The following is a 54765-nucleotide window of genomic DNA, read 5'->3' as shown; positions in this document are numbered from 1 at the left end:
CATCGCCAGCAGGGTGGCGAGCGGGTCGATCAAGTGCTCAAGGCGGTTGCCGGGGAGGGTGTGGATCATGGCGACTCGTGCTCAAGAATCGTTAGGATCGGGGCTACAACATGCGCCGAATTGCCTCTCTGCACGAGGCTGGAGTAACGCCCTTCTAATCGCGTACCCGGGGGTTGGTGTCTCGAGAAGCTGGCACACGGCCCCGAAAAGGCCTCTTCGGGGGCTTCGAGAGGGGGCGCAGTTGCCTCTGAGAGCGGGGTAAAGAGCCTCACCGAATCTCCTCGCGCAGCTGAGGCATCGTGTGCGCTCGCTTGTGGAGGGTCGCTCCGGCCATATTATCGACCTCGTCTTTCCGCCTTCAGACGCTCGCCCAGTTCCTGCACCGCCAACCGGGCCTGAAGGAGAGCATAACGCCTTGGCGGTCTGTGATCACTCAGCTTGAAAAGCTGAGCTTGAATCGCCTCCGCTATCTGCCTCAGAGCATAGCCCGGAATTGTTGAGCGCTCTGACTTGTGGTATCGAAGTGGGTCGTGCGCAGGATCTCGCTGAATAGACCGTATTTCAAGGCACAACAGCCGTTGTCACCAGGTTCAGGCCTCTGGCGCGCTGGCGAACGCTGTACGGCACTCAATTCCGGCACCCGTGCGCGATGAAGACACCGATGAGAGGCGCCATCCTTGCGCTCACGGTTGCAACGCTCGCACTAGCCATCGTCCTAGTGTGCGATCCCGCTCCGTCGACCGTCGAGGATTGGCCGCAAGCGTCCATCCGCATAGATGGAGAGTGGGTCGACGTGCGGATCGCGAAGACCTCGCGCACTCGCTCCCAAGGATTTCAGCACGCGACTCCTGAGCAGATCCGGTCAGAGAAAATCCTGTTCATTTGGCCGGACCAACGCCAGCCGAGTTTTCACATGGAGAATGTCGCTTGTCCTCTGGTGATCGCATGGATCGCGGATGGCACGATCGTCGCGACTGAGCACATGAAACCTGGGCGCGCTCTATACCGACCGCCTCAGCCTGTTGATGCAGCACTGGAGCTGCATCCGGAGCGAGCGGAAGATCTTGGCATCAAGTCCGGCACCGAAATCGATTTATCGCGCGACGATCCCCGCGACTCGGGCGCTGATCCACCATGACCCAGGGTGGTTCCCGCGTGCTTAGCTGCCATTGCAGGCCACACGGGCACACGAGGCCGCCGATTAAGGCGCAGGTCGGTCGTATGGCTGGCGTACCGGAGCAGAAAAGGGCCCAATCACGCTCCGGCCGGATCCTCTGAAGCTGCGCAGAGACCACTGGCCCTTTCACGGATGGCCCTTTGCCCTTTCTGTGTAGCTAGGCCCCGTACCCTTCAACCCCCCTTCCCTTATAGCCCTTCCCTTGCCCTTTCGGCGCCCTTTGCGCGCTGCCAAGAAAACTCCCACCGAGCGAGGCTGAGTTTTGCCGACACGACCTTCGCGTCGCGCGGCAACCTAGATCGACCCACTGCTTTGGAGCGCTGAGGATGTGCTGCATGCGTGCTCTCATGATCGCAGCTGTGATCACAGCCATGACCCCGGCTCTTGCCGATGCCAAGGAGCAGGTCGGGCGCTACTCCAGCGTCGAGGCCGCCCCGACCGAAGCGCAGGCTCAGCCGCTTGAGGCCGTTGTGCAGATCACGTTTCCTCAGGAGATCGTGACCGTTGGTGAGGCCTTGGAGCATTTGCTCAAGCCGAGTGGTTATGCGTTCCAAGAACTCTCGGCCACGTCGGTTCTGACCAGCCGCCCCCTGCCTGAGGTCCACCGCGAACTGGGGCCCATGCCCCTATACAAGGCCCTCAAGACCTTGAGCGGTCCGCCCTGGCGGCTGCTTGTCGACCCGGTTGCACGCACCGTGGCCTTCGAGCCGAAATCACCTTACCGCGAGGGCGCTGAGGCGAGCGCCGAGCGGCTGACTGGCGAACAGGCAGCCCCCGTCGAGCCACGCACCTTCGGGCCAGTTGCCCGCGGCGCCAGCCTCTATCAGATCGCGGCCCGTGTGGAACCGAAACAGCCGAAGGCCGCGAGCCAGGCGGTGTACGAGGCCAATCCTCAAGCCTTCATCCGCGGCGACCCGAATCGGCTCATAGCAGGCGCCACGCTGGAGATCCCCCCCTCTGAAGAGATTGCGGCGCGCGATCCGGACAAGGCCGAGTCTTGGTTCAACGAGGTGACCCGATGAGCCAGCGAAACCGAACGAAGCGACCGGCCGAATCCCCGTCGGCTGAAGAGAGCGAAGCCACCGCACCGGTAGATGGATCGCATGCGGCATCCGACCCGTCCAGAAGCGTGGAACCCCCTGGCCGCGAATCCGGCAATGAACCCGACCACGGGGCCGATCTTGAGGCGTCCATGTTCGGGGAGGCCTGCGAGGGCTTGGGCCAGAATCATAGCGAGACTGCCTCAGCCAGCGGCGGATCTCGAATCAAGCTCCTTGCGCTCGCTGGAGCAGGCGCTCTGGTCGTGCTCTTCGCCCTCGGTCTCGGGCTCGCCTCGGACGATGAGGAGACGGATGATGCCCAACCTGCCCCCGAGCTGGCCGAAATCGTGCAGCGGATAGGCGCCCTGGAGCAGGAGCTCGACACACGGCTGTATGAAGCAGCCGAGGACCGGGAGCAGGCGATGGCCGCTCTGGAGCAGGCCCAGGAGATCGGCCTGCAGGAGATCGAGCAGGCTCTCGAGGCCCATGAGGAGGCGCTTACACGACTGCCCTCGACCGAGCACATCACCCGGGTGGAGCAGCGCGCTGAGGATCTGGCTGCTGAACTCAAGGCGCTGGAGCAGAAGATTCCCGGGGTCAGTGAAGCACGGCTCGACAGCCTGGATGATCGCCTTACGGCACTGGAAAAGGCCCCAGAGCAGCCCGAGCTGGAAGAGGCTCGTCTGCTCGGTTTCGAGCATTGGGCTGGCTCAACGCTGATCATCCTGGCTCAGGACGGGGAAGCGGCACGCTATCGCCCCGGCGAGGCCGTCGGCGACACCCGTTGGCGGGTCAGTACGGTGGATCCGGAAGCCGAGGTTGCGGTGCTTCGCCACCGCGACGGCACTCTGCATGCGCTCCAAGTCGAGGAGGCACACCCGTGAGGCCGTTCGATTCGGTAAAGCCTCTAGTGGTGGCCCTCATCGGGGGGTGCGGGATCCTTGCCGGCTGCTCCAGTGCGCCGTCTGCGTCCCCGGAGGTCTCTGACGAGCCGGAGGCGGCGACCCAGGAGGTCGGGGCAGAGGCGCCGACTGAAACGAAGCAAAAGAAGCGGGGCGAGCCGGAGGAGGCGGAAATGCCCTCCGAGCGCTCCTGTGAGGCCATGCTTGAGGGCCGTCGTTGGGTCTGGGCCGACCTCTCGCAAGCTCCTGAGCGGATCGTCTACTACATCGGAGGTCAACGGTGCGAGCCCGAACACTAACCAGTGCGATCGCGTTGGGCCTGGCGCCGGTTTTCGCCACGGCCGGGGAGGATGCGTTTTCGCTGCCCCTACCGGAGTTCAAGACGGACTCTGAGGCCGAGCAACCCGCGGATGCAGCTTCCGAGGGCGAATCCGGTGAAACGCCTGGAGCCAGGGAGCCTGCGGCCGACGCCGCCGGTGCGCTCACCTCGCCGAAGCAGCCCGCCTCGCAAGGGGGGGCTGCCCCGGAGCGCGTGGTCTGGGATGGCACTCCGATCCGGGTGATCCTGCCCGTTCAGGGGGAGCGGATCGTACGCCTGCCGGTCGACCAAGCACGCATCGGCATTCCGCCGGCCCTCAACGACCGCCTGCGCGTACTCTCCCGCGAAGGCGTGCTCTATCTCCAGCCGACCGAGGCGTTCGAGGCCAAACGAACTCTGGTCGAGGAGCCGCACACCGGACGCTCCTTCATGCTCGATGTGGAGGCGCGCGAGGACGGGCCTGGGCGTGAGCTCATCATCCATGACGAAGCGCAAGATGCGGCGGCCGATGCCGAGCCCGCCGAAGCGCATCCCAGCGGCGGCAAGCCACCGATCGTCGATTACGTCACGCTCACACGCTACGCCGCGCAGAACCTCTACGCTCCCGAGCGGCTGCGGCCTGCGCATCCCGGGATTCGGTCGGTGGGCGTCGACGATGCGTCGATCGCCCTGGTACGGGGCGCGCGTATCGAAGCCGAACCGATCGCCGCCTGGAGCGGGGGTGGTTATCACATCACGGCGGTCCGACTGACCAACCAAACCTTCGAACCCGTGGTACTCGATCCTCGATCCTTACGCGGCGATTGGCTCGCAGCGACCTTTCAGCACGCCCGGTTGCAGGGGGCCGGCCACGAGGCCGACACCACGGCGGTCTACCTGATCTCGGATCGTCCGTTTGAGGAGAGCTTCTGGGGGCGTCGGTAATGGCGAGCAAGACCCGCAGCAACCGCTTACTCCCGATCCTCGGCGGTCTTGTCGGCTTCCTGTTGCTCGTTGTCATCCTGGTCGGTGGCGAGGAGGAGACGCCGGAGTCAGCCACCGTCGCTCATCCCGATGAGCTCGGCCCCGGAGAGGCGATGGATCCAGCGGATGTAGACACACAGGCGGATACGATCCGCATGCTCACCGCGCAGAATCGGCGCCTTGAGCAGCAGCTTAAGGCCATGGAGCAGGCGCTGGAAGAGGTTGAGGAGGAGGCGGAGCGTCCCGATGCGCACGCCGAAGAGCGCCACGAGGCGCTCATGGGCCGCATTGAACAGCTGACCACTCGCGTGAAGGAGGCCGAGAAACAAGAAGAAGAGGCGGCGGATGAGACCGATTGGCCCGTTGGGCTCGGTCTTGCGCCCGATGAGCAGCCGCTTGGCTTGATGGGGGAAGCTGAGGACGAGGACGCTCCGATCGAGGATGGACTGCGACCGTCCGATTTGACCCGGGACCCCGAGGCGGAGCGCGGCTCGCCGTCGACAACCGCTGAGCAACTGACCTGGATCGATCCGCTGGATGCTTCACCTGCGACAGACGACGGCTCGGGCCCTCCGCACCAGGCGTGGACGGGCCCCGAGGCCGATGCCAGCGCCTCAGAAGAGACCGAACCCACCGAGACTCAACGGGCCGATGCGGATCCGGAGGAACTCGCCGTCTACACGGTGCCACGCAATAGCATGCTCATGGGCTCAAGTACACTGACCGCCCTGATCGGCCGCATCCCGCGCGAGGGCTCGGTCGAGGATGCGGCACCGTTTAAGGTGGTCGTCGGCAGCGAGAACCTGGCCGCGAATGATATGGAGATCCCTGGCCTGGAAGGCATGATCCTCAGCGGCACCGCCTTCGGCGATTGGACCCTCTCCTGTGTACGCGGCACGCTCCACAGCGCCACGTTCCTCTTTGAAGATGGCACCACACGCACCTTCCCCGATCCAGGCGACGGCTCTGTGCGCACCGCCGAGGCAACGGATGGAAGCGGTAAGGTCGCGAAGGCCTCCGGGGAGCGAATGGGCGAAGGCGATCCGGCCAACCCGCCGATTGGCTATATCACCGACCCGCAGGGTGTGCCCTGTATCGCCGGCGACCGAGTAAGCAATGCCCCAGCGTTCCTGGCCCAGGCTGGCTTTCTTGCAGCGGGCCAAGCCGCATCGGAGGCGCTGGCCCAGGCCGAGACGGAGACCATGATCGGCCAGCAAGGCTTTACGCAGACGATCATCGACGGTGATACGGGCCGGTTCATCGGCGGTCGGGCCGCCTCGGGCGCTGCCGAGGAGGTCCTAGAGTGGCTGCGCCGGCGCCAGGAGAACCACTTCGACGCCATCTTCACCCCAGCCGGCCAGGAAGTGACGGTGCATATCGACCGTGAACTGCGCATCGACTACGAGCCCGACGGCAGGAGGGTATCCCATGATCAGCGTCCGGACTTGCAACGCAGCCTCTCCAATCAGCCGTTCGAGCGTGGCGAGCACCATACTGCTCGCCCTGATCGCCTCGACTAGCGCGCTGACCGGCTGCGCCCAGAGTGGCGCTACGCAGGAGGGGACACCACAAGTCTATCCCGAGGGGCCTCGCACCGATGAGATCTACAAGGCCCACATGGCCCAGCATTCCGGTGGTGACATCGATGATGGCCGGCAACAACTGGCCCCAGGGACCGGCCGGGCCCACACCCGGGACGAGGCGGCTGCTGGCGAAGATCAAAAGGGCGATGAGGCGAGCCGGCGTGTTGTACCGCCGAATGACAGCACCCCGGCGCAGCGGCTGACCGACGGCGCCGCAGCACTCGCTGGCTACACCCGGCAGGCACACGACGAACTCGAGCCGCGCTTTGGCCGGGTCCCGAACCCGTCGATGGTGATGTACGTCTACCCACACCTGGCGACCCCGGACGAGGCCCCGGTGCCCGGTTATAGCACTACGTTCCCGATGTTCGAGCGCGATCACTACGCGCTGCCTGGTGAATCGGAGGCGCGCTGATGCGAATGCTGCACCAGTTGTTCATGAATAACGGATTCGACCGGGGAAGCGAGGCGGCTTCAGCGCACCGGGCAATCCCCCCTTCCACGCCCCGCAGTCCCAAGGAACGCGAGTACGCAGAGCTCTACGAACGTCCGGAGTCGTTCACCGACTTGTTGCCGTGGACCGACTACGACGCACAGACGCAGATTTTTCTGCTGGAGCACCGCGACAGCGTTGGCGTGCTCCTGGAGCTCACGCCGGCCTCGAGCGAGGCCCGGACGCAGGCCTTCCTAGAGGAGCTCTTGGAGAACCTGCAGACGGCCATTGCCGATGCAATCCCCGAACTCGAGCACTCGCCCTGGGTCCTGCAGCTGTTCGTCCAGGATGAGCCGAATCTGACCGATCTTCCAGACCGGATTCGGGACTACGCCCGGCAGCGCGGCGGTGAGAGCGACTTTACGGCGATCTACTGCCATCATCTCGACGAGCACTTGTGGCGGATCTCGCGCGAGGGTGGCGTATTCACCGATCGGATGGTGACGGGCGGAAACTGGCGTGGGCAGCGGCGGCGGACCCGACTCTGCCTCTACCGGCGAGGCGCTGGCGGCGATCTAACGCCCGACGAAGAGCTTGAGCAAGTGCTCGGCCAGCTTCGCGTTTCCCTTGAATCCGCCGGGGTCGGGGTGCGCCGCTGCGGTGCGAAGGACCTCTACGAGTGGCTCCTTCCCTGGTTCAACCCGCGCCCGTCGATCACGGATGGTGATCCGCGCGAGCTCATACGCATCGCCCCTTATCCGGGTGACGAAGCGCTGCCAACGGGACGTGATTTCGCCGGGCTGCTCAACTTCTCCATGCCCGAGTCGGATCATGAGGCGGGGGTGTGGCGCTTCGATGGACTCCCGCACACCGTCGTTTTCTCCCAGGGGCTGCGGCATCCGCCGCGCATTGGGCACTTCACCGGTGAACGGCGCAGCGGAGAGAACATCTACGCGCTGTTCGATAAGTGCCCAGAGGGGACGATCTTGGCACTGACCGTAACCATCGCGCCGCAGGACGAGGTCGGCAATCAGATCGCCCAAGTCCGAGCCGCCTCCGGCGGCAAGAACATCGAGAGCCAGCTTGCCCTTGAGGAGGCCACGGTCGCTCAGGAGCAGATGGCCCGGGGCAACAAGCTGTTCCCAACCCAGATCGCCTTCTATCTGCGCGCCGAAACCGACCGGCAGCTGGTACGCGAGCGCCAGCAACTGGCCTCTCGGCTGGTGAGCAACGGGATCCAAGTCATTGCGCAGGAAGCCGAGCTTCTGCCGCTGCACAACTACATCCGCAGTCTGCCGATGGCCTACGACCCGCGGCTGGAGCGTTACTCGCGGCGGGCGCGCTACGTCTACGCCGACCACGTCACCGCACTCGCCCCATTCTACGGTCGCACGCGCGGGACCGGACATCCGGGGATGCTGTTCTACAACCGCGGTGCCGAGCCGCTGGTCTTCGACCCGCTCCACTCAGCCGACCGCAAGAAGAACGCCCACGCCCTCATTCTTGGGCCGACCGGCGCCGGCAAAAGTGCGCTGCTCACCTACCTGATGATGCAGATGCTCGCGATCTATCGACCGCGGATCTTCGTCATCGAGGCCGGTGACTCCTTCGGGCTGCTTGGTCGCTACACCGCTGCCAAAGGGCTGAGTGTCAATCAGCTCTCGCTGCAGCCCGGCCGAGACGTCAGCCTGCCGCCGTTCTCCCCGGCCATGCGACTGCTCGATCAGATCGATGCCGATGAGCAGCATGGGCCCGAGGAGTATGCGGCAGATACCGACACCGAGGCTGGGATGGTCGATGGCGATGAGGCGATTGAGGACGAGGAGGGCGGCTCCCGGGATCTGCTCGGCGAGATGGAGCTCGCGGCACGCATCATGATCACCGGCGGTGAGCCCAAGGAGGATGCGCGCATGACGCGCACCGACCGCCACACGATCCGCAGCGCGATCATCCGCGCGGCGCGCAACGTGCGCAACAGCGATACCGGCCGAGACCAGGTACTGACCGAGGACGTTGCTCAGGCGCTTCGCGAGGAGTCGCGCGCCGAGTCGCTGACCGAGGGGCGGGGCCAGCGGATCCGGGATATGGCCGACGCCATGGAGCTGTTTTGCTCCGGCTTCGCCGGCCAGGTCTTCAACCGACCCGGCACCGCTTGGCCGGAGGCCGACCTGACCATCGTCGATGTCGGAATTATGGCCCGCGAAGGGTATGAGGATCAGTTGACCGTGACCTACATCGGTCTGATGAATCACATCAACGATCTCGTCGAGCAGCATCAGCACGAAGGCCGGCCGACCCTGGTGCTCACCGACGAGGGTCACATCATCACCACCAACCCGCTGCTTGCGCCGTTCGTGGTCAAGATCACAAAGATGTGGCGCAAGCTCGGCGCCTGGTTCTGGATCGCCACGCAGAACCTGGAGGACTTCCCCGACGCCTCGAAGAAGATGCTCAACATGATGGAGTGGTGGCTCTGCCTCGTCATGCCCAAAGAGGAGGTCGAGCAGATCGCCCGTTTCAAGGACCTGACCGAGGAGCAAAAGGCTCTCTTGCTGTCGGCGCGCAAAGAGCCGGGCAAGTACGTCGAAGGCGTCGTCCTCGCCGACCAGGTGGAGGCCCTGTTTCGCAACGTCCCCCCACCGATTGCCTTGGCGCTGGCGCAGACCGAGAAGGAGGAGAAGACAGAACGCGCTCGGATCATGCGCGAGCACCACTGCACCGACGTCGAGGCTGCAGAAATAGTCGCCGAACGGATTGCGGAGGCGCAGACATGAACGCACGCGCTTGGATCAGGTGCGCCGCGCTGGGGGCCGGCCTGCTGGGCATGCTGCCTGCGGCAGCGAGCGATCGCGCACCGAGTGAACTGCAAGAGCACGAAGAGCGATCCTCGAGCTTGGGCGAGCCCCTCGATCGCAGCCAGTGGGGTGAGCTCAGCGAACAGGAGTGGGCGCGCTACGAGTCACTGATGGAAGGCCCGCGTGGGCTTTGGAGTCCGGATCTGGATCCGGTCTGGGTGCTCGGCATCCACGCCCGCTCGGCCAAGGAGCGCCAGCGCATGGCGGAGATCGCGGTCGAACGCGAGCGCGAGCGGGTCCGTCAGGAACTCGCCTTCCAGTACGCCTACGACGACGCTTGGGATCGGCTCTATCCCGACGAGACCCCTTTTGCCAACGAGGCCGGCGAACGCGCCGCCCAGGGGGCATCACAGCACGATAACGCCGAACAAGCGGCTGAACAGCAGGAGGCCTCCATCGAAGACATCCGGCCAGGCGACCGGGTTGCGCTGGTCACCCGTAAAGAGGATTGCGCGGCCTGCGACACAGCCCTAGAGCGCCTCATTGGTGCCCTGGACCAGGGTACGGGCTGGGAGGCCGATGTCTTCGTGGTCGATGCCGAATCGGATCACGAGGTGCGCAAATGGGCAACCGAGCAGCAGGTTCCACCGCAGTGGGTCGAGACGCAGCGACTGACGCTCAATCGCGACCAAGGCGTCCTGGCCGAGCTCGAGGTGCCGGCCCTCTATCGCCGAGATGGGGCTCGTTGGGAGCCGCTCTCCTTGCGGTGACACTGACCGGAGCAGCAGCGATGTCCGCCGCCAAACCGCCGGTGCTCTACCAGGACGTGGCTGAAGCCGTCGACGTGCCGGCGCAATTGCTCTACGCGCTGGCCGCCGCAGAATCCGGCGCCGCCTTGAACTCCGGGCGCTATAAGCCCTGGCCGTGGACGCTCAATGTCGGCGGCAAACCCGAGCGCCACGCCAGCCTTGAGGCCGCGCAAGCGGCGCTGAGACAGCACCGAGCCGCCGGTCGGCGCAATGTCGATGTGGGACTGATGCAGGTCAACTGGTATTGGCACGGCGAGCGCTTTGCGACGCTATCGGAGTCACTCGAGCCACAGACGAACCTAAAGGTTGGAGCCGCGATCCTGCGGGCGCACTACGAAGAGCGCGGCGATTGGCTCGATGCCGCGGGTGCGTACCACGCGCCGGCGGACCCGCAAGCCGCTGCGGCTCACCGCAAGGCGGTAGCCGAACACCTCGAAGCTCCCCTCGGGGAGGACCAATGACGTGGAGGGGGCAACTGGTTCAGAGCTCATCAGACACAGCACCCCTCTGCGCTGCTCGGCAGCGATCTCAGCGGGGGGCGCGCATTCACCTGCGGATTGGCCCCCATCGGCCCACGGCTCGTGGTGATCGACCCGCTCGAGCCCAACCGGGGACACGGGCGGGGAGGGAGGCGAGTCTAGGCGAAGGAGACCTGCCGTGCCTGTAGTTATCCACAGAAGCTGTGGAAAAGTCTGTGGAGATGATCTCCCAAGTCACTGTCACAATTAGGGGGATACTGGGGTGATCAAAAAGCATCCAGTCCGACGCCGGTTGCCGGAGAGCAGGGTGTGGGGGCTCGCGCTAGGGGTGGTCTGCGCCAGTTCAGCGGCCGCCTTTGAGCTCGAACTGGACGCCGGCGGTGGCGAACCGATCCAACCCTACATCGAGCGCTTCGAGGACTCCTTTAAGGCGTTGCGGTGCGAGCCAGAGCGCATCTCGCCGCCGGATCCACCCGAGCCAGCGATTGCCGCTGAGGCGCAGGGCCTGCTGCCCGTGGAGACCGACCGCATGCAGGCAGGGCCGCTAGAAGTCGGCGTGACCGCGAAGTACCGCGAACGCATGGCCGAACTCCCGCGCCCCTTGTGCCTGATCGGTCGAGATGAGCGCTCATTGAGATGGCTGGCGCAGCATCGCGACGCTCTGCTCGAGGTCGGCGCCGTGTGTCTCCTGGTGGAGGCGCAGGAGCGGACGGATCTTGAGCGCGTCCGCGATCTCGCCGACGGCGTATGGGTTCAGGTTGGCCCTGGTGACGGCTTGGCCGAGCACTTCGGCGTGCGCCGCTACCCCGTGGTTCTGACCCCGGAGGGGCCGAAGCAATGAGCCGACAGCACCCGATTGAGGCCCTCCTGCGCCCCCCGGTCGAACTCTACTCGGCCATCACGGCCGGTATGGCTGCAGCCATCGCCGCCTATGCGCCTTGGGCGTTGATGATGAATCGGGAGCTGGCCTGGGGGACGGCCACCGTGTTCGCTGCTCTGGCCCTCTACCGGGGGTATCAGGGGTGGTGGATTCTTCGCTACCAGCGCAATCTCCGAGTCCTGCCGGAGTTCCGGGTGAGTTCGGGGCAGATCCCGGTCTCACGCCACTGGCTCTACCTCGGCCGCGGTTTTCGCTGGACGCAGAAGCATACGCAGCGGCTGTGGGACACCATCAAGCCGGAGGTTCAGCACTATATCGAGCCCGGCCCGGTCTACGAGTGGGCGCGGCGCGTCGAAGTCGATTGGGAGGGCAAGCCCCTGCTTCACGCTGTGGCGAAGCTGCTGGGCCGGCGTGCGTGGTGGAACCCGCTCGCTCCGCTGCCACCGGTCGGCGGTCGAGCAGCGCTGCACGGTGTCGAGCCGCATGAGCGCGACGTCTACCAGGACCTCAACGAGCGCGTCGGGCATACGCTTGTGCTCGGCACCACGCGGGTCGGTAAGACGCGACTGGCCGAGCTGCTCATTGCCCAGGATATCCGCCGCCAGGAGACCGTCGTCGTCTTCGACCCGAAGGGCGATGCGGAACTGCTCAAGCGGGTCTACGCCGAGGCCTGTCGGGCCCATCGCGAGGAGCAGTTCTTCATGTTCCATCTTGGCTACCCGGAGCACTCGGCGCGCTACAACGCCGTCGGCTCCTTCGGGCGGATCACCGAGGTGGCGACCCGGACCACTCGTCCTCTGCCCAGCGAGGGCAATTCGGCGGCGTTTCGCGAGTTCGCCTGGCGCTTCGTCAATGTCGTCGCTCAGGCGCGGGTCGCGCTGGGCAGGCGCCCCGACTACCGGCAGATCCTGCGCGATGTCTCGCAGATTGAGCCGCTGCTTATTGAGTATTACGAACACTGGCTCGCCCAGGTCGGCCCGAAGGATTGGCGCGAGGCGGTTCGCCAACAAGAGCAAGACGGCAAAATCCCTCGGCATTTGCAGGGCCGGGATCGGCGAGCAGTCGCCCTGGTCTTCTATGCCAAGGATCGCAGCCTGAGTGATCCGGTCGCCGACGGACTGCGCTCAGCCTTTGAGTACGATAAGACTTACTTCGACAAGATCGTCGCCTCGCTCTTGCCACTGCTCGAGAAACTGACCACCGGTAAAAGCGCCGAGCTGATCGCCCCCGACTACACCGACATGACGGACCCTCGGCCGATCCTCGACTGGCGCGAGATCATTCGCACCGGGGGAGTGGTCTACGTCGGCCTGGACGCCCAGGCCGATACCGAAGTGGCCTCCGCAGTCGGCAATGCCATGTTCGCCGACCTGTGCTCGGTCTCTGGGCAAATCTACAAGCACGGCCAGGACGTCGGCATGCCGGATCGGCGTGCCGAGATGCCGGTGGTCAATCTGCACGCCGATGAGTTCAACGAGCTCATTGGCGATGAGTTCGTACCGATGCTCAACAAGGCCGGCGGCAGTGGCTTTCAGGTCACGGCGTACACGCAGACCTGGAGCGATGTCGAGGCCCGTCTGGGGTCGAAGCCCAAAGCCGGCCAAGTCGCCGGCAACTTCAATACGCTGATCATGCTCCGGGTCAAGGAGTACGCCACGGCCGAAATGCTCACCGCGCAGCTGCCAGAGGTGCGCATCAATACGCTCATGGAGGTCAGCGGCGTCAACGATACGGCCAATACGGAGACGAGCGAACAGTTCACCTCGCGCAATGAGGACCGCCTCTCCGTCGAGAAGACGCAGATGCTCACCCCTGCCGATGTACTCGCCCTTCCCAAAGGCCAGGCCTTTGCGCTCCTCAACGGCGGTCATCTTTACAAGATCCGGATGCCGCTGCCGCATCCCGGCCGCGATCCTGTCATGCCGGAGCACATCGCCGAGATCGCCGAGCACATGGCCGAGGCGTACAACACCGGTGAGGACCTGATCCGCCCGGAGCCGATCCCGCTGCCCAGGGAGGGGAGCTGATGGCCGGGTCGAAGACTCAGACTGCAGCGCAGCAGCCAGGCTGGTTGGGTTGGCTCCTTGGCGGGGTCGGCTCGTTTGCCATGTGGCTTATCGTGGCCCTAGGATTTTCGATCCTGGCCGAGTGGGTCGGGCAGACGTGGGTCTGGCCGGAGGCCGGTCTCCAGCACAGCCAGGATATGCTCGCTGCCGAGATTGAGCACCTGGACAGCGACTACGGCCGCGCCCTGCTGACCGATGACCCCGCGGGCTATGCCCAGAGCTTCGCCGAAAACACCTATCGGGGCCTGGTCGAACTCACCGGCCTGGAACACGCACTCGCTTGGCTCGCCAAACCAGCCGATCCCCGGGGCGGGCGCATCCAGGCTGCCCTACGCAGCGGTTACGACGCCATCGAGCCCTACGTCCTATCGGCCCTGACCATCACCCAGGTCTTCGCGGTGCGCGTGGCTGTGCTGACCCTCGCCACGCCGGTGTTCTTCCTGTTCGCACTCGTCGCCCTGGTCGATGGTCTCGTGCAGCGTGATCTGCGCCGTTGGGGCGGAGGTCGCGAGAGCGCCTTCGTTTACCACCACGCCAAGCGGTTGCTCGTACCGACGCTGATCCTAGCCTGGGTGATTTACCTCGCCATGCCGGTCGCGGTCCATCCCGCCTGGATCATCTTTCCGTTCGCCGCGCTCAATGCTCTAGCTGTTGTGGTGGCGGCAAGCACCTTCAAGAAGTATCTGTGAAATCCGGCTGCAAGATCGACGCACACGGTCACCACAGTGTTGAGCGTCTGAGCGTGCCATTGCCATCCGCATGGTCATCGCCAGGCGCGTCATGCTCATGACCCTGCTCGGGCGCGAGGCCCCGGAGTTGCCGGCCGAGTTGCTGTTCTCGGACACCGAACTGCGCATCCTGGGTGATTACACCCGATCCCGACGCCGCGAGCGCCCCGGTCGCCTTGCCGACGCAGTGCGTGAGATCGCCATCCTGGGTGGCCACCTCAACCGCAACACGGATCCCCCGCCCGGCCACCCACTCATCGGGCATGGCGACACCCGACTCGTGACACCTGTGGGTAAAGAGTAGGGCTGGGGGTATGTCTATTTACGACTCAATTTTAATCGGGTCAGTGCGGGTGTTTGGCCCGCCCTCCCCACACCACCTAGCATGCGGGTCCGCACCAAACGGTTCACAAGAAGTGATCACACGACGATTTCAGGCATAACCATGCGCTTTCATCCATGGATCGCGGATGCGGATCAAGCCCTGGCGTTTCAGCCAGTCATCGGTCATCCCGGTCTGGGTGCGGTTTGTGCGCGTTGTGGCGAAGGTTGCGCCTCGCCTGCTGCTCACTCGCCTGTTCAACCAGTTGCCGCGTTGCCTGGTAGGACCGCTGACAGAACGCCCGGAAGGGTGCCTCCTGGGCCTCGGCGGGCCAGACACCGGTTTCGGCCGTGAGTTGCCCGCTTGCCAGCTCGTATTGGGCCAGGATGTCGATGTATTCCTTGCGGTCGCGCACATCGATCATCACCGGCAGATGGCCGGAACGCAGCACCGGGATGTTGCTCAACAGACGGGCCAGGCGCCCGTTGCCGTCCCAGAACGGATGTACGTGGACGAACCCCAGGTGCAACCTGGCATAGGCATCGACCGCGTCCGTCTCGCTCAGGGACTCTTCAGCGAGCCGATTGAGCTCGGCCAGCCACCCCGCCATCAGTGTGGGCACGTCTTCGGGCGGGGCGTACTCGATGAAGGTCTGGCGCCCCTCCTCGGTGACGGCATAGGTGCCGTTGGGCTCCACCTTCCAGGCCCCGCAGGGCTTGTAGATGTCCGCCACGAGTTCTGATTGCACCGCCCGGTGCAGGTCAAACAAGTGCGATTCCGTGACTTCCCCGCCCAGCGCCTTGTAGATCAGTTCGATGGCCCGGGCATGCCCCGTCACCTCCTGGTGATCCTTCAACGGCTTGCCGGAGACCGTCAGCCCCTCCTCGATGACGAACTTGGTCTCGCCCAGGGTGAGGCTGTTACCCTCCAGGGCGGTGGAGGTATGGGTCCAGAGGTCGCGGATCTGGCTCAACAACGACTGTTGCAGATCGCGGTCGAGTCCACCTAGGGCTTTGAGATTGGGTATCTTGACATCCTCCCCGGCCTGATACTGCATCGCTCACTTCACAGGCGAACCGGGCGTGCTCCGCCCTTAAAACATTGATCGCGCCGACGACATCGGCGTTTTCCTCGAAGCCGCATTCCACGCACTGGAACCGAGCTTGCGTCTCCCGGTTCTCCGCCGAGACGTGACCACAGCACGGGCAGGTTCGACAGGTGTTTTGCGGCGCCACGGCGATGAACCAGCAACCTCGCCAATGGAGCTTGTTATCCAGTTGGCGTCGAAACTCGAACCAGCCCTGATCGAGGATGGACTTGTTCCGCCCGACTTGGCCCGAACGTTTTTGCCCGGTTGCTCGGCTGTACCCGCTGCTGACTTGGACATGTTCCGTACCTGCAATGCCTCGATACACACCGTCGCGTGGTTTTGGCTGATCGCGGTCGAGGTCTTGTGCACCCAGGCTCCACAGTCACAGATTTAACCTTTTGATTCGCAAGGGCTGCACATTTGGTTTGGCACAACTTAGCCGACGTTCGACTGCTCCGGTGTCCTCACCTCCAGTTCTTGAAAAAGTGGGCGCTGCTTAGCGATGATCGACACCCCGGTATGTGTCTCTCCGCCGATTTCAACCTGGTGCCATGGTGCCGGGTCAATGCGTGAAGCGCGCGTGCGTACATAGCGCCGCTATCTCCTATGCGCATTCCAGTCCCAGCCGCTGTACCGAAGCCCCACAGTGTAACAAAGTGGACACCACGAAGAGGCCTTACCCTTCGAGACCATGGAGCCAGCAGATCGGAAGAAGTGAGCCTCTTACAGCAGAGCCTCTACCTCGGTCACTCGTTTCATCGGTGCTCCACAATGCAACCTGCGATTTCAAGCGCGGGAGAAATAGCGGCTGCGGGCTTGCGGCCGCCGAAATCCACGGTCAGTCCCTGCTGCCCACCTGCAACTGCTTGATGGTACGGCTGTCTCAGCGACCAGCGCTCCCCAACGGAAGCTCCAGGAAGTTCTTCAGGTCTTTGATTATCAGCTCACAAGCTCGCACATTGAAAGCCCTGGACTGCTGACCCATGATGGACGACGCAACCGATGCTGCACCATGAATCGGACTAACCGTAGTCTACGCCAGCTCGACGAAGGGTACTGAGCCCCCTGGACGAAGAGACGGCGCGTACTCTGTTTGTGCGTGTGTTAGCGGATTGGCTGGCGGTGCGTAAGCGCTTGAACCAAAAACCCGAGTACGGCTCCCGGAGGATCGACATGCCCCCCCCCACTGACCCACCAATCCCTGCACAACCAACTCGCCGCCCTTCTCGCCGACCAGGATACCGAGGCTCTGCGCTCGCTGTTGCACACCATGGCCGATGACTGCCATCCACGGGAGCGGGCGCTGTTTCTGGGGCGGATTCGTGACGCGCTTGGCGGCGAAGACTCCAAGGGTGGCTCCGGTACTGACCCCAGCGATTGGGCCATTGATCTCGACGCCGTTATTCAGGAACTGCGGCAAGCGATTGTGGCGGCGAAGTGGGAGGCCGAGATGACCCCCCCGTTCCCCGATGAGGACGAAGATACGCTCGGGCCGTTCGCCGACGTGATCCCTCTAGTGGATAGCACCCTGGAGCGGATCGGCAACGAGCTTGAGCACGGGCGTGCCGAGTGCGCGCGGGCGGGGTACGAGCAGGTCTGGGAGCTAATCGATTTTGAGGATGAGTTCGGGCGCGCACCGAGACTCGAGGAAGAGGATCCGGAGCGTGCGCGCGAGCACGCCGCCCGGTATCTACGCTCGGTCTATCTGGCGACCAACACGGAGGACCGCCCGATGGCCCTCTGCGAAGCAGCGGAGCGAGTCCGCTTTGTCGGGTTCTCAGGGCAACCAAGCACGCTGTATATCACCCTGCGTGAGATCGCCGAGGCCAGCAGAGCCACCCTACCGGCCTGGGATACCACGCTGCATCAGCTACTCTCCGCGCTAGAGGGGCGTTTCGACCCGCTCGGCGATCTTTGGCTGCGCGCGGCAACGCAGGAGCGCCACGGCATTGATGGCCTAGCGGCGTTGGCGTACCGGGATGGCATTAAGCGCCCCCTGGCCTGGCTTGATGCCGTGGGCATGGCGATCCAGCAAAGAGACGCAGCGCGGGCCATCGAGATCGAGCGCGCTGCGGCTGAGTGCTTCCCCCCTCGGGCACAGATTCGGGCCGAGCTGGCCGACCTCGTGGCGCACGCAGTGGACCCGGCCGACGAGACCTTGCTGGCGCGGCTGCGCTACGACGCCTTCCTGACCGATCCGACGACAGATCGCCTGCTGGCACTCTGGCAAGCGCTCGGCAACGCCGATGACCAGGCGGCGTGGCTTGTCAGGGCGGTAGAACACCTCACGGCCAACGGCTCGAGAGGCGATGAGTCCCTGCGGCCCCAATGCGGCACTCCTGGGGCTGAGCTGACAGGCCCGTCACTCTCCCAAAAATACACCAACGGACCCGCAGCAGCCCTTGCCGCCCTGCTCGCCGGGCAATGGGATCGCGCCAGAACATTGGCGGAGGAGGCCGATTCGTTGGGCTGGTCGAGAGGAACAAATGCCCAGTCGGTGGTCTTCATCTCTGCGCTGATGGCCCTGTCTAGTGCGGATGGCGCTGAACCCGGCCCTATGACCACGGAACTCTGGTCGGCGACAGTGGCCGCAGGTGCCTGGCAGCGTGCCGACGTGACCACGACGTATGCACTCCCCAACGGAGAGCGGGTTCCGCAGCGGGATCAGTTCGGCACCGAGACGCTGGCCCAGGGCTACCGGGTCGCGCTGGCGCAATCACTGGCGCAGCGCCCTCTGTCCGCGAAAGAGACTGAAACGTGGCTAGCGTGGTGCATGGAGGCAGCGGCAGCTCGGTGCGACGGCATTGTCGGCAATCAACACCGCCGCGCCTACCCTCGTGCGGCCGGCGTCGTCGCCGCATGCTACGAGACGGCCTGCGCTCGAAGCCAACCTCGCGCCGGCGAGCAGTTCTTGCAGCGGATCCGTTCTCTGTACCCGCGGCACTCGGCCTTTCAGCGGGCGTTACGGGAAGCCATCAATCGCTCTACCTGACCGCGACCGATAGAACAGATTGCACTAGATCCGTTCAGCGGCCGCAGCCGCAACCTCAGCTTCAGTCAGCGCCGCCACTCCCTGGTACGGGCGCGCTTGGAGAGTCGCCCATTGTTCTGCTGGAGCACGCGGAAGGGGAGATCGAGCGTCGTATCCGGCATATCCACGATCGGCTCGGCACGCCGGTATAAGGCATCCTATCGGCACAAGAACCGCGCCTCCTCGGGCAAGTTACGCTCAATGGCGCGATATACGCAGTGGTCAGGTGCAGGAAGGCCGCCATACGCGCGAGAACATCCTTGGGCACTGCATCCAGAACTTCCCGAGCAGGAGCGGCCAAATCGAGATTTGGCCATCGCATTGAGCGACTGTGAGGGAGCTTGCTGGTTTCAGCTGTAAGGTTCTAGCGGGTACATCCTGTACAAAGCCGACAGGGCGCGCTGTGGACGCTCTTACTGCAATTTGTGTGCCGCCTGTGGTCGATAATTGAGGAGTTGTCGGCATGAACCATCGCCACCAACTTGGCCGGGGCCGGATCGTAGCCGACCGGTTGACAACGAGCCCAAACAAGGCGAAACTGTTGGTAACAACACCCCTCCCGCTTCCCGTCAGATCAGCGCACCGCGAGGGGTTGCTTTTTTCCGGCGCGCTGGATTTTTAGGGATGATTCGGCGACCGATACCCTACCATAAGCCCTTTCTCGAGCTCAGCCAGGGGTCGTCTCAGAAAACGGAAAAAATCGTACGCTAAGCCGGTCGCAATGACCGTAGCGGCCTGAACTTGCCAGCGCCGATCTTGGCGCTGCTGCGCCAGAGTTGAGCCTCCCCACGGCTAAAGCCGGGGGAGGCTCAACTCGTTCGTTTTGCCGATTTTTCTGGTCCCGGAAGCCCCGTCATGCCCCGACTTCCCACGGATTGATGGTTTTCAGCTGAGCCGCATCAAAAGGACTGACGTCCCGTGTTGCGACCATCAAACCGTGAACAGCGGCAGTGGCGGCGATATAACCATCCGCCTGGCCAATTGCCTTCCCTCCCGTCCTCGCCCGCGCCATCAAGTCGGCATAGGCTTGAGAGGCAGCCAGATCAAAGGGCAGCACGCGGTCCCCAAAGATCGGCAACACATCATGCTCCAGACGCTCCTGGTAGATCGTGCAACGCCTGCCCTCTGGCATCGTGGCAAGACCATAGCGCAGCTCGGCCACGGTGATGACCGAAAGGTAGAGCGTTTCAACCGTCTGTGCGTCGATCCAGGCCAGCACGTTGGGATCCGGCTCGACCCTCCACAACTCCGAAATGACGTTGGTATCCAGGACGATCATTCGAAACCCATCGGTTCGGCCGGCGTCTTGTCGCGGAGCTGGTTGAGGTGCTCGACTTCGGCATCGGTCATTTCACCTGCCTCGCGGGCGATGGATACCAGCATGGAACCGAGTTTGACGCGCTCGGGCGGCCGGGCTGCGGCTTCCAGAATGGCGCGTATTTCCGCCTCGGTGCTGCGGCCGTGATGGGCAGCCTGCACGCGAATCGCACGGTGCACCTCATCTGGCAAATTTCTTACGGTCACGCTTGCCATCTTGTCACTCCTAAGACCTCATTGATTGCATCTTCATATAAACGCAATCAACTGGCAAGTGCCTTGCAAACGTGAGAGTCCAGAACCGGAATCTGTCTCCGATGGACTCATATCGGGTCGGAGGGAGGCTGGCTCCCGTCCGCCCACACCACCGGGCATACGGATCCGTACCACGGCGGTTGGCCATAGCCAGCAGAACAAGACTTGCCGGTCGTGCCTCTACTTCACACAATTTAATTTTGTGAATTAGAGTCCCGCCCATGAGCCACGTCGAAGCCGCCAAGACCCCGGAGCAGATCCGGCGCATCGAATACGCCTTGGCCGACGGCCACGGTCAGGTATATGCCGACATCTGGAAAATCGGCATCAACCTGGCGCTACGGATCAGTGACCTGCGCAGCCTGCGCTACGACCAGGTAGCCGGCGATACCCTGGAATGGTCGAGGGGAAAACGAAGAAGCGCCGGATCATCCGCATCAATGCCGCTGCCCGTGAAGTCATCGACCGGCGCCGGCGGGAACGCCCGGATCATGTCTACCTGTTTCAGAGCGAGAGCAACCGGGCCAGGGCACTCGGCAAGCCCCTGTCCCGGTCCGTGGTATCCCGCGCCTTCAAGGCCGTAGGTGAACGGCGCAGTATTGGCCTCCGGCTGAACACCCACAGCATGCGCAAAACCCGAGGCTGGGCCATGCACAACACGGGCAAGCCCATCGAGCTGATCTGCATGACTCTGACTCACAGCAGTCCGGCAGTCACCATGCGCTACTTGGGGATCACCCAAGAGGAAGTGCATGCGCTGGCGGATGAGTTCTGTCTGTAAGCAGGGGCAGGGGTAGAACAAGCAGTCGCGTCACCTGCTGCCACTTCTCTGGATTTCGTGCAGGCTGATTATGTGCTGGCTGTCTGGACGATAGATCCCACCATAGCGAGCCAGTCATCACGTTTATCTGCAGGTCTTAGCGTACGATTTTTTCGTTTTCTGAGACGACCCCTGGTACAACTGGGCCCGGCGCTGTCGGCTGGAGCCGTTCAAGCGCCTGGCTTTGACGCTCAAGGCGCACTGGCAGGGCATCCTCAATGCCTTCGACTCGCGTCTGTCCAACGGCTCCGTCGAAGGCATGAACGGTCAGATCCAGGTCGCCAAGAGCTGCGCTCGAGTTTTCCGCACCACCAGGAACCTGATCACCATCTGCTACCTGGTCTGCGGCAAGCTCACCCATCTGCCGACCTCACCCTACGGTACAAGATGTAGTTCGGCGGTAGCCTGAGACGATGGCGGTGCTACCCACACAGATCGCGAAGGTGCAAATAATCCGGGCTTATAGTCCTACCCGTTTCTAATCCGCGCCAAGTGCTTCAGCTTTGGGATCCGCCAATGCGCCGGCACCTCCCCCAGCCACTCCACCCCGGAGTCCTTGTACTCGGGATATCTTGGAAAGCTCATTCCGCGTTGCGCTCCAGCTCATGCAAGGCGGCTCGGGTCAGGAAGGCCGAGCGGCTCTTGATGCCGTGCAGGGTCACATATTGATCGATCTGCTTCACCACACGGCCAGGCAGTGTGACGTTGACCTTTTCCGTCTTGCCCAGATAGGGGGTGATGTCGATCTCGATCAACCCCCACCCCCAGCCGGCGAACTCGGGGTTCTGGCGGTGCTTGGCGATGTTCCCAGGCATGGGAATCGCCTTCCCCGCCGAGGCGAGTTCTTCCAACTGAATATGCGCGACCTCGACGGCCATCTCGTAGGCCTGCTCTACAGTATCGCCGGCGGTGATCGCGCCCGGAATATCCGGGAACACGATGCCGGTGGCGGTGTGTTCATCACCCCATTCGATAGCGATGGGATACTGCATGCTCTCTCTCCTGCATAGGGGAAACCTGGACGCAGGGCTACTTCAGCCCCGCTTGCTTCATGATGCTGTTGACGGTACCGATGGGCAGATCCTTCTTCGGGTGTGGCACTGGAATCGATCCGGGCCTGGTTGGATGCTTGAAGACGCGATGACTGCCCTTGATACGGTCGAGATACCAGCCGTCAGCTTCCAGTGCCTTGATCAGGTCTCTGCTCTGCACCGCCACGCTCCTGTCCCAAGACTACCATGTGAATATACCTCTGGGGTTATGTTCCCGCAACGAAATGACAACCCATGGCTCACGCCGAAAACTCCTCAATCATCCGCTTGATCCGGTCGGTGCAGACCTTCAGGTCGGCGTCGATCTCCTCCAGTGGGCGCGGCGGGGTGAACTTGTAGAAGTGTCGGTTGAAGGGAATCTCGAAGCCGACGACGCCGATGTCGCCATCCTGTGCCTCGCGCTTGCTCTCGTCGATCCAGGCATCCGGGACGTGCGGCAGCACCTCGCGCTCGAAGTAGTCGAAGACCGACTCTCCCAGGGGCACGTTCTCATTGTCCCGCAAGCCAGTGTCCGGCTCCGGGTGGCCCTTGGAGTCGGTGCAGACCTCTGCCTCGGGGTCACGCTCGGATAGTGCTTTGATCACCGCCTTGAGCTGCGTAGCAGTGAAGTGGTCCAATTGGACCACTTCACGCCCTTTAATACTGACGCTTACCAATGAGCGACTGAGAGGGCGTCAATGCCGCACGGGGCACTCACGGCGCCGTCGCGGGCCCCTAAAGTCGGGCGCGGCTGCACCTCCAGAAGCCTTGACAGAAGGCGCTCAAGCAGGCATTGACGCGCGGATGATGCAGTCTCATCTCGTCGAGGAGGTCGGCAATGGAACTCATTATATTTTCCGCCGCGTTGATCTTCATACTCTGGCTCCTAGTCCAGCTGGGGGTGGGCATCTACCACCACGGACTCCGCCGCGGTTTCCGGTGTTGGGTGCGTGGCCTCCCGCACCTGGTTTCGGCTGTGCTGGCATCCACGCTGAAGTTGATCCCGATGCTTGTTATTCACATCATTGAGTCCCCCCGTGGACGTCGTTCTTTTGCTGAAGAAATTCCCGATGCATCAGAAGGCCAAAAATCTGGCGTGCCCGATGTCCATGAGGATGCTGATTGGATCAACCTGGGGATTCCACCTGAACCCCCCGAGTGTAAGCGACACTGGTAGTCGATTCAGATACGGCCTGCCCGTCTTCCCTCGTTAATGGTCTTTTGACCACTACTTTGCCCGGCGCTTTGGAGCGATTGGGTGGTCCCTGAACTTGATGAGTTGAGGTAAGAAAGAGCCTTGTAGCCTCCCCAACCCATCAAGGTCGTGAAGACCAATGGCAGCCCGATGTGCAGGAGCCCAGTGATGATCATGAGCATCGTCCCCTGGGTTCCGCCATCGGGGCTGCTGAGGTTGCCGACGTTGCTGGCCGCAAGATACGAGAGCATATCCGGATGCATGGCTCGCACCATGTGCTCCTCGAGCCAGATCGAAACCGACCATAGGTAGTCCCACACCTTGACCAGCAGGATTCCGAAGGTTGCCACAAACACGGTCTGCCAACTGTAGAGAGAGACGACCAGCAGGAAGGGCAGCAGCATGATGATGCCCATGAGGAGAAAGGCCTGGATCATAGGCGACACAGAGCGGATCGTGTACATCATCGGCCCGTGCTCGACCTTATCGTACCAAGCGGTGCCCAGTCCCACCGCGGCATTCGCGATGATCCGCTCATGCACCGCCTGCCCGGCGAACTCGTTGGTCGCGACCAGGTCCGCGGAGGCAATCGGGGCACCGCTTGCCTCGTTCTGCACAATCCGTTGGATCATCGCATCTTGGACCTCTTGATCGTCGGCGCCAAATGCCATCCGCACCTCATCGAGCCGGTCCCAGAGGCCGGGCTCCATCTGCTCGAGGATCCGCTCCCGCAGTGAGGGTCCGTCCATACCGATGTCAGCGTTGCCGGTCCACCACTCGTGACAGTACGGCCGACCGTGTGGGGGAGGGTGGTTGTCGTCGTAGTAGGCGCCGCTGCGCTGCCCCTCGTAGTCCCAGCCCTCAACCGGCCGCGACGCCTGATAGTGCTGGTAGTAGGTGCTCAGGTAGACATAGGATCCAATGTAGTGCGGATCATCCTCGCCGTACTGATCGAGAATCGGCTCCACATCGGGGCGCTCACGCTGATAGCGGGAGCGCGCCGGGATGAAGCAGTCCTCGACGAACTGCTCGAGCTCGGCGGCCACTTGTTCGTCGTTGATCCGCTGGCGATCGAAGTCGAGCCGGGTCTGGACGTAATCCTCGGGGCAGCCCATCTGATGGATCGCCGCTCCGGTGATCCCACTGCCGATCGCCAATGTGCCGTACCACCACGCAGGTACACGAGCTGGGGTGAGATGCTGGTCAAAGACGTCGTGGTAGGACGTATCTTCCGGATCCTTGCTGATCAGACCACAGGGGTCTTCGTACTCGAGCACGGAGGTCTGGAGTTCAATCATCGGTTGCGCTGCCAGCACCACGACGGTAAACGCCATCACAATACGCAACTCCATGGCATGGACGCTGCGCTTTGACCCGGCCTTCGCTTCCATCCCGGTATAGGCATCCGAGAACGCCTGAACGAGGAAGACGAGAAACGGGATATAGGCCAGCCCGGTCCCGGTCAGGACGTCCCAGATCGTCTCGTACTGCATCCACGCGAATACAAGTGTAAAGGCCTCGAGCGGATGCTGGACGTTCATAGCAGCCTCACCAGCCGAGGCACCAGATCTTGGCCGAGCAGGGCCTCCAAGAGCAGCAGCCATAGGGCGACTCGCCAGCGCGCGTCGTGAAGGCGCAGGCGCTGGTGTGGAGTCAGTCGATGCCCGAGGAACTCGACTGCGTAAGGCCAAACGGCGATGACCGCCCCAATCAGACCGAGCCGCCAGAGGGTGAGCACGCCCTCGAGTTGGGCGAGCCGCTGCTCGATCACGGCTGCGGGCTCCACCGCATACCAAAGCAGGGTAGCGATAATCGCCACCGCGAATAGGAGTGTAAGACCCAGCCAGGCGCGCAGCATGCCCGTCTCCTAGTCGTCGAGCTCCTCGGGGATGCCGCCCCGGATGCGGTACTCCGGCTCCGGCGCCGGTGAGATCGCACCCCGAGAGGCTTCACGCCGACGCTCGCCCTCCTGGAGCAGGTGTTTAGAGGTGTGTGAGACGACCGCCCGGCGGGCCTCGCTCTCCAGCATCAAGTTTTCGATCTCACTTTCGAGCTCGTGGATCGCCTCGTCGACCTCATCCTGCGCCGGGCCGGCGCGCGCGATCGCGGGCTCACCACGGCCGGTGAGCAGCATACGGCGTACCGATAAAGCGCGCTCCATGGTCCGCGCCATACTGATCTCCTGGGCGAGTCGCCCAGCGATCAACTGGCGCTCCTGTGCGGACATTTCATCGAGTGCTCGCGCAAGCTGCGGCGTAAAGCCGATCCCGGGAGCTTGCAGGTCGTCTAGGTGATCTTCGGTTAGGCTGCCATCCTCAATGGCCTGGAGGAGGTCGGCCATATCGTCTTGAACCTCTTCGTACTCCGCCTCGAGCTTGGGCACGATGCCTTGCCCGGGCAGCGATTCATTCTGTTCCGCGTCCGCGACCCATATCCTGCTATCGCCTAAGACGCCGGGCTCGCCTGTGTCCGGGTCGCCTACGACCCACCCCTGGATCTCATCCATGGCCGTATTGCCTGGCTCCGGGTCCCAGATGGTCTCCATGCGTGTATCACCGTTTGGAGCCCCTTGCATGATGGTCTGGTAGCCAGCATCCAGCGTATCGCCGACCGGCTCGATCGGCGGCTGGCCCTCGCCACCACGGCGTTCGCCACCGCTGCCGGGGGTACCGTCGTACCAGATCAGGCCGCTGTCGGTGGCGCTGTCTTCGACGTGCTCCTCGGCCCTCACGATGTCGTCCTCGACACCCATCTGCATCTGCCACTCATCGCCCTTGGACAGGGTCACCAAGTCGGCGTAGGGGTTGGTTTCCCCCTCGGCCAGTTCCTGTTCGATCCGCTCGCAGCTCTTGGTGGCGAGTTCGAGGGTCTCCTCGGCGCGCAGCAACGTGTTCTGCATGAGATCGTAGAGGCCTGGGTTGGCTCGTTGCAGAATCAGTGCCGGCAGGGAAGCGACGGCAGCGTTCGCCGCTTCCACCATTTCATCGACCATGGCATCGGCGCCGTCTGCCACCTCCTGGAGCTGGTTTTGCACGGTATGGACCGGGTCAAACTCCCCGCAGGAGTAGCCGGCGCTCAATTCTGCGCCGAACCCCAGCTCCATCGTGGTTACGTTGGGGTGCAGGGGCGGACTCCAGGGTTGAGCCCCACCGATCTCGTAGTACCACACGCCGTCGTCTTCCGCAGGTGTAAGAGGCTCGTTCGCGGATGCAGTGGCTGAAGCTGCAAGGGCGATGACTGAATAAATTGCCGCTCGACGCATGGCTGACTGCCTCCTATTGCCAGGTCACGGAGGTAATAAAGGCCCCCTCGCGCTCACAGCAGGAATACCGCCGCCACATCGTCCAGACGTAATCGCCGTCCAGATCCGTTCGGGATGACGAGGCACCTCCGGCCCACCCCTCGAGGCCATCGAAGCGATCATCGACACCGAGAATCTGACACGAGCTCTCCGAGCGAGGGTGGTGCATCTGAAAGGTTCCGCTCTCGGCGTTGCCCGGCTCGAGTGGGTCCGGAAGCCAGACCCTATATTCCTCCATAGGGACGGCCCCCCCGCTGGAGAGATGGGTGTAGATGCGTCCGGGCTCGCTGGAGCGGGTCGTGATATGTCCGGCTCGGAAAGCTGCCATACCGGCGGCCTTGGCGTCCTCCGGTTGCGGCGTGTGTCCCATACGCGGGTACACACCCCCCCAAGTCTGGAGTGCCCAGCCGCCATCTTCGCTAAGCTCCTCGGCGCCGGGTAAGGCCTTGTGCGCGTGGGTGATCGACTCGACTGCGCCCAGGCGCCATTCGATGGCGTCAATCGCCGATTGGTAGTAGGGCATCAGCATGTCGGCCGCCGAGGGGCAGGGGCCCTCTGGCAGCGGCAGCTCCTCGATGAGATCGACTGCTGGGTGCCCGATCGCGTCGGCCTCTTTGTAGGTCACTGTGGCGTGGTTCCGCGCCGGTCTGGAGTCGTGCTGGGCGCCCTCACCGGGTTCGTAGTCGACGAGCGCTGAGAATCCCTGTTCCAGGGCCAGCTCCTGAGCGTGACCGAGAGACTTTCTGATCTCGTACCACGGATTTTCTGCCGCCTCGTGATAGGCCGAGATGACGAGGTCGGGTATGTAGTGGCCGACGCGAATCGAGGTCTCGATGGAGCATTCAAACCAGCTGCACCGCAGCCAAAAGCAGATCCCCTCGATGCGATAATCGAGACAGGAGGCGAGTGCGCTCATCGTGTCCTGGGTGATGTCGATGCTGTTAACTTCCGCCCTCGCGGCCGGGGCCAGGCCCAGCATGAACGCAGCGGCGAAGCAGGCAGATCGGGCGGTCGGCCTAAGGAACATCTTTAGCCTCCCGTAGGTACTGACGGGCCTCGCCCGGATCCGTGGTGCCGTAGACGACGGCCGCACGGTCGATGACCACGGCCGGAACTTGGTCGATGCCCAGCCCGACTGCGAGCGCGACGGCGCGCAGGGCTTCCTCTAACCGCTGCTTCTCGGCCTCATTGAGTGAGCGCCGTGCCTGATCGAGCGCCTCATCTGGATCATCCGGCAACTGCGACTCAAGCGCGCGCAAGCGCTGTTGCACCTGATCCACACGGTAGATCGCAGCCTGCGAGGAGGCGGCCTGTCGCGCCTTGGTCTCGGTCTTTTCATCGGCGACAAAGACCTCAATGCGCTGATCGGCCCAGGCAACCAGCGGTGCCAGAGTGATCAGAAGCAGGGGAGGAAGGCACCTCCGCATCATTCAGATCCCTCCTCTATGTAAGTCTCCAGACGCTCAGGCGCTTCGGTGTAGCCGTCCAGAGCCAGCCCCCAAGGATTGACTTCAGGATCGATCTCAAAGCGGACAACTCGCAGCGGATACCGCACCTCGATGTCTTTCACGAGTTCGCCATCGATGTACTCCTGGATTTCGACGTCGAGGAATACTTGCCAGGTGTCATCGCCGAGGCGTTCGACGCGGGCAGGTTCGTAGCGGGCCCCCGGAATCTCGCGGACGTAGCGAGATCGACGATCAAGCTCACCGTCCTGGGCGCGGCGCTCCAAATCCGCTTCCTGGATCCGCAGAAACTGAGGCGTCATAAAACTTTGCAGCCGCCAGAGGTTCTCCGGGTAGTCCTCGGCGCCGTCATCCTCCCAGCGCCAGAGTTGTTGCCAGATGTAGAAGGTGAAGGTGTAGACGACCGGTTCTGGGATTTCGCCGGCCTCCAGGACGCCGCCGGTTCGCAGCTCCGGAGTCTGGTGGACCCGAATATCCTCGGGGGCGGTGTGCCAGCCCCACCATAGGCCAAGGCATGCTAGGGCTAGCCCGCCAGCAACAGCCCGGAGCGTCCAAACGTGCGCCCAGCAAGTATCGATCTCTTTGCGGTGTCTCATCGGCGCCCCACGTCCCAGGAGCCGCTACGAAGGATGACCGGTGCGCGCATCAAACCGGCCCGATGCAGGGCCAGCCGGAAGCGCTGCTGATAGTAGCCAGTCGGGCGACCCTTCTTGACCTTCTGGAAGATCGTAGCCGCGACGAAGACCGTAGCGAGCACCATGATCGCGGCCCCACCGATGCCCATCATGGCCCGGCCGAACATCCAACCGATGGCGATGCCGACCGGAAGCCAGAAGAGGGTGCCAGCCGTCAGGATGGCAACAAGCTCGCTCGAGGAGCAGCCTCGGAAAACGGGAGGCTCCTCATTGAGTCGTTCCGCCATCATCCGGCGCTCGCCAGCAGTCTCCACCATAGCTCCTCCTCAAGCCTTCGCGCAGACGCTAGGTCATGCCGGCATCGATCACGTCCTCGGTCGCGGTCGTCAACAAAAAGGTAATCACCAGCAGCAAAGCGCCGCCGGCAATGCCAAGCAGACCAACCTCACCCCACTCAGCCCGGCCATTGCGGGCCTCGTTAAACTTGGTCAGCCCCGCCCAGGCCACCCAGACAAAGCCGGCAATGCTGACGACGGTTGCCAACACCACTGCACCGTCGAAGAGGTAACCCTCCATCGTTGCGAGCCAGTCCTCATCGGCCTGGCCGTGCCCATGCTCAGGTTCCGCAGGGGAGGGCAGACTCCCCTCCTGGGCCATGACCCCGACCGGGCCGAGGAGGGCGATCGAGAGTGCAGCGTCCCCCATCCGTCGCCAAATGCTGCGTTCGCGCATCACTACAATCCTCCTTGGTGGAAGTGCGTCGCCGGGCCTTAATGCCCCTCAATACCGGGTCGAATGGACCCGTCCCCACACCATCATCCCGGTCGCACGTAGGCGGCGACGACCGTGACGACGATGACTGCTCGAATCGTGTACCAGAGCCACTCGGCGAATTCGGTTTCGCATCGGCGAAACCCGTCGAATTGGGAAAGAGAGACCCAGGCTGCCCAGATGAGGTAGAAAGCGATCACAACCGCGCTGATCACCCAGATGAGGGTACTCGGGGCGACCGCCGACCAGGCCTCGAAGGCAGCGTCCCAACTCAACGCCGATAATCTCCCTGTAGTGGCTCGACCTGCCGCGGTTGCGGTTGCCGTGGCGCCTCAATGTGCTCCCGGATGCCGTAACGGACGCACTCCAAATCGCGACGCAGCCAGTCGTATCGGAAATCCACCCGAGCATCCGGATCCGCCTGAGCCTCCGCCTCCTTGATGAGCGGCTCGAGTGCCTTGAGCTCGTGGGCGAGTCGGGCGAGCGCTTCGCGCTCCCCATCGGTCGCACCACTCATCGCAACGGGCGCAACCAACAGCTTGGTCGTAATCAGCCATGCGATCGCTATCGTGCGCATCACGGGCTCCGCTGCTGCTTGTTCTGGATGGAAGCCATGGTGGGCCAGATCAGCCGGGGCGTGTGGGTAAAAATCATCATCCGATGGGAATCATTTTTGATGCTCCCGGTCGCTTCAGACGATCGACCGGGAGGCTCGTCGAGGAGGGCCTGGTTGGCGGGTAGGGCAATCGAGACTGGCCGATGGGATTGGATAAACGGTCACAGCCGATGAGGAGGACAACCTCCAGGCGCGCTCGTAGCGCGCTGGCCCGCTCTTAGGAGGGCGCGAGCCTATGACTATCAGGCACGGTCTGAGCCGCACAAAGGGGCCCGCTTCGATCGACCGGCAGCGGGCAGCCGGCGACGTGGAGTGCCACGAGAGACCCGTAGGCCTCCCCTAGCTGCAGGCTGAACACCGAGCAGCTAGGGGAAGCGTCGGCCTCCAGATGAGAAGGGGGCCCGATGGCAGGTGCCATCAGGCCCGACGACGCAATAGTGCCGGCGTATAGCGCCGACGCAGTGTCCGGATGGGGAGTCCGGAACTCAAGGTCCGCAGCGAGGAGCCCCGATTTTACGGACCTGGGCCGACCGTCACCAGGACAGCGCCCTTCCTCCCGACCCGAAAGGGCTTCACCGGGGCCTGGATCCGCTCCAGGCGTGCGGTGTCCAAATCCACAACGATCATGCTGTCATTCTAGCACTGCTACAAAACCCGGCGCACACCACCCCACGGTCCCATCACGTAGATGCGATCGGGTGGGTGGCTCGATAGGTCGCACGGATAGGGATCGTCTGGATCGGGTGTACCGAGCCAGACCATCAGTTCGGCCCCTGTAGAGTCGTCAAGCCGCGCATGGATGGAGGTTTCCCATCGGAAATGTTCCAACGCCTCCTGAATGGAACGATGCGCTTGGTAGTGCTCCGGACCCGGCGCGGCAAAACTACCGGACGCCGGAATGACTTGGCTGTAGCATTGCATCGAGCCTGTCCTCCTCGGGTAGAGGCCGGAAGACAGGCCGCTCCCGTCGGGGGGGCAGAACCTGCCCCCCGGCGGGGTGGAATGGAGTGATCGGGCCCAACCGGCCTGATGGCCGGCGCCCTGCTGCCTGGGCCGACAGGGCTGAGTCGATGCCGCGATGCGCTCGCGGCCGGCGTCTTCCCGCAGAAGCCGACACGGGACGGCGAGCCCCTCCGGGAAGACGCCGCAGCGCGGCGCCTTGGCGTGTGGTGTCGGTCACATCAATCCGCGCTCCGCGAGGCTAACGGTTTGATCCAACTGATGACCGATCACAATGTGATCCAGCACCCGGACATCAACGAGTGCCAGGGCCTCTTTGAGTCTTTCAGTGAGCACTGTATCAGCGCTTGAAGGCTCACTGCATCCGGAAGGATGGTTGTGGGCCAGGATGGCTGCCGAGGCGTTGCGTCGAAGCGCTTCTTTGACAACCTCTCTGGGATGCACCGTGGTGCCATCGATCGTCCCACGGAAAAGCTCCGCAAAATCGATGAGGCGGTGCCTGGTATCGAGGAAGAGCACCGCGAACACCTCATGCTCGCGAGAGGCGAGCTTCAAGTGAAGAAATCGGCGGGCATCTGCTGGTGCGGTGAATCGTGGCCCGTATTCACAGATCCAATCTTGCATGCGTGCTTCAAGGAGTTTTGTTGCATGCTCTAGCACCTGCTCTTCTGGCACTTCGTCAAACATGGCCCAATCTCCTGCGTAGAGCCGGGAGACAGACCGCTCCCGCCGGGAGCACCGCTGTCCCCGGCGGGATGGATAGAAGGTCTGGCCCGACCGGTCTGGTGACCGGCGCCCCGCTGCCCGGGCCGACGGGGCTGAGTCGATGCCGCTGATGCGCTCGCGGCCGGCGTCTTCCCGCAGAAGCCCACACGGGACTGCGAGCCCCTCCGGGAAGACGCCGCCGGGCGTTGTGCCCGGCAGCGTGTCTTCTTGTAGCAAGCACTAGGTGATCATCTTCCCGACGATCACGGTCTCAAAATCCTCATCAGCGAAGCGGATAAGGATGGCATCGAAATGCGAAAGCGGGTAGATGCCATCCCAAGACTTCGCCGGATGGAATTCCGGCAACACGTGCGTGGTCTGGAACTCGACTACGGGGTAAAGCGCCCCCTGATAGCGAACAAAATCGGTCTCCTCGCTCGCCCAATCGGAAAACTCCTGCCACTCACGCTCTGTGAGTTCGTAGGCGCTCACGAGCATCCGAGGGACGTGGTTCGTGATCACGCGGATCTGGTCGTAGCTCATCGCTCTCCCCTCCACACAACGAAGGGGACAGGCGCCCCCAACCGGGTGCCTGTCCCCGGTTGGGGTGAGTACCAAAGGCCGTCAGGCCGCTTCCCGCTCTTGGCTTTGACTCAGGGCCTCGCTGCTTGCCTCCGACGACTCATGGAGCCGCTCGAGCGGCGCGCTCAGGTAGCCGGCGGCGTGCCGGGCCTGAGTCGAGGCTCGGAAGATAAAGGTCTTATCGTCCCGAAGGGCTTTGAGCCAGGAGCCGATGTAGCCTTCGTGGCGCAGATCGCCTTGCATGCCGATCTCAGCGCAGAGATAGGCGCAACTGAGCTCGGCAACGAGCTCTTCGAAGGCGTACGCCTCAGAGCCGAAACGCCCCGGCTGAACCACCGATGGCCGCGCCAGTCGGCGGCTGTGTCCGGTCCAATGGGAGAGCTCATGGAGCAAGGTGGCATAGAAGCCTTCTGAGTGGGCGAAGGCCTCCGGCGGGGGCATCTGGATCCGATCCCGCACTGGCGAGTAGCTCGCCTGCGTCCCCTGGTAGAGGACATCGGCTCCGCTGGCCTCCACGATGGCATCAGCGCTCTCGATGGTCTCGAGATGATGGGACACGGTCTCTGGGTACCAGTAACGCGCCTCCAGGCCTTCGATCTGATCGAGGTTGAATAGGGTGAAGCCCCGAATAAATGGGACCGTCTTCATCTTAGGATGCCCCTCATCATCGTACAGGGGGTGACCGACCCGATCTTTCTGCTGGACGGGGATCGGCTTGAAGAAGGTCCCGAGCGTGCCCTTTTCACCCTTGCGGACTTGACCGCCAGCCTCCTTCGCCTGCTTGTAAGTCAGCCAGCGGCTCGTCGAAAACCCGCGGATGGCCGCCTCAGCCCACAATATCAGCGTGTTGGTGCCGTGGTACGGCCGATCGTTTAAGGCGTTGACGGGGAAACCGCTGGCAATCGCGGCGGCCCGATCGTCCCAGGGCTGGATCCAAGGCACAACACCTTGATCCAGGGCGGCAATGATCTTATCGGTGACCGCTTGGTAGAGATCACGCTTTTGCTCCGTCATGCCTGTCCTCCTCGGCTGGATGCCGGAGACAGGCCGCTCCCACCGAAGGGGCAGAACCTGCCCCCGGCGGGGTGGATGGAAGTCTGTGGTCCGACCGGCTCGGTCGCCGGCGTCCCGCTGCCCGGACCCGCGGGACTTGCAGTGGGTGCCACGATCGTGCGCTCGTGGCCGGCGTCTTCCCGCAGGGGCCGACGCGGGCGCAGGCTCCTCCGGGAAGAGGCCGGCCTATCGCCTCAATCGTTGTGAAAAGGGCGCCGCTTAAGCGGCGCCCGAGCGCTGCGCTTCAGTGCACCTGGAATCCTCCGCACTCGCGAAGAAAATCCCTGAACGCTTTGAGATCGTCGATGCTGATCACCTCGGGGAGACCGGCCGCGCGGCACTGTGCGCGGACGACACGAACGTAGGTATCGGCCTCACCGCTGTTGAGAGCCTGGTCGATGCGTTCGGCCACCGCTCTCGACCCCGAGGCATCCAAGCCGTCCCCATCGTGGGCATGAGGACTGGCAGCACTCGGTGCCAAAGCGGAGACGGTCTGCCAAAGGGGCGGCCATCCCCAGAGATGGCAGCGAAAATGTGCGCCACGCTCACTGATGGGATCGACACCGATCACGTCCATACCGACCTGTCCTCCTTGTTCCGGTGCCGGAAGACAGGCCGCTCCCACCGCGGGGGCAGAGCCTGCCCCCGGCGGGGTGAATGGAAGGATGTGATTGGAGCGCCCGGATCATCGGGCGGCACATCACCGCGTGACGATGCAGTGGCATCCCTGCGCCATCACGCCTCTCTCTTGCTCAGTGGCAAGGGCAGCGAGATGCCCGCTACGCTCGCAGCCCATCGCCGCCCCGGTTCCCACTCCTCTGCGCCCCCGTCCGATTGGACCTGCTCGATCCAATCCGGAGCGATGGCGCGACTGTAAGTCAGCAGCGCTGTGACCAGAAGATCGTACGGTTTGCGTGCCGTCTTGCAGTAACGAAGACTGCTCGTCATTCCGATCCGACGTTTGCGCTGCACGACCTGATCGCGCTTGGGGTCGCCGTGAAAGTAGGCAAGCTTGAAAGGATCATGCGCATGTGCAGCGCAGCCATTGATGGCGATCATCCCGGAGCCGCCGTGAAGCCGCAGATCGCTTCGATCCTCGATCGATACGCGCTGCTGCTGGCGCAACTCAACGAAGAACGACTCGATTTGTTGCCAGCGCTCCAGATCCAGAGAACGCTGCGCGTAATGCCAGTAATGGGTATAGCCCATGGCCTGTCCTCCTCGAATGGATGCCGGAGGCAGGCCACACCCACCGCGGGGCAGAGCCTGCCCCCGGCGGGGTGGATGGAAGTCTGTGGTCCGACCGGCTCGGTTGCCGGCGTCCCGCTGCCCGAACCGGCGGGACTTGGAGAGGGCGCCACGATCGTGCGCTCGTGGCCAGCGTCTTGCCCGAACGGCCGTCTCACGTGCCACTCGGGCAAGACGCCGAAGCGCCCTGCCCGACTCGCCCATTTGTTAAAGAGCGAGGCCCACCCCGTCGTCGCACGGGGTGGGCGGGGCCTTAGACGATTTCCGGTTCAGCGACCGGTTTGCGCCAGACCCGGTGCTTGGGGTCGAAGCGGTAGCCAGCCTGCTTGAGCCGCTCTTTTTTCTCCGTAAAGTGCGGATCATCCTTCGACAGCTCGATGACTTGGCCGCTTGCCTGGTCGCCGGCCGATGGCTCAACCGGTTCCCAGACCGACTCCGCATCGCCCGCATCCATCGATTCCCGAGCGTCCGCCTCCTCCAAGGAGGGTTCGACCGGTGGCTCGGCGGTACCACTCAGGGTGTGTGGCTCGCTGTCGGCAACCGGGTGTCGTGTTTCGCCGTCCACCTTCACCCAATCGAGCCGCAGCAGCCGTCCCTTGATGGTGACGCCGTGCTCGCCGGTGCGTGCTCCGGAGCGGTAAACGAAGCTTTCGGGATAGATGTCCCCGACTTTGAAGCGAGCGAGCACCTTGCTGTCGCGCTCGTTGATGGCCGCCGCGAGACGCTCGACGACTTGCTGCGCTTCGCGGCCGACAACCCGGCAGTCGATCCGGGTGTATTCGACCGCATCGGGATCACCAAACAGGGCATTCACCTCGACCGCCCAGAACGGCTCCCCTTTGCGCGGGCGGACCTCGCGGGCCCGGTTGAGGTAGGCGATACCGTAGGTATGCAGATTGAAGTAAAGCTTCTCAGACATGGCGCCCTCCCATCACGATCGCGCTGAGGAAGGCGCCCCCTGCCGGGGAGCACTTCCCCAGCGAGGGTGTTGCGTGGAACGGATGGCCCGATCGGCCTAGTGGCCGACGCCCCGCTGCCCGGGCCGGCGGGGCTTGATGCGCCGCGATCAGCTCACGGCAGGCTCTCTACAAATATCGCAGCGCGGAATTACGCGCCTGTCAAGTATTGCTCAAGCGCCGGCTCGACCTGAATCAGATCCCGCACATCGGCCCGCACCCAGGCGCCATCATCGATGCGCAAAAGCATCCGATGCAGGGGGTGATCCGGGTCGTAGTCGAGAACCTCGCACTCGCCATGCAAAGGGTGGCGAACCCAAGCGGTCGGCGCGCAGTAGCCGCGTCGCTGCTGATCGAAATCCACGACCCCCATCGCTCTACCTCCCTTCCTCGAAGATCAGCCGGAGTTGACCTTTCTCCACGCGCGCAGGGGCATCGAAGCGCTTGCCGGACTTGCGGCTGCGCAACCCCCGCAAATGAACCGTTTGGCCCGCGAGCAGCGCCCGGGCCTGGCGCTCGGACAGACTCTTCCCGGCGGTTTGATACCAGACCCGCGCTTGGCAGGTATCGCACTGCCAAGCGCGGGCTTGCGCGTAGACGGTACCGCCGCAGCCGCACTGGCCAATGGCACGGCTCGGCGTGGGCTCGGCCGGCTTTCCGTTCGCATCAGGCCGCGTCACGGTGCAGTCCGGGTAGCCGCTGCACCCCCAGAACGCACCGTGCTTGCCTGTGCGGCGGCGCATCGAGCGCCCGCATGACGGACAAGTGGGCTGCGCACTGCCATCGATGGCGATGGCCTCAGCGCCGGCCTCCTGGATCTGGCGTACGAGGGTACGGACCCAAGCGGCCTGCTGCTCAAGGAAGGCCGCCAGATCCCCTCGCCCCTCGGCGATCTCGCCCAGCGCCTCTTCCCATCGGGCCGTCGTCGCCGGATCACTGACCGCCTCAGGCACGGCATCAATCAGAGCGCGCCCCGCCTCGGTGGCGTGGAGCGCTCGCTTGCGGCGGATCAGGTAGCCGCGCTGCTGCAGGGTCTCGATGATACCGGCTCGGGTGGCCTCGGTCCCGATGCCACTCGTCTCCTTGAGCTTCTGGCGCAGCTGCGGATCGTCGACGACGTCAGCAATGCGCTTCATCGCGGCAAGCAGGGTGCCTGGCGTATAAGGACGCGGCGGCTTCGTCTGCTGCTTTTTGAGCTGAGCCGTCTCAAGGCGCACCGGGTCTTGCTCCTCGACCGCAGGCAGTGGCTGCTCCTGTTCCGTCGCCTCCTGCTGACCGAGCACAGCTCGCCAACCGGGGCGACGGATCGAGCGGCCCTTGGCGATAAAAGCATCACGGGCGGTGGCCACCTCGATCACAGCCTCATCGTACTCGCAGGGCGGGTAGAACTGCGCCAGATAGTGCGCCCGGATCAGTTCATACAGCCGGCGCTCGCGCTGGCTCATTGCAGACCGATCGATCGTCGCGCCGGTCGGAATGATCGCGTGGTGGGCGGTGATCTTCTTATCGTTCCAGGCCCGGGAGCGACGTTGCGGATCAGCGCCCTCGACCTGCTCCTGGATCGATGGATCGGCGTCTTTCAGGGCTTGCAGTACCTGCGCTGCCTCAGCGTGCTGACTGACCGGCAGATAGCGGCAGTCAGTGCGTGGATAGGTGATCGCCTTGTGGCGCTCGTAGAGGGCCTGCGCCGCATCCAGGACCTCTTGAGCGGAATCGCCCCAGCGCTGATCCCCTGCCTGCTGCAGGCTCGATAGATCCAGCGGCAACGGCGGAGCGGCCTGATGGCGTTCGGTCTGCGCCCGCATCACCTGGGCCTGGGCGCCTTCGGCACGCGCGGCGACAGCCTGTGCGCTCGCCTTATCGATGCAGCGGCCCTCGCTGTCCCGTTGCCCGGTCGGTTGCCACTTCGCCGTCCAGCTCCCCTGAGCGTGGTGGCACTGCACATGGACCTCATAGTAGGGATGCGGCTGGAAGCGTTCGATCGCACGATCACGCTCAACGACAAGCCGCAGCGTCGGGGTCTGGACCCGGCCGACGGAGAGCACCCCCGGGTGGCCACCCTGTTGTGCAGTCAGAGTCAAGGCTCGGGTGAGGTTCATGCCGATGAGCCAGTCGGCTCGAGATCGGGCCAAACCCGCCCAGTAGAGCGGCTCGGTGCGCGCGCCGTCGAGCAGCTGCGCCAGAGCCTGGCGAATGCTCACTGGATCAAGGGCGGATAGCCACAGCCGGCGCACTGGGCCACGATAGCCGACCTGATCCAGGATCTCGCGCGCGATGGTCTCGCCCTCGCGATCGGCGTCCGTTGCCAGAACGACCTCGTCGGCTTGGCTCAGTAGGCGCTTGACGATGCGAAACTGGCTCTCAGCCTTGGACCGAACTTGCAGCTGCCAGCGCTGCGGGATGATCGGCAGCGTATCGAGCCGCCACTGGGCCAGCTGCTCACCGTAGGCCTCCGGCGGCGCCATCGCCAGTAGATGGCCGAAGCCCCACGTTACCGTGACGCCGGCGCCGCGCTGGCATCCGGAGTCGCGGCGCGTAGCGCCCAGTTCGCGGGCGATATCTCGAGCCTGAGAAGGCTTCTCACACAGATAGAGCTGCATGGCCTACTCCACTAAGGCAGCCTCGAGCTGATCGATGAGGTTGCGCTCAAAGCCCTCAGGATCTGAAGGCCACGGTTCGTGATCCTCCGGGCGCCCCCAACCTGCAAAGAACGCGTGATACACCGCCTGCACACGAGTCTGATCGCGCTCGCGCTCCAGATCGACCTGCAGGATTACGCGGTCATGGCCGATCTCGACGCCATCGCGCATCGAGTAGTAGGACCCAGGCTCACTGACGTGGTGGTAGAGGCCGATATCTTCGGCGAGTTCGTGGTTCGGGCGCTGAGCGGGCGTCTCGTAATCGAAGGCCTGACGCACACGATTGTAGGCGGTATCTACGTCGAGCTCGGCGAGCTCGTCGTAGGCCATGACGTAGCCCTCATCGGTTCGTGGCGCATCAGCAAGCGCATCGGGCAGAGGGGGCGGATCGGAAGAGTCGGCCTGATCCGGACTCCCCTCGCTGGCTGCCTCACCCTGCTCTTCGTCACTGCTCTGCGCCACCTCGAACAAACCGCTCGTATCCAGGCTGTACTCGACATCATCGCGCTCATCCTCCTGAATCATCGCGCAGCCGGTCACCAAGGCGGCCGCGAGGAGTGCACCGGCTGTTGTGGTGTGCTCGATCTTCATCGCTCGCCCTCCCGTATTGGTGGGTCGGGATCAGATGCCGTCCTATGACGTTTCCACACTGGCTGCGGCCTCTGCCGCCGAGCCGTCGCTGTCCGACTCGTTAGCCTCCTGAGTGTTTTGCCGGCGGCGCATGGTGAGCGACTCGATGCGCGCCAGATCCAGGTCAACGTACCGGGCCCGGACCTCAATCTGTCGACGCGCCTCGCCGGTCTCCTTATCCTCCCATTGCGACTCGAACAGCTCCCCCTCGACCGCAACCCGCGCCCCCTTGGGCAGAAGTCGGGCTGCGGTTTCGGCACGAGCGCCCCAGAGACTCACATTGGCCCAGAAGCCACCGCGCTCGTTAAACCCCCCTTCGCCGTCGGGAACAGGTCGATCGAAGTAGATGCGCAGATTGGCAACCGGTGTGTCCTGGGTATGGCGCAGGGTGGGTGCCGCTCCAAGATTGCCGCGACCACGGAAGAAATTGGCCATCAAAAGCCCTCCCCTGATTGGATCGTACGCAGCTGCAGTTTGGCAGAGGGCGATCGGCCCCGGGACCAAAAAATGCCTACGAGGATTGGTAGGTTTCGGCCCATCTCGCGAGCCTATCCATGTGCATCGCATAGCCATCCAGGACCCGTCGCTCGGCAGCGGCCATACTGGCTTCGATATTGAGCCGTTGAGCCTGGCGGTCGAGCTCAAGCCAAGCCCGGCGTGTGGCGTGTGGGACGCGGTGCGTCTCTAGATGGTGCTGGAGCTTGGGCGATGTAAATGCGAGCCAAGATTGTCCGTGACCAGGACGCCCACCGAGGCGCCAACGGATGACGGGACCGCGCTCGCGGCCGCCGACATGCACACCGGGATAGATCGGGCGAGGTGTGCTCGGATACTCATGCCGGAAGCGGCGAACCAGCGCCTCCATGCGCGCGCGAATCCGACTGAGTTCGGCGTCGAGTTCGGCGACCCGGCGATAGGCCTGCCACACGTCGCAGTCAGTTGCATCATCACTCATCGCCTGCGCCCTTACCCTTAAAGGGGGAGTGCGTGACTGATTCCTAAAGCGAGAACACAAAAGGGGGTGCTAGCTGCACCCCCTCCCCGCTTGTCGATCGGAACAGCGGTGGCTTTGCTTCTGAAGGGGTGCTAGCTGCACCCCCTCCTCTTCTGTCTCGCTAAGACTCATCGTCGTTTGCCGCAGACGCGTCGTTGTCGTCGCTACCGGTCTCGGCACGCACAGGAATCGGTGGCGCTACGGGGGCACGCAGCGTGCCACGAACCACCTCGGCCGGAGGCTCCCCCCACTCCTTGAGCATGCGTTCAGCAGCGGGGGTCGGCTGCTCCAGGTCTGCTCGCTTCACGGCTCGGTAGTGCCACCCCTGCGGGATATGGAACACACCACGCACCAGGCGGCCGCCTTCATAGAGGCGGCGCTCGCTCTCATCGCGAGGCAATAAGCCGACATGGCGCGCGGTGAGGATCGCCCGCGCGTACTGATCAAAATCAGCGATCAAATAGGCACCCATATACCCGAAGGGGGAAGAGAAAGAGAGAGGCACCTGAATCGGACGCACGCTTTCGGCGAGTTCGATCTCGACTGCCGGCATCGATTCGAGCGCACGATCGATCTGCTCGCGCAGCGCATCGAGTCCTTCGCGGTTCTCCTCCACAGCCTGATAGACACGCAGGAGCAGCCAATCGGCCCACGGGTCATCGCGGCTCGCCGCTTGCCAAACGTTCCGCATGAGGGTCGCAAAACGCTTTAAGCCGATGATCTCGGCCTTGTGGGGTTCTGTGCGGCGACTGCGCCCGTGGAACAACCGCTGCGCTTGTCGCGTTTGGATGATCATGTGCGCTTGGCCGCGCAACCCGCCGGGAATCTGGGCCGCACCTCCGGCGTTTGCAGGCTCCTGTTGGCTCATGGCGGCATCGTCACGCTCGGTGGTTACAGCATGCATAGCACCCCCTACGCTTCTCTATTGGCACTTGTCGATGCGGCTTTGGATCTCCTCGAGTACAGCCTGCGGCCGCTTGATCCCATATAGGGTCACTTCTCCCGATTCCCCGCTGCCGGCCGATGAGACGCATACCGAACCGATCCCAAGAATGAGGTCCACGGTGCCCTGCTCAAGCGTGGGAATCCTAGCATGGCGGTAATCGATCGACCGGCGATGTCGATGGACAATGCCTTCTCGGACTTCGAGCCGGTCTGGCCCCAGTTCGTAGCGGTAGTAGAAGAGACCGACCAGCAGCTGCACTGCGCCACGCAGCAGTAAGAGTGCGCCTACGGCCGCAACCAGCACCGTAGCCAAGGGTAGACCGAGAGGTGCTGCATCCATGTTTGCGACCTGGGTCAGCGCCTGTGGTAGATCCTCGCTCAGCGCCGGCGCGCGAGGCGCGATGCCGATTGCACCCGCACCGAGTAGGGCTTGCATGATGGCTCCCGGATGCGCTCGCACGGCCGGTCGCAAGCGGACCGTCTCGAAGGGTACCGCCGCCGATTGGTGTGGACGCAGCGCATACCCGCCTTCGTGTTCTACGACGTCAAAACTCACGCCTCCGTGGCAATAGAGCAGTTCCCGGATGTGAAGAGCCTCCTCCTGGCTCCACGGCCGCTGTTGGTGATCGAGAATCATGGATGGCTACCTCCTGCCCTGACACAAGATGCTTGCGCATCCCGGACTATGACGGCTGAGGATGCAGGCCCGGGTGCAAAATCCAGATCGTGCGCGATCTGTTTTTGAATCCGGTACACCACCCAAATCGGCACCATGGCAAAGGGCGTCACGATAGGTTCTATCGATGTTGAACGGACTGATCACCTTCGGGTCGCGGCGGCAGAGTCTCTCGCGCGAGAAGCCTCCGCGGGCAGGCCTGATTGCTGTGTGCTCCAGTGAAAAGCTGCTGAATACGCCAGTACGCCGTCAACGGCTGCGCAAGATCGCCCAACTGCTCGCTTTCCCGGAGGCACACCGACGCAAGCTCGTCGACCGGGCCGTTCAACACTTCGCGGCCCTGGTGCAGGGACTCCCAGCGTCAGAGGCCCACCATCACGCAGGCCTGGGGGGATTGCTCGACCACGGGCTTGAGACCGCTTTGTATAGCCTCCAGCGCCGGCAGGGGCACATCCTTCCGCCACACGCCGAACCAGAACAGATCGTCCACGAAGCCGACGTATGGAGCTATGCGGTCTTGGTCTTGGCCCTGACCCATGACCTGGGCAAGATCGTAGTGGATCAACACATCACCCTCTACGACGCCAACGGACAACGACTCGGGCACTGGGATCCGTGGCAGGGCTCGATGCTCGAGAGAGGCGCCACCTGGTACGCCGTCCGTTATATCCCCGAGCGCGCTCACCGGCTGCATGAGCCGGTCTCGGCGCTGCTTGCGCACCGGGTGATACCGCCAGCTGGATTATCCTGGATCGCCCGCCATCGTGAACTCCTCACGCTCTGGTCGGCGGCACTCCACGGCCGGCTCGAGGATGCCGGCATCATAGGGCAACTCCTGCACCAGGCCGATCGTGAATCTGTGGCGCAGAACCTCGGCGGCGATCGCCCCGCCCCGGTCGGGGCCGTCAAACAGCCGCTCGGCGAGCGGCTGCTTACGACGCTGCGTTACCTTGTGCGGGAAGGGTCGCTGCCGCTGAATCGAAACGGCGCGGCCGGGTGGCTTCAGGGGGAAGACCTATGGCTGGTCTCCAAACGCATCTCCGACGCTCTGCGTGAACAGCTGCACGAGGAGGGGTTCCACAGCATCCCCTCTCGCAACGAGAGACTGTTCGATGTGTTCCAAGAGTACGGGCTCATCGTTCCGAACGGCGACCGAGCGATCTGGAGAGCCCACGTAACAGGAGACGGCTGGCAACACGAACTCACCCTGCTGCGCATGCAAGCCTCTCGCATCTGGCCCGATGCCGAACAACGACCGGCTGACTTCGACGGGCAGATTGAACCGCTGACCTCCGAGGCCACCGCGACCGTCGAAGCCGACCCACCTCCTGAAACACGCTCCGACGCAGACCCGGTCGAGGAAGCAGCCCCTGAGAGCGCACCCAAGCAGGCGGAAGAAGAGCAGGCTGATGCCAAACCCCACGCCGAGCACCCTGTTGCAGCGATGCCACCGCTCTCGGGGGATGCCGGCGAGGCCTTCTGGGCGTGGCTCACCACATCGATCGAGCAAGACCAGATCAGCATGAATACCACGGACGCACGCGTGCATATCATCGAGACGGAGGAAGGCGAACTGGCTGTGCTGCTCGTCAGCCCCGGCATCTTCCAAGACTTCGGCCGAGAGCACAGTATCGAGTGGCAGCACGTCCAAAAACGCTTCCTGAAAAAGCGCCTCCATGTGAAAACTGCGCGCGGCACCAACATCCACCGCTATATCGCGCAGGGCGAGCGACGTCAGAGCGAGCTCAAAGGCGTCGTGATCCCGGCTCACACCGTGACCGAGCATCCTCCCTCGCCGAACCGGTGCGTGCGTCCTGTCGCGTAACCAGTGCCGCCACGCCGCCCCCTGGGGGACTGGCTGCCAAAATCCGTCGATTATTGGCGAAGGATTCGTGGACACCCCTGTCATCGCGCCCCCGCCACTCGGGGTCTTGTCGGCAGCCATCATGTCACGGCTCAACGACCTCGACTCAAGCGAACCGCGATGCTAGGCATGGCAAAAAAGAAGATATAGGATGATGGCGCAGAGCTGCCGTGGCGTATTGGGGATGCGCCACAGGTGACCGGGGAGGTTCGCTGACGACAAGGAACCTAAACGAGATCGGGAGAAGGGTCGGTGTTCCCAGCACCGACCCTTCTAAGTCCACGCACCGGGGTGGGGCGTGGACTTGCCCCTCGCTCGGTTATGGTGGCATGACACTCCGCAGAATGTCTATATTTTCTGGGGGTTTTCGCGTCAGCGAAACCTCTCCTCCGCAACACAGGAGGGGAGGATATGGCGATCAAGCTCTGTATCTGCTCGACCAAAGGGGGAGTCGGCAAGACCACACTCACCGCCAACCTTGGCGCCTACTTGGCCAACCTTGGCCAGCGGGTCTTGCTGGTCGACGCCGACGTCCAGCCGACACTCTCGAGTTACTTTCCGCTTGCGCTTACCGGTGAAAAGGGCCTGACTTCACTGATCGTGGAGGGGGAAACCGGTAGCACCGTCAGCACCATCGAGTCCGATGCGATCGACCTCGGAAACTCGTGTTCGCTCGATCTCATCCTGAGCGACGATCCAGACGGCGCCCTGCAGAACTGGATCCTGCACACCTCCGACGGGCGGGTGCGACTCCGCTACATCCTAAGCGAGTACGACGATATCTACGACGTCGTGTTGATCGACACGCAGGGGGCCGTCGGCCCCCTCCAAGACGCTGCCGTCTTGTCGGCAGACCTGCTCGTATCGCCCATCCCGCCAGAGATCCTCTCAGCCCGAGAGTTCGCCCGCGGCACCCTCGGCATGATTGACCGACTCAAACCCATGGCGGCCCTCGGTGCTCCCGTAGCGCCGCTTCGCGGACTGCTCTACCGAATGGACCGCACGCTCGATGCGCGCGCCATCGCACAAGAGCTGCGTCAAGAGACCTATCAGCCGAGCAAAGGGAAAATCACGATCCTCGAGACGAGGGTGCCGGCGACCGTGGCCTACCGGGAGGCCGCCACACGGCAGATCCCGGTCCATCGCTGGGAGCCGCGCCGCAACGGCCCGACTCCATCCGGGGCCGAAACCATGCGCGCACTCACCCGCGAGCTGCTCCCACACCTCGATGCTTAGGGGGGAGAACAGATGGCAAAACAAGGGTTAAGCGAAAAGGTTCGCCAAGGTCTCTGGCAAGGCTATCCCCGTGGCAACGATCACCGGCTCGATCAACCCGGGGATCCCGTCACCATTACGCAGATGGTGCTCTCAATCGACGAGATTGCCGAATACGAGCACAACCCGCGTCAGCAGGAGAACCCCTTTTACGACGAGATTAAAGCCTCGATCTGCGCTCAACGCGGGCTGAGCAACAGCCTAGAGGTGACCCGGCGCCCTGGGGATGAGCGCTACATCGTAGGCTCGGGAGGCAATACCCGATTGCGTATCTTGCGGGAGCTCTACCGGGAGACCGGGGACGAAGCGTTTGCTCGGGTCCACTGCCTGTTCCGTCCATGGCAGGGCGAGACTGCGATCCTGGCAAACCACTTGGTCGAGAACGACCTTCGAGGTGAACTGGCCCTGATCGACAAGGCGCTGGCACTCCAGCAACTGCGCGCCCGTCTGGAATCCGATCACGGGGAGCCGCTGAGCCGCAATGCTTTTATCAAACGCCTCCATGAGCTCGGATACACGATCAGCAAGCGCCAGCTCATCCGCCATGAGTTCGCCGCTCAACGCCTACTCCCCGCGATGCCGGAAGCGCTGGCCAAGATCGGCGGCGAGAGCGTCGATCGCCTGCGCCAGCTATACCGTGGTGCCACCACAGTGTGGCAGCACCACGGCCGCGAGGAACTCGACTTCGAACCGCTCTGGGAGCAAGCGCTGGCGAGTGCCGATGGCCCGGAATGGGACCTCGAGGCGGCTCGCCACAAAGTGACAGCACAAATCGCCGAGGCCCTCGGCACCGATCCACAATCGATCCTCTTCGAGCTCGATGCGGCCCTCAGCGGCCACCCTCTCCCCGCACTCCAGGGGGAGAACCGGGCTGACTCAGATGGGACCGAAACCGAAAGCCGCGCAGTGCAACAGGAGCTGGAGCACCGTGAAAGCTCCTCCGGTGACACCCAGGATGAGAAAGGCCAAGAACTGCCAGACTCCGGTGCGGACTCCGGGATGCTGCAGCAACCCAGCACCGTATCCATACCCGAGTACCGTGAGCAGATCTACCGATTGGCGCACGCCGTAGCGAAGCGGTACCGACTCGATCGCTGCGTCCAATCGTGGGATCACGGGGGCCTCGGTTACCTCGTTGAGCTGCCAGCCAACGGCGATATACCCGCGCATACAGCGGAACATTGGGTGTGGTGGACACTCCTGGCGCTATCGGAGGCGATCCCCCATCTGCACCAGCTGCCGGGTGACTACGAGCTCGGCCACCTCATGCAACACGACCCGGACTCTTTGCGTCAGCGCATCGGATCGCCGGCCTATACGCAGATCGCTGCGGACTTCCTATCCCATCCGTCCATTTCGGATGCCGACATCCAGCAACTTATTCGACTGATACAGCTGTGCCGGCAGCTGCGGCAAGCCGCGCATGAGCGCAATATCGATTTATGGGAGGGCTAGCCATGGTCTCTGCAATCCCGACCAAACAATCCAGCGACCTTGAGTACAAGATCGGCCATGAGGCAATCGTATACGCCCTTGAGCGTCAGCAAGACCGATCCATTCGCGAAATCGAGGATCTCACATACAGGGAGTACCTCCACTTGCTGTGCCATGCAGCTTATTTCGTCGAGGTCCGGGTGCATCCGGATCGGCTCGCGGTGGCCATCCAGAAAGCTCGGCGACGAGCCCAAGATGACGAACTCATCGATGACCTGCTGCGGCATCAAGCCCACGGCGCCATGATGGAAGGCCTCTTCGGGCTCAAATCCTCAGAAGTCGCCCAACGCCGCCGCGAGCTGGGCGTTGTTTCTCAGCAGGGGCGCCCACGGCGTCTCGAGCCGACCGAGGCCGACGCCGTATGGGCCTCCTGGAAGCGCCATGCGCACCTTCCGCTGGCTGAGCGCTACCTCCGGGTGGCTCGCCAATGCAGAGTCACCGCACAAGCCGTCTGGCAACTGGTACTGGAGGCCGAAGACATCCTGGAGGACCGTGGGCCATGACGATTCGACTCAACGATTGCGAACTCGAACGGCTGTGTTCCTCCCGGCTCTCGCACGCCGCGCGTCTGGCCTACGTCCTGGTCATCCGTCCGGCCATGGATTATGCCACGGGGTTCTCTGGGCAGCGCCGTACGATCTCCTACCAGCAACTGCGTGAGGTCCTGGAGTACACCCCGCCGGCGGGGTCCCAGCGCAGAGAAATCCGTTACAGCACTCGCCAACAACTCCGCGCCTTGCTCGCTGAGATCGAGCGCGAAGGACTGGTGCAGCGGCTGCGTACCAGCGATCGAGGCCTCGTTTTTCGCTGCTGTCTCGCGGATACGGACGAGTGTGCCTCAACAAGGAACAACCCCGGAGCAACCCCGGAACAACCCCAACGCAGAACCCCCGGCAACAACCCGATCAGCAACCCTGACATCCGCCGATATAACAGCGAGTTAAAGCCTACGAGCAACCCTAGGAGCACCCCCAGGAAGCCCCCTGACCTCGACCCACTGTGCAGCGCAAGGAACGACCCACCTCCGGAGTCCGGTATCCGGGAAGAGAACACCACACACATTGAGGCCCCTGATCTCCGGAGAGACGAACGCGCGCACGAGGCTCATCACCAAGCGGTGTGTGATCCTCAGGAGCGCATCGATGAGACGCCGGCACCATCATCGACGACGGGCGACCGATTTGCGTTCGAGCGCTTCTGGACCACCTATCCACAGACCAAACGGAAGAAGAAAAAGAAGGCGTACGATGTTTTCCGGCAGGATGGGTTAGGCCGGTATATCGATCGGATCCTCAAGGATGTTGAACAGCGCCAACAAGAAGATCGACGCTGGATCGCAGGCTATATCCCAGATCCTGATAACTATCTGCGCGATCGGCGCTGGGAAGAAGCACTCGAGCGTGGCCGGTTCCATGGGGCCCTAGACATCCGGCCGACCTCGAATCCGACAGGAGCCCCAGGCGGGACGATCGCCTCAGCTCGTACCTTCGGCGAGGCGGGCTTCAACACCTCCCCCGACTGGTAGGAGGCAGCAGTATGCAGCGGATCGGCGAAGCGCTCAATTCTCCCAGCTACGAGCGCTACTTCGAACAACAAGCGCACTGTCCGACGCACGGTCCCTATACAGCCGTATACGCGCTCGTTGGAGGGCAATGGGTAGGGGGCTACTGCCCGCACTGCCTCGGGGCCGACAACGAACGTCAGCGGCGCAAGGACTTCGCCCGACAACGAGCGCAGCGGATCCAAAAGATGCTCCGGCACGCTGGGGTGCCGCCGCGCTACCATGCGGCCGGATTCGATACGTTCGACCCCGTTACAGAACAGGCCGGCTGGGTGCGCGACTGCTGCCGCCGCTACGCCGAGACGTTTCCGGAGCGTCTGAAGACCGGTACGAGCTTGATCCTCTCGGGTGAGGTCGGCACCGGTAAGACACACCTGGCGTGCGCAATCGTCCGCGAGATTGTGCTTCGACATGCGCACCAAGCTTTTTACACCAGCGTCTCGGGAGCAGTCCGTCAAGTGCGGCGCACCTACGACCGCAACAGCGAGCAGAGCGAGAGCGAGGTCTTTGATTGGCTCGCGGGGGTCCCCCTCCTAGTACTCGACGAAGTCGGCGTCCAGACCGGATCCGAACATGAGCGCATGGTGCTTTTCGAGGTCTTCAATCGCCGCTACGCGGATATGCGCCCAACCGTCGTCATCTCGAATCTCGACTACAACGCACTCGCGCACTCGCTCGGTGAGCGTATTATTGATCGGTTGCTTGAGGGCGGTACCGCACTGCGCTTCACCTGGGACAGTTATCGGCGCCGCCGCTCAGCGGCGGGCGTGACGCTGTGATCCCACCTCGCTCAGCGACGACTCCGTCTCAGCTGACCCTTTCAGGATCAGCAGGTGTTGCGCACAATCCTCGCCCATGAGCTAGACCTCGCTTTGGGCATCGGGCACGCTGATCATCCCCGACTCATGCTGTACACCACGATGAGCGAGGCTAACCGCAGCGCGGATGCACTTTCATGCGAGGTCTGCGCGCGCGATCGGCCTACATCGCGGCGTCCCCCCGCACCATCACTCCAAGTGACACGAAGCGCCCAAGATTGCCGAGATCTCAACCTGTTCGCATGCGAGTGCACAGTCGCAGGCTAGGGCGAAGCCGAGAACTTCAGACACCAAGACGCAACCTCCAGGAGCGGCACATGCCCAGAAAGACCAACAAGTCGACCTCTAGCAAGAGCACCGTGCGTCAACCCATAGCTGACAAGATCATCAAGAAGATGCGACGCCAAATCGGGGCGAAGGTCGTCGACCTGAGCGCTGTCATCGAAGGCAAGAAGAACGCAGAAGCCCTGCAGGAAACCGTCGCCAGTCGTGAGGAACTTGTCGATCTTGATCCCACTCACGCGCTCTACGTTTACGCGCAGAATCAGACCTCGGTGATGGTTGAACAGCTCACCATGCTGCCTGAGATGAACCGTTTGGCCCGGCTGATCGGTATGGCCGAGGAGCAATACATGCCGGGGGGTCCACCGATGAGTCCGCTCACCACCTCATTCTTCACGTCTTGGGCGTTCTTCGACGCTGGTGTCGGCCTAGCCCGCGAGACACCCGGAACCACGACCATCGCGATCGGAAAGACCTTTGGCATGCACAAGGAGCTACTCCATGTGATCAGCACCATGCAAGACTCCCGGATGGGGGTGTATGCCCACGAGGGGTTCAGCAACGGCGCCATCGTCTTGCGCGAGCTGATAACCGATCGGACTTACAGGGTCACCTGTCCGTCGGGCTATGACGGAAGGCAGGGCGAACTCTGGTACGTGCGGATACTGCCGTCCTTGTTCGCCGGCGAGGCTGAGCATATTGTCCTTACGACTCCCTACGTTCTGATCGAACCGGCTGAACACGAATGGCAGGCCTACTTTGACCGAACGCTACCGCAAGAGACACCTGAGAAGCGCATCGCCGCCTACGAACACCACATGAAATGGGGGCCATCCCACGATTACTGGAACGAATTCGTGTTTGAAGCCTACGCCAACCATCGCCACGAGGCGATCTTCCTCCGAGGCTTGCCGGATCGCCCCGAAAGTCGACCCCACTCCTAGATTGGATGATGAGCATTGCTGGGCCACGGCGCACCGTGGGCGACCAGTGCGGGAGCACCGACTCAGCGACGTAGGCGACTCGAGTGCTTTCCCGGCGAGCAAGTCTTTGCGACCCTGCCGCAGTGCTACGACATCAGTGTGCGCTGTATCGCTCGGGCACGGGCAAAGCTTATACAGCCGCCGTTCGCTGCTGCGGCTTACAACATGCGCCGACTTGCTTTTCTGCGCGAGGCTGGGGTGACGCCGTTCTAAGCGCGCGCCGGGCTTGACCCATCCGGCTGATGCGCCGATTATATCGGTATTGATATAGAATCATAGAGGCCAAGGGGGCAGCGTGGCGTGCAAGAAACCCGTCGCATTCATCGGAGACTCGTTGGACCGGCTGCGCGACTTCCCCTTGGAAGCCAAGCGAGAGGCAGGATTTCAGATCGACAAGGTTCAGGCTGGAGGACAACCAGACGACTTCCGCCCTATGCCTAGCGTTGGCCCTGGTGTCATGGAGGTCCGCATTCGGGAAGACAATGGGGCCTTCCGGGTCTTCTACGTCGCCAACCGGGGCGATGCGGTGTTCGTGCTCCACTGCTTCCAGAAGAAAACCCAGAAGACCGCCAAGAAAGACATCGACTTGGGCAAGCAGCGCTTCAAGGAACTGCCCTGACCCCAGCCACCAACCGAGGTGACAACATGGCCATTGAGTATTACGACAGCGTGTGGGACGCCATCGAGGATACCCCCGAGGAGGCGCTAAACATGCGTCTGCGCTCCGAACTCATGGCGAAGATCGCCGGCCGTGTTAGGGAGTGGGACATCACTCAGAAAGATGCGGCTGAACGGCTGGGCATCACCCAACCTCGCCTCAACGACCTTCTGAACGGCCGCATTAACAAGTTCAGTCTCGACGCGCTGGTCAACCTGACGGGGCCGGCTCATTTCCACCTTGAACTGGAGATTGAGGACGAGGAAGCCGTCTAAGAGCAATCAAAACCTCCCTTATCGATTGCCCCTGGGGTGGGTTTACCTAATGTGTACCATGTGGTACACAGTACCCATGGAATTTGGCAAATACCTTCGCAGTGAGCGCGAGCGGCTCCTGGCGTCGGATCCGCGCTTCAGCGTTCGGCAACTTGCGCAGCGGGTCGGGGTCGAGCCGGCCTATCTGAGCAAGGTGGAACGCGGCGTGACGGCCCCGCCGTCCGAGGCCACGATCCGGGCGTTGGCACACGAGCTCGACCAGGACCCCGACATGCTCCTGGCCTTGGCGGGCAAGGTTAGTGCCGAGCTCCAGGCGATCATCCGTAAGCGCCCGGAGCTCTTCGCCGAGCTGCTGCGCAGCCTCAAGGATTTGCCGGATCACGCCATTCTTCGGGTCGTCCGGGAGGTCCGGGACGGCGACTGGTAGGCCCAGCAAGGGGGGACAGCACCATGATCGAGCTGAGCGATAACGAACTGGTGTTCCGGTTTCCGGAGATCCATTCGGAAGCCCACCTGACAATCAACTTTCAACGCACCCTGCGCATCCCCGACGACCAACGTGACTACCCTTTACCGCCCGGACTCGGTCGGTTCCCGCTCTTCCATGTCGATGATTACGCCGCTGAGCTGCCCGCTCCCTGGGCGCGACGCGGCGGCGTCTTCCTGCCCATGCACCAAGCCGAAGGGATGTGGATCTCGTTCAAGGGCGACTACCCCTTCGCCGTCAAGGTCGCCACGGGCAAGATCAACGCGGTTAGCGGCGAGACCTGGACGGAGACCCTCACAGGCGAGCCGCAGGACTACCTAGTGGTCCCCGAGCAGCCCTGGCTAGACGGGTACAACGTCGGCCACGGCCGGATTCGTCAGTTTGTAGCCACGCCGCTCGGTCAAGACGAGACCGTGGAGGAGCAACTCACCGGCGAGGCCGCTCACGGCGGCATCCAGATCCTCGCCTACCCCATGAAGGCCGCTTACTTCGAGCACTTCTTCGGACAGCGGAACCAGTTTTGGGAGGGGGTATGCTCGGCACCGACAGCGATGTCGCCCGATATGGGACTGGCCGCGGGCGGACTGATGCGCCAGCGCATCCATGAGGATCCCTTCGGACTCGCATGCTGGGAGCAGGCCACGACAAGCCGATGCTTCGTCCATATTCTGAACAGCCGTCACTTCCGGCAAGTAACCGGCTACGCTACGCCCCAAGAGCCGCCCTCCGCCGAACTCTACAGCATGGCCGGGCTACCCTGGTTCGAACTCAACGACGCCGACCACGCCGCCCTGGAGGGTGCCCCACCTTTGCAACAGGTCGAGAGCCTCAAGACGCGGCGCGTACGCGAAGGGAAGCCATCGCCGGAGGATTCGGCCACGATCCACCCGGACCAGATCGTCGGGCTGGATGCCTCGAAGGGACGCCCTGTCGATAGCCGCTTCTGACCGGCTCAGAACGCCCCGGGAATCGGATCAAGCTACACGCACCAGCCCGTTATCCCCGGCACCAAGGCTGGGGTTGCGGGCTGTGGCTTGTCGAAAGACACTGAGGACGGCAGCGACAAAGATCGCAGTCACGTCAGCCAAGCCGGCGCTGCTTTGCAACCACACGGCCGAATCGTAGACCGCCACGCCGCCGGCGATCAGCACCCCCTGGGTGCGATCCAAAGCTCCTTCCCTTGTTGGACAGAGCGTACCCACAGGCAGAGGCCGGAACCAGCTAATCGTCGACTGTCCAAGGATCCTGGGTGCATTACCTAGGTTTCACCCTGCTGATAGGCGAGACTCCACCACTCTTGGATCGGCTCGCGCGCGAGTTCCAGCATGTCCGCTGTCGGTAAGCGGTCGCTCTTTTGTCGATTGATTTTATGATGGCTCGGCAGCAAGTTCCACAGATCATCACAGGACCACGCCGACCACGGGAAGCAATGGTCAATGTCGGCATTCCCGGGACGCAGCGGGCGATCACTCCAGACACAGCGCAGCGCAACACCCTGACTCTGCAGCTGGGCCAAACTTGATATCCCCTTTTTCCTGAACCAAAACAAGTTGATCGATAAATGAACCGAGAACCCAAATACTTAACATCGCTACCTTGGCAAGTGCGGTCACATGCTCAATCTGACCAGTTCCGCGGCTGTTTGCTTGCCGGAGCAGTCGGGGACGCGCTAGGCGCGCCCGTGGAATTCATGTCGCGGGCCCAGATCGTTGACCGCTTTAGCCCGAACGGCATGACTCAATACGCCCCAGCCTACGGCGGTAGGGGGCGGATTACGGACGATACGCAGATGACCCTGTTCACCGCCGAGGGCCTGCTCCGAGCCTGGGTTCGCGGTTCCATGCGGGGGATCACGACGTACACTGGGGTGACCTCAAACGCCTACCTGCGCTGGCTACAGACGCAGGAGGAGAACCCGCAACGAGGTTTCGATCCGGGGTCGGAGGGCGGTTGGTTGTTTCAGCAGCGGGAGCTGCACAGCAGGCGGGCGCCGGGCAACACCTGCCTCTCGGCCCTGCGTGCCATGGCTAAGTTCGGAGATCCTGCCACTAACGACAGTAAGGGGTGCGGCGGGGTGATGCGCAGTGCACCGGTCGGGCTGTTCGTCTGGCGCAAACGGCAGCCGCACGTAGACCAAAAGGCGGTGAAGGAGGCGTTCGAGCTGGGTACGCAACTGGCTGCGCTGACCCATGGCCATCCCAGCGGATCGTTGACCGGCGGTGTTTTCGCGGTGCTGATCCTAGCCCTCGCCGATGGTGCTACGTTGTCCGAGGCGTTGATAGCAGCCAAGGCGCTGCTTAGCGAGGCACGAGGCGGAGAGGAATCTCTGAGCGCCATCGAACAGGCCGAAGCGCTTGCCACCGCAGGAGAGTCAGCCGAGCGCGCCATCGCCGAACTTGGGCAAGGCTGGGTAGCGGAAGAGGCGTTGGCTATCGCAATCTATTGCGCGCTCGCAGCCCCTGACCTGGAGCAGGGCTTGATCTTAGCGGTGAACCACGACGGCGACTCCGACTCCACCGGGTCGATGACCGGCAACCTGCTGGGGATCCAGTACGACATCAATGCCATTCCCTCTGGGTGGTTGGAGCCGCTGGAGCTGCGCGAGGTCATCGCCGAAATAGCTGAGGATCTTTACAATTTCCGAAGTTGGCCGATTGGGGAGTATAGCCCCATTGAGGGAGAGGTGGAACTCATCTTGCGGAAGTACCCTGGTGTTTGAGACTAGGATCCGGAAGCTAGAACGCCACAGAGTAGCTGACTTAAGAAGACACCTCGGAAAACATGTGATAGATACCAAGCTCCATCAGCACTCTCGCGGCCGGTCGTGCAGGCAGGCCGATTTGCGCACCCCACTCCGGGATGATCGACCCATCATTAGAGTTTCCCAAGCCACGTGCCCAATATGAGAGATAAGCTTCTCCGCGGTCGCAAGCATAGAAGTTGCCCATACCATGGCTCGCGTCCAGGGCGTATTCCCAAGGGCTGCGCCCCATAGAAACACCATGGACTGGATGCGGCTTGCGCGCTAAGCCTAGTAGGTAGCGAATGCTCTTGGCATCCAAAGGACGGTAGGCAGCCGCGCGCAAGTAACCTTTGCCGCTGTCCGTGATGGCGGCAAGCAACTGCGTGTCGCGCTGGATTGAAACCAGCTCAGCATGCTTTAGGTCAATCGGCCCACACTCAAGGAACCACTCCTCGCCCTCCCCGCTCAGCGTCTTTCTCTCGTCTGGCGGCGTTAGCAAATCGAGAAGCTTCTCCATAGCGGCCTCGTTGGCGAGCCAGTCTGCAACCCCTGACCGTGACGCAAGTTGAAGGCCGTGGAGCATCAGATGAGCGAACAGCTCATCGTGCTGTGCGATTCGCTTCAGCCCTTCAGCAGGCACCGGGTACAGACGATCTGGGCGCCCAAGACGCTCCAAGGTCTCGGGCTTGAGTTGCACGCTTGCGAATTCTTCCACGCATTAAACCTCTATACCGAACAATCACCGGTCGGCGCTCTAATCGCCACCTCCGCCCACGACACCTCGGCCCTACCCAGCGCATCGCTGCTGCGCCCGACGTGCTCGACGTAAGCGCCGTGCTCGCGCGCGAGCTGATGCAGCTCATCGACGCTGACGGCGTACATGCCGCGCTCGGTAGCGGGCTCGCCGAGGCGC

At 63.1% G+C, this 54765-nt stretch carries 64 protein-coding genes and 2 pseudogenes (1 of these 66 only partly in view); 30 read left to right on the top strand and 36 right to left on the bottom strand.

The features are described from left to right. On the bottom strand, positions 1-69 hold part of the coding region annotated (locus CKO15_RS06360; protein WP_200193685.1) for an exodeoxyribonuclease V subunit gamma (this coding region is incomplete at its 3' end). Its footprint begins 895 nt before the window's first position; 69 of 964 annotated nt are visible. Positions 70-649: 580 nt separating this feature from the next. Between CKO15_RS06360 and CKO15_RS06355 the strand changes: the two genes are divergently transcribed. From CKO15_RS06355 to CKO15_RS06290, 14 genes are all read left to right on the top strand, one after another. Beyond that, positions 650-1138 carry a DUF192 domain-containing protein gene (locus CKO15_RS06355; protein ID WP_200193682.1) on the top strand — a complete coding sequence of 163 codons (489 nt, stop codon included), beginning with the start codon at positions 650-652 and terminating at the stop codon, positions 1136-1138. Between the two features lie 374 nt (positions 1139-1512). Next, positions 1513-2199, top strand: a complete 687-nt coding sequence (gene pilL2, locus CKO15_RS06350; RefSeq protein WP_242464616.1) for a PFGI-1 class ICE element type IV pilus protein PilL2 — start codon at positions 1513-1515, stop codon at positions 2197-2199. Beyond that, positions 2196-3101 (top strand): hypothetical protein, encoded by a 906-nt coding sequence (locus tag CKO15_RS06345; RefSeq protein WP_200193680.1) that lies wholly within the window; start codon positions 2196-2198, stop codon positions 3099-3101. Before pilL2 ends, CKO15_RS06345 begins: the two co-directional genes overlap by 4 nt. Continuing rightward, the gene (locus CKO15_RS06340; RefSeq protein ID WP_200193678.1) at positions 3098-3418 is read left to right on the top strand and encodes a hypothetical protein; all 321 of its coding nucleotides are present in this window, start codon (positions 3098-3100) and stop codon (positions 3416-3418) included. Before CKO15_RS06345 ends, CKO15_RS06340 begins: the two co-directional genes overlap by 4 nt. Next, positions 3400-4362 (top strand): TIGR03749 family integrating conjugative element protein, encoded by a 963-nt coding sequence (locus CKO15_RS06335; protein ID WP_338036011.1) that lies wholly within the window; start codon positions 3400-3402, stop codon positions 4360-4362. The genes CKO15_RS06340 and CKO15_RS06335 overlap by 19 nt, the downstream gene beginning before the upstream one ends. After that, positions 4362-5921 carry a TIGR03752 family integrating conjugative element protein gene (locus CKO15_RS06330; RefSeq protein WP_242464615.1) on the top strand — a complete coding sequence of 520 codons (1560 nt, stop codon included), beginning with the start codon at positions 4362-4364 and terminating at the stop codon, positions 5919-5921. The genes CKO15_RS06335 and CKO15_RS06330 overlap by 1 nt, the downstream gene beginning before the upstream one ends. Continuing rightward, positions 5881-6399, top strand: a complete 519-nt coding sequence (locus tag CKO15_RS06325) for a TIGR03751 family conjugal transfer lipoprotein (RefSeq protein WP_200193675.1) — start codon at positions 5881-5883, stop codon at positions 6397-6399. The genes CKO15_RS06330 and CKO15_RS06325 overlap by 41 nt, the downstream gene beginning before the upstream one ends. Beyond that, positions 6399-9191, top strand: a complete 2793-nt coding sequence (locus tag CKO15_RS06320; protein WP_242464614.1) for a conjugative transfer ATPase — start codon at positions 6399-6401, stop codon at positions 9189-9191. The genes CKO15_RS06325 and CKO15_RS06320 overlap by 1 nt, the downstream gene beginning before the upstream one ends. Next, positions 9188-9982, top strand: coding sequence for a TIGR03759 family integrating conjugative element protein (locus tag CKO15_RS06315; RefSeq protein WP_200193673.1), 795 nt, complete (start codon positions 9188-9190; stop codon positions 9980-9982). The genes CKO15_RS06320 and CKO15_RS06315 overlap by 4 nt, the downstream gene beginning before the upstream one ends. A 20-nt stretch (positions 9983-10002) precedes the next feature. Next, entirely contained in the window at positions 10003-10482 is a 480-nt protein-coding gene (locus CKO15_RS06310) for a transglycosylase SLT domain-containing protein (protein WP_200193671.1), read from the top strand. A gap of 280 nt (positions 10483-10762) precedes the next feature. Continuing rightward, positions 10763-11341 carry a PFL_4695 family integrating conjugative element protein gene (locus tag CKO15_RS06305; RefSeq protein ID WP_200193669.1) on the top strand — a complete coding sequence of 193 codons (579 nt, stop codon included), beginning with the start codon at positions 10763-10765 and terminating at the stop codon, positions 11339-11341. Next, a complete protein-coding gene (traD, locus tag CKO15_RS06300) occupies positions 11338-13407 on the top strand; it encodes a type IV conjugative transfer system coupling protein TraD (protein ID WP_200193667.1) in 2070 nt (689 codons plus the stop codon). Before CKO15_RS06305 ends, traD begins: the two co-directional genes overlap by 4 nt. Continuing rightward, positions 13407-14135, top strand: a complete 729-nt coding sequence (locus tag CKO15_RS06295) for a TIGR03747 family integrating conjugative element membrane protein (RefSeq protein ID WP_200193665.1) — start codon at positions 13407-13409, stop codon at positions 14133-14135. The genes traD and CKO15_RS06295 overlap by 1 nt, the downstream gene beginning before the upstream one ends. A 97-nt stretch (positions 14136-14232) precedes the next feature. Beyond that, positions 14233-14478, top strand: coding sequence for a hypothetical protein (locus CKO15_RS06290; protein ID WP_242464613.1), 246 nt, complete (start codon positions 14233-14235; stop codon positions 14476-14478). A 196-nt stretch (positions 14479-14674) separates the two neighbouring features. Here CKO15_RS06290 and CKO15_RS06285 read toward each other — a convergent pair whose 3' ends face one another. After that, positions 14675-15469: a Fic family protein gene (locus CKO15_RS06285; protein ID WP_242464612.1), complete on the bottom strand. Its 795-nt coding sequence runs from the start codon at positions 15467-15469 to the stop codon at positions 14675-14677. Further along, positions 15417-15911, bottom strand: coding sequence for a zinc ribbon domain-containing protein (locus CKO15_RS14085; protein WP_338036010.1), 495 nt, complete (start codon positions 15909-15911; stop codon positions 15417-15419). The genes CKO15_RS06285 and CKO15_RS14085 overlap by 53 nt, the downstream gene beginning before the upstream one ends. A 945-nt stretch (positions 15912-16856) precedes the next feature. Between CKO15_RS14085 and CKO15_RS06280 the strand changes: the two genes are divergently transcribed. Further along, a complete protein-coding gene (locus CKO15_RS06280) occupies positions 16857-18578 on the top strand; it encodes a hypothetical protein (RefSeq protein WP_200193660.1) in 1722 nt (573 codons plus the stop codon). A gap of 892 nt (positions 18579-19470) precedes the next feature. Here the strand turns inward: CKO15_RS06280 and CKO15_RS06275 are convergent. Both CKO15_RS06275 and CKO15_RS06270 read right to left on the bottom strand, forming a co-directional pair. Then, on the bottom strand, positions 19471-19896 hold the full coding sequence (locus CKO15_RS06275; RefSeq protein ID WP_200193658.1) for a type II toxin-antitoxin system VapC family toxin: 426 nt from the start codon (positions 19894-19896) through the stop codon (positions 19471-19473). After that, on the bottom strand, positions 19893-20150 hold the full coding sequence (locus tag CKO15_RS06270) for a FitA-like ribbon-helix-helix domain-containing protein (RefSeq protein WP_090255716.1): 258 nt from the start codon (positions 20148-20150) through the stop codon (positions 19893-19895). Before CKO15_RS06270 ends, CKO15_RS06275 begins: the two co-directional genes overlap by 4 nt. A gap of 436 nt (positions 20151-20586) precedes the next feature. Between CKO15_RS06270 and CKO15_RS06265 the strand changes: the two genes are divergently transcribed. Next, positions 20587-20970: a tyrosine-type recombinase/integrase gene (locus CKO15_RS06265; protein WP_200193655.1), complete on the top strand. Its 384-nt coding sequence runs from the start codon at positions 20587-20589 to the stop codon at positions 20968-20970. 181 nt (positions 20971-21151) lie between these two features. After that, a pseudogene (locus CKO15_RS06260) lies at positions 21152-21418 on the top strand (transposase); the annotation flags it as partial. A 172-nt stretch (positions 21419-21590) separates the two neighbouring features. On the opposite strand, the gene CKO15_RS06255 reads toward CKO15_RS06260, so the two are convergent. The 3 genes and pseudogenes from CKO15_RS06255 to CKO15_RS06245 all read right to left on the bottom strand — a co-directional run. Beyond that, positions 21591-22001, bottom strand: coding sequence for a type II toxin-antitoxin system HicB family antitoxin (locus CKO15_RS06255; RefSeq protein WP_200193653.1), 411 nt, complete (start codon positions 21999-22001; stop codon positions 21591-21593). A 37-nt stretch (positions 22002-22038) separates the two neighbouring features. Then, complete coding sequence (locus CKO15_RS06250; protein ID WP_420842121.1) at positions 22039-22227, bottom strand: type II toxin-antitoxin system HicA family toxin; 189 nt, start codon at positions 22225-22227, stop codon at positions 22039-22041. A gap of 73 nt (positions 22228-22300) precedes the next feature. After that, positions 22301-22669, bottom strand: a pseudogene (locus tag CKO15_RS06245) (SAM-dependent DNA methyltransferase); the annotation flags it as partial. Between the two features lie 209 nt (positions 22670-22878). Here CKO15_RS06245 and CKO15_RS06240 point away from each other — a divergent pair. Continuing rightward, complete coding sequence (locus CKO15_RS06240; RefSeq protein WP_200193651.1) at positions 22879-23217, top strand: hypothetical protein; 339 nt, start codon at positions 22879-22881, stop codon at positions 23215-23217. A gap of 5 nt (positions 23218-23222) precedes the next feature. Here the strand turns inward: CKO15_RS06240 and CKO15_RS06235 are convergent, their stop codons facing one another. The 24 genes from CKO15_RS06235 to CKO15_RS06120 all read right to left on the bottom strand — a co-directional run bounded on the left by CKO15_RS06235 (position 23223) and on the right by CKO15_RS06120 (position 41373). Further along, positions 23223-24776, bottom strand: coding sequence for a conjugal transfer protein TraG N-terminal domain-containing protein (locus CKO15_RS06235; RefSeq protein WP_200193649.1), 1554 nt, complete (start codon positions 24774-24776; stop codon positions 23223-23225). Next, the gene (locus tag CKO15_RS06230; protein ID WP_200193647.1) at positions 24773-25093 is read right to left on the bottom strand and encodes a histidine kinase; all 321 of its coding nucleotides are present in this window, start codon (positions 25091-25093) and stop codon (positions 24773-24775) included. Before CKO15_RS06230 ends, CKO15_RS06235 begins: the two co-directional genes overlap by 4 nt. Positions 25094-25102: 9 nt before the next feature. After that, positions 25103-26404, bottom strand: coding sequence for an integrating conjugative element protein (locus tag CKO15_RS06225; protein ID WP_207123932.1), 1302 nt, complete (start codon positions 26402-26404; stop codon positions 25103-25105). Between the two features lie 106 nt (positions 26405-26510). Further along, complete coding sequence (locus CKO15_RS06220) at positions 26511-27515, bottom strand: TIGR03756 family integrating conjugative element protein (protein WP_274600128.1); 1005 nt, start codon at positions 27513-27515, stop codon at positions 26511-26513. Between the two features lie 37 nt (positions 27516-27552). Then, positions 27553-27966: a TIGR03757 family integrating conjugative element protein gene (locus tag CKO15_RS06215; protein WP_200193641.1), complete on the bottom strand. Its 414-nt coding sequence runs from the start codon at positions 27964-27966 to the stop codon at positions 27553-27555. Continuing rightward, on the bottom strand, positions 27963-28598 hold the full coding sequence (locus CKO15_RS06210; protein WP_200193639.1) for a PFL_4703 family integrating conjugative element protein: 636 nt from the start codon (positions 28596-28598) through the stop codon (positions 27963-27965). The genes CKO15_RS06215 and CKO15_RS06210 overlap by 4 nt, the downstream gene beginning before the upstream one ends. After that, on the bottom strand, positions 28595-28954 hold the full coding sequence (locus CKO15_RS06205; protein WP_242464610.1) for a TIGR03750 family conjugal transfer protein: 360 nt from the start codon (positions 28952-28954) through the stop codon (positions 28595-28597). The genes CKO15_RS06210 and CKO15_RS06205 overlap by 4 nt, the downstream gene beginning before the upstream one ends. A gap of 28 nt (positions 28955-28982) precedes the next feature. After that, positions 28983-29369, bottom strand: coding sequence for a TIGR03745 family integrating conjugative element membrane protein (locus tag CKO15_RS06200; protein ID WP_242464609.1), 387 nt, complete (start codon positions 29367-29369; stop codon positions 28983-28985). Positions 29370-29452: 83 nt separating this feature from the next. Further along, complete coding sequence (locus CKO15_RS06195; protein WP_200193637.1) at positions 29453-29683, bottom strand: DUF3262 family protein; 231 nt, start codon at positions 29681-29683, stop codon at positions 29453-29455. Next, positions 29680-29985, bottom strand: a complete 306-nt coding sequence (locus tag CKO15_RS06190; RefSeq protein ID WP_200193635.1) for an integrative conjugative element protein, RAQPRD family — start codon at positions 29983-29985, stop codon at positions 29680-29682. The genes CKO15_RS06195 and CKO15_RS06190 overlap by 4 nt, the downstream gene beginning before the upstream one ends. Positions 29986-30669: 684 nt before the next feature. Next, positions 30670-30945 carry a hypothetical protein gene (locus tag CKO15_RS06185; RefSeq protein WP_200193633.1) on the bottom strand — a complete coding sequence of 92 codons (276 nt, stop codon included), beginning with the start codon at positions 30943-30945 and terminating at the stop codon, positions 30670-30672. Positions 30946-31200: 255 nt separating this feature from the next. Then, a complete protein-coding gene (gene radC / locus CKO15_RS06180; protein WP_200193631.1) occupies positions 31201-31671 on the bottom strand; it encodes a RadC family protein in 471 nt (156 codons plus the stop codon). Positions 31672-31929: 258 nt separating this feature from the next. Beyond that, positions 31930-32232 carry a hypothetical protein gene (locus CKO15_RS06175; RefSeq protein WP_200193629.1) on the bottom strand — a complete coding sequence of 101 codons (303 nt, stop codon included), beginning with the start codon at positions 32230-32232 and terminating at the stop codon, positions 31930-31932. 81 nt (positions 32233-32313) lie between these two features. Then, a complete protein-coding gene (locus tag CKO15_RS06170) occupies positions 32314-33285 on the bottom strand; it encodes an ArdC family protein (protein WP_200193626.1) in 972 nt (323 codons plus the stop codon). A 283-nt stretch (positions 33286-33568) separates the two neighbouring features. After that, positions 33569-33901 (bottom strand): hypothetical protein, encoded by a 333-nt coding sequence (locus tag CKO15_RS06165; protein ID WP_200193624.1) that lies wholly within the window; start codon positions 33899-33901, stop codon positions 33569-33571. A 158-nt stretch (positions 33902-34059) separates the two neighbouring features. Beyond that, entirely contained in the window at positions 34060-34533 is a 474-nt protein-coding gene (locus CKO15_RS06160; RefSeq protein WP_200193622.1) for a hypothetical protein, read from the bottom strand. Positions 34534-34825: 292 nt separating this feature from the next. Then, positions 34826-35491: a DUF3577 domain-containing protein gene (locus tag CKO15_RS06155; protein ID WP_200193620.1), complete on the bottom strand. Its 666-nt coding sequence runs from the start codon at positions 35489-35491 to the stop codon at positions 34826-34828. A 188-nt stretch (positions 35492-35679) separates the two neighbouring features. Beyond that, entirely contained in the window at positions 35680-35901 is a 222-nt protein-coding gene (locus CKO15_RS06150) for a hypothetical protein (protein WP_200193618.1), read from the bottom strand. Between the two features lie 4 nt (positions 35902-35905). Beyond that, entirely contained in the window at positions 35906-38128 is a 2223-nt protein-coding gene (locus CKO15_RS06145; RefSeq protein ID WP_200193616.1) for a DNA topoisomerase III, read from the bottom strand. Between the two features lie 3 nt (positions 38129-38131). Next, positions 38132-38758, bottom strand: a complete 627-nt coding sequence (locus CKO15_RS06140; protein ID WP_200193614.1) for a hypothetical protein — start codon at positions 38756-38758, stop codon at positions 38132-38134. A gap of 42 nt (positions 38759-38800) precedes the next feature. After that, a complete protein-coding gene (ssb, locus tag CKO15_RS06135) occupies positions 38801-39232 on the bottom strand; it encodes a single-stranded DNA-binding protein (protein WP_200193611.1) in 432 nt (143 codons plus the stop codon). Positions 39233-39308: 76 nt separating this feature from the next. Continuing rightward, entirely contained in the window at positions 39309-39752 is a 444-nt protein-coding gene (locus CKO15_RS06130) for a hypothetical protein (RefSeq protein ID WP_200193609.1), read from the bottom strand. Positions 39753-39912: 160 nt separating this feature from the next. Then, complete coding sequence (locus CKO15_RS06125; protein WP_242464608.1) at positions 39913-40695, bottom strand: PFL_4669 family integrating conjugative element protein; 783 nt, start codon at positions 40693-40695, stop codon at positions 39913-39915. Between the two features lie 18 nt (positions 40696-40713). Next, complete coding sequence (locus CKO15_RS06120; protein WP_200193607.1) at positions 40714-41373, bottom strand: PH domain-containing protein; 660 nt, start codon at positions 41371-41373, stop codon at positions 40714-40716. Between the two features lie 166 nt (positions 41374-41539). Here CKO15_RS06120 and mobH point away from each other — a divergent pair, with 166 nt between their 5' ends. From mobH to CKO15_RS06065, 11 genes are all read left to right on the top strand, one after another. Continuing rightward, on the top strand, positions 41540-43237 hold the full coding sequence (gene mobH / locus CKO15_RS06115; RefSeq protein WP_200193605.1) for a MobH family relaxase: 1698 nt from the start codon (positions 41540-41542) through the stop codon (positions 43235-43237). A gap of 450 nt (positions 43238-43687) precedes the next feature. Continuing rightward, positions 43688-44512 (top strand): ParA family protein, encoded by an 825-nt coding sequence (locus tag CKO15_RS06110; RefSeq protein ID WP_200193603.1) that lies wholly within the window; start codon positions 43688-43690, stop codon positions 44510-44512. A gap of 12 nt (positions 44513-44524) precedes the next feature. Then, complete coding sequence (locus tag CKO15_RS06105) at positions 44525-46006, top strand: ParB family protein (RefSeq protein WP_200193602.1); 1482 nt, start codon at positions 44525-44527, stop codon at positions 46004-46006. 2 nt (positions 46007-46008) lie between these two features. Next, a complete protein-coding gene (locus CKO15_RS06100; RefSeq protein WP_200193600.1) occupies positions 46009-46548 on the top strand; it encodes an STY4526/YPO1902 family pathogenicity island replication protein in 540 nt (179 codons plus the stop codon). Beyond that, positions 46545-47570 (top strand): hypothetical protein, encoded by a 1026-nt coding sequence (locus tag CKO15_RS06095; protein ID WP_200193598.1) that lies wholly within the window; start codon positions 46545-46547, stop codon positions 47568-47570. Before CKO15_RS06100 ends, CKO15_RS06095 begins: the two co-directional genes overlap by 4 nt. Positions 47571-47581: 11 nt before the next feature. After that, positions 47582-48385 carry an ATP-binding protein gene (locus tag CKO15_RS06090; RefSeq protein ID WP_200193597.1) on the top strand — a complete coding sequence of 268 codons (804 nt, stop codon included), beginning with the start codon at positions 47582-47584 and terminating at the stop codon, positions 48383-48385. A gap of 356 nt (positions 48386-48741) precedes the next feature. After that, positions 48742-49650 (top strand): hypothetical protein, encoded by a 909-nt coding sequence (locus tag CKO15_RS06085; RefSeq protein WP_200193595.1) that lies wholly within the window; start codon positions 48742-48744, stop codon positions 49648-49650. A gap of 373 nt (positions 49651-50023) precedes the next feature. After that, positions 50024-50308: a type II toxin-antitoxin system RelE/ParE family toxin gene (locus CKO15_RS06080; protein ID WP_207123930.1), complete on the top strand. Its 285-nt coding sequence runs from the start codon at positions 50024-50026 to the stop codon at positions 50306-50308. A 26-nt stretch (positions 50309-50334) separates the two neighbouring features. Further along, positions 50335-50622, top strand: coding sequence for a helix-turn-helix domain-containing protein (locus tag CKO15_RS06075; protein ID WP_200193590.1), 288 nt, complete (start codon positions 50335-50337; stop codon positions 50620-50622). 76 nt (positions 50623-50698) lie between these two features. After that, positions 50699-51049 (top strand): helix-turn-helix domain-containing protein, encoded by a 351-nt coding sequence (locus tag CKO15_RS06070; protein WP_200193588.1) that lies wholly within the window; start codon positions 50699-50701, stop codon positions 51047-51049. 23 nt (positions 51050-51072) lie between these two features. Beyond that, positions 51073-52056: a hypothetical protein gene (locus tag CKO15_RS06065; protein WP_200193586.1), complete on the top strand. Its 984-nt coding sequence runs from the start codon at positions 51073-51075 to the stop codon at positions 52054-52056. 27 nt (positions 52057-52083) lie between these two features. On the opposite strand, the gene CKO15_RS06060 is transcribed toward CKO15_RS06065, so the two are convergent. Continuing rightward, positions 52084-52278 (bottom strand): hypothetical protein, encoded by a 195-nt coding sequence (locus CKO15_RS06060; RefSeq protein ID WP_200193584.1) that lies wholly within the window; start codon positions 52276-52278, stop codon positions 52084-52086. 89 nt (positions 52279-52367) lie between these two features. Then, positions 52368-52625 (bottom strand): HNH endonuclease domain-containing protein, encoded by a 258-nt coding sequence (locus CKO15_RS06055; protein ID WP_200193582.1) that lies wholly within the window; start codon positions 52623-52625, stop codon positions 52368-52370. A 45-nt stretch (positions 52626-52670) separates the two neighbouring features. Between CKO15_RS06055 and CKO15_RS06050 the strand changes: the two genes are divergently transcribed. Beyond that, positions 52671-53828: an ADP-ribosylglycohydrolase family protein gene (locus CKO15_RS06050; RefSeq protein WP_274600127.1), complete on the top strand. Its 1158-nt coding sequence runs from the start codon at positions 52671-52673 to the stop codon at positions 53826-53828. 40 nt (positions 53829-53868) lie between these two features. Here the strand turns inward: CKO15_RS06050 and CKO15_RS06045 are convergent, their stop codons facing one another. Then, positions 53869-54567 (bottom strand): hypothetical protein, encoded by a 699-nt coding sequence (locus CKO15_RS06045; protein ID WP_200193578.1) that lies wholly within the window; start codon positions 54565-54567, stop codon positions 53869-53871. A gap of 11 nt (positions 54568-54578) precedes the next feature. Further along, positions 54579-54765 (bottom strand): hypothetical protein (locus tag CKO15_RS06040; RefSeq protein WP_200193576.1); only part of this gene is annotated, 187 nt, incomplete at its 5' end.

Origin of the sequence: Halorhodospira abdelmalekii (assembly GCF_016583625.1) — a bacterium.
Taxonomy (GTDB): domain Bacteria; phylum Pseudomonadota; class Gammaproteobacteria; order Nitrococcales; family Halorhodospiraceae; genus Halorhodospira; species Halorhodospira abdelmalekii.
Note: the sequence above shows the minus strand (reverse complement) of the source record. Positions and strands in the feature narration are given on the sequence as shown.

What these genes read in the sequence shown, in the direction of transcription:
- CKO15_RS06355 (WP_200193682.1), top strand. Translation starts at nt 650, where the DNA reads ATGAAGACACCGATGAGAGGCGCCATCCTTGCGCTCACGGTTGCAACG.
- pilL2 (WP_242464616.1), top strand. Translation starts at nt 1,513, where the DNA reads ATGCGTGCTCTCATGATCGCAGCTGTGATCACAGCCATGACCCCGGCT.
- CKO15_RS06345 (WP_200193680.1), top strand. Translation starts at nt 2,196, where the DNA reads ATGAGCCAGCGAAACCGAACGAAGCGACCGGCCGAATCCCCGTCGGCT.
- CKO15_RS06330 (WP_242464615.1), top strand. Translation starts at nt 4,362, where the DNA reads ATGGCGAGCAAGACCCGCAGCAACCGCTTACTCCCGATCCTCGGCGGT.
- CKO15_RS06320 (WP_242464614.1), top strand. Translation starts at nt 6,399, where the DNA reads ATGCGAATGCTGCACCAGTTGTTCATGAATAACGGATTCGACCGGGGA.
- CKO15_RS06315 (WP_200193673.1), top strand. Translation starts at nt 9,188, where the DNA reads ATGAACGCACGCGCTTGGATCAGGTGCGCCGCGCTGGGGGCCGGCCTG.
- CKO15_RS06310 (WP_200193671.1), top strand. Translation starts at nt 10,003, where the DNA reads ATGTCCGCCGCCAAACCGCCGGTGCTCTACCAGGACGTGGCTGAAGCC.
- traD (WP_200193667.1), top strand. Translation starts at nt 11,338, where the DNA reads ATGAGCCGACAGCACCCGATTGAGGCCCTCCTGCGCCCCCCGGTCGAA.
- CKO15_RS06295 (WP_200193665.1), top strand. Translation starts at nt 13,407, where the DNA reads ATGGCCGGGTCGAAGACTCAGACTGCAGCGCAGCAGCCAGGCTGGTTG.
- CKO15_RS06290 (WP_242464613.1), top strand. Translation starts at nt 14,233, where the DNA reads ATGACCCTGCTCGGGCGCGAGGCCCCGGAGTTGCCGGCCGAGTTGCTG.
- CKO15_RS06280 (WP_200193660.1), top strand. Translation starts at nt 16,857, where the DNA reads ATGGCCGATGACTGCCATCCACGGGAGCGGGCGCTGTTTCTGGGGCGG.
- CKO15_RS06275 (WP_200193658.1), bottom strand. Translation starts at nt 19,896, where the DNA reads ATGATCGTCCTGGATACCAACGTCATTTCGGAGTTGTGGAGGGTCGAG.
- CKO15_RS06270 (WP_090255716.1), bottom strand. Translation starts at nt 20,150, where the DNA reads ATGGCAAGCGTGACCGTAAGAAATTTGCCAGATGAGGTGCACCGTGCG.
- CKO15_RS06265 (WP_200193655.1), top strand. Translation starts at nt 20,587, where the DNA reads ATGGTCGAGGGGAAAACGAAGAAGCGCCGGATCATCCGCATCAATGCC.
- CKO15_RS06255 (WP_200193653.1), bottom strand. Translation starts at nt 22,001, where the DNA reads ATGCAGTATCCCATCGCTATCGAATGGGGTGATGAACACACCGCCACC.
- CKO15_RS06240 (WP_200193651.1), top strand. Translation starts at nt 22,879, where the DNA reads ATGGAACTCATTATATTTTCCGCCGCGTTGATCTTCATACTCTGGCTC.
- CKO15_RS06235 (WP_200193649.1), bottom strand. Translation starts at nt 24,776, where the DNA reads ATGAACGTCCAGCATCCGCTCGAGGCCTTTACACTTGTATTCGCGTGG.
- CKO15_RS06230 (WP_200193647.1), bottom strand. Translation starts at nt 25,093, where the DNA reads ATGCTGCGCGCCTGGCTGGGTCTTACACTCCTATTCGCGGTGGCGATT.
- CKO15_RS06220 (WP_274600128.1), bottom strand. Translation starts at nt 27,515, where the DNA reads ATGCTGGGCCTGGCCCCGGCCGCGAGGGCGGAAGTTAACAGCATCGAC.
- CKO15_RS06215 (WP_200193641.1), bottom strand. Translation starts at nt 27,966, where the DNA reads ATGATGCGGAGGTGCCTTCCTCCCCTGCTTCTGATCACTCTGGCACCG.
- CKO15_RS06210 (WP_200193639.1), bottom strand. Translation starts at nt 28,598, where the DNA reads ATGAGACACCGCAAAGAGATCGATACTTGCTGGGCGCACGTTTGGACG.
- CKO15_RS06205 (WP_242464610.1), bottom strand. Translation starts at nt 28,954, where the DNA reads ATGGTGGAGACTGCTGGCGAGCGCCGGATGATGGCGGAACGACTCAAT.
- CKO15_RS06200 (WP_242464609.1), bottom strand. Translation starts at nt 29,369, where the DNA reads ATGCGCGAACGCAGCATTTGGCGACGGATGGGGGACGCTGCACTCTCG.
- CKO15_RS06190 (WP_200193635.1), bottom strand. Translation starts at nt 29,985, where the DNA reads ATGCGCACGATAGCGATCGCATGGCTGATTACGACCAAGCTGTTGGTT.
- CKO15_RS06185 (WP_200193633.1), bottom strand. Translation starts at nt 30,945, where the DNA reads ATGCAATGCTACAGCCAAGTCATTCCGGCGTCCGGTAGTTTTGCCGCG.
- radC (WP_200193631.1), bottom strand. Translation starts at nt 31,671, where the DNA reads ATGTTTGACGAAGTGCCAGAAGAGCAGGTGCTAGAGCATGCAACAAAA.
- CKO15_RS06175 (WP_200193629.1), bottom strand. Translation starts at nt 32,232, where the DNA reads ATGAGCTACGACCAGATCCGCGTGATCACGAACCACGTCCCTCGGATG.
- CKO15_RS06170 (WP_200193626.1), bottom strand. Translation starts at nt 33,285, where the DNA reads ATGACGGAGCAAAAGCGTGATCTCTACCAAGCGGTCACCGATAAGATC.
- CKO15_RS06165 (WP_200193624.1), bottom strand. Translation starts at nt 33,901, where the DNA reads ATGGACGTGATCGGTGTCGATCCCATCAGTGAGCGTGGCGCACATTTT.
- CKO15_RS06160 (WP_200193622.1), bottom strand. Translation starts at nt 34,533, where the DNA reads ATGGGCTATACCCATTACTGGCATTACGCGCAGCGTTCTCTGGATCTG.
- CKO15_RS06155 (WP_200193620.1), bottom strand. Translation starts at nt 35,491, where the DNA reads ATGTCTGAGAAGCTTTACTTCAATCTGCATACCTACGGTATCGCCTAC.
- CKO15_RS06150 (WP_200193618.1), bottom strand. Translation starts at nt 35,901, where the DNA reads ATGGGGGTCGTGGATTTCGATCAGCAGCGACGCGGCTACTGCGCGCCG.
- CKO15_RS06145 (WP_200193616.1), bottom strand. Translation starts at nt 38,128, where the DNA reads ATGCAGCTCTATCTGTGTGAGAAGCCTTCTCAGGCTCGAGATATCGCC.
- CKO15_RS06140 (WP_200193614.1), bottom strand. Translation starts at nt 38,758, where the DNA reads ATGAAGATCGAGCACACCACAACAGCCGGTGCACTCCTCGCGGCCGCC.
- ssb (WP_200193611.1), bottom strand. Translation starts at nt 39,232, where the DNA reads ATGGCCAATTTCTTCCGTGGTCGCGGCAATCTTGGAGCGGCACCCACC.
- CKO15_RS06130 (WP_200193609.1), bottom strand. Translation starts at nt 39,752, where the DNA reads ATGAGTGATGATGCAACTGACTGCGACGTGTGGCAGGCCTATCGCCGG.
- CKO15_RS06125 (WP_242464608.1), bottom strand. Translation starts at nt 40,695, where the DNA reads ATGCATGCTGTAACCACCGAGCGTGACGATGCCGCCATGAGCCAACAG.
- CKO15_RS06120 (WP_200193607.1), bottom strand. Translation starts at nt 41,373, where the DNA reads ATGATTCTCGATCACCAACAGCGGCCGTGGAGCCAGGAGGAGGCTCTT.
- mobH (WP_200193605.1), top strand. Translation starts at nt 41,540, where the DNA reads ATGTTGAACGGACTGATCACCTTCGGGTCGCGGCGGCAGAGTCTCTCG.
- CKO15_RS06110 (WP_200193603.1), top strand. Translation starts at nt 43,688, where the DNA reads ATGGCGATCAAGCTCTGTATCTGCTCGACCAAAGGGGGAGTCGGCAAG.
- CKO15_RS06105 (WP_200193602.1), top strand. Translation starts at nt 44,525, where the DNA reads ATGGCAAAACAAGGGTTAAGCGAAAAGGTTCGCCAAGGTCTCTGGCAA.
- CKO15_RS06100 (WP_200193600.1), top strand. Translation starts at nt 46,009, where the DNA reads ATGGTCTCTGCAATCCCGACCAAACAATCCAGCGACCTTGAGTACAAG.
- CKO15_RS06095 (WP_200193598.1), top strand. Translation starts at nt 46,545, where the DNA reads ATGACGATTCGACTCAACGATTGCGAACTCGAACGGCTGTGTTCCTCC.
- CKO15_RS06090 (WP_200193597.1), top strand. Translation starts at nt 47,582, where the DNA reads ATGCAGCGGATCGGCGAAGCGCTCAATTCTCCCAGCTACGAGCGCTAC.
- CKO15_RS06085 (WP_200193595.1), top strand. Translation starts at nt 48,742, where the DNA reads ATGCCCAGAAAGACCAACAAGTCGACCTCTAGCAAGAGCACCGTGCGT.
- CKO15_RS06075 (WP_200193590.1), top strand. Translation starts at nt 50,335, where the DNA reads ATGGCCATTGAGTATTACGACAGCGTGTGGGACGCCATCGAGGATACC.
- CKO15_RS06070 (WP_200193588.1), top strand. Translation starts at nt 50,699, where the DNA reads ATGGAATTTGGCAAATACCTTCGCAGTGAGCGCGAGCGGCTCCTGGCG.
- CKO15_RS06065 (WP_200193586.1), top strand. Translation starts at nt 51,073, where the DNA reads ATGATCGAGCTGAGCGATAACGAACTGGTGTTCCGGTTTCCGGAGATC.
- CKO15_RS06050 (WP_274600127.1), top strand. Translation starts at nt 52,671, where the DNA reads ATGAACCGAGAACCCAAATACTTAACATCGCTACCTTGGCAAGTGCGG.